Below are 42,228 nucleotides of genomic sequence, written 5' to 3' on the forward strand. Positions count from 1 at the left end.
TCCTGTTCAATACAGAATTCAATCCTTCATGATAGCTTAGTTAAATTTGTCTAACTTTTTGGGGTCAGATCATGATGTTTATTGCCTTTAATTTTAAAAATATTATTTGTTATTTACTTGAAGTAATCCTAATATTTATACATTAAACTGTAACACTTCCACTTCTTTGAGTGAGAGATAACAGCACGATCCTTGACGAGGTACCTTTTGAGGATATAAGTTCAACTAAGATTCAGCTTGAGATCAAACCACACCTGAATCTTAGTTGTTTAACTTGATAAAGTTATTTTGAAACTCTTTTTAATGTTTCCTTATTACAGCTGCCTAAAAAGAGCGGGACATTTTCAATATCAACATCACTAGTATCAAGTCCAAACCATTTTGTCGGAGAAACAGTAAATCTTTTTATAAACAACTTAGCTCTGTATATGAAGGATTCCCAAAAATTCAATTCTGTTTCATATGAAAGCTGTTCTACAATTAAAGAGAAACGAAAATCGCCAACTTTTCTATCGGGCATAATAGTATAGTTTCTAGATTGAATATTTATTTCTCCACTTTTAACTAATTCAGTAGAAATCTGACGTAAATACATATTTAATCTCTGTTCCATTCTAAAACCAAGCCTTAATTGAACTTTTACTATATAAAATGTTCCAAAGGTTTCCACTTCATATTCCGCATCATAAGGATTATCAGTAACAACAATATTAACAAACCAATACACATCTGCTTTCTTAGGTCTTTTATCTAAGATAGAGTACATTATATTTCTTTCAATTTTCTCTGCATACTCTGAATTAGTTAAATATACAAGATTTGTTGCGTATTTAGGTCTATCAGTATCTTTTCGCAAGAGATTTAGCTGTGCTTTATAATCTTCAATTTTTACATACTGTAATAAGCGAATTTTAGTATAGTGACCTTGGATCCATATATACATAACAGATAAGAACGTTAAAGCAATTAAAACTGCTACATATCCACCATGCATAAACTTAACAGCATTTGCAATAAAGAAAGAAACTTCAAATGTACCAAAGAAAACTAACATACTAATGGCAATGGGAGATGAAATCTTTTGTTTTAATAAATAGTTAAATAGTAGAATGGTTGTCATCAGCATAGTGACAGTAATTGATAATCCATAGGCACCTTCCATATTTTCAGAACTTCTAAAGTATAGAATAAGTCCAATACAAACAATCCATAAAAGTTTATTAATTGAAGGGATATACAATTGTCCTTTATATCTAGATGGATACATTATATGTAATCTAGGAAATAAATTTAATTTAATCGCTTCAGAAACAAGAGTAAACGATCCTGAAATTAATGCTTGAGAAGCAATAATTGTAGCCAAAGTTGAAATTATTATACTACAAATCAAAAAGCTATGTGGGACCATTTGAAAAAATGGATTTAAGCCTTCTACATTTGAATACATTGGGTTTCTTCTAGCAGATAAAACCCAAGCTCCTTGACCAAAATAATTTAATAATAAGCAGATTTTAACAAAAGGCCAAGATGCATAAATATTTTTCCTTCCAGCATGCCCAAGGTCCGAATACAATGCTTCCGCACCTGTGGTTGCTAAAAATACGCTGCCCAGAATAAAGAATCCTAATTTATTTTCATTGCTAAGAAGAATCTTTATTGCATAGTATGGAGACAATGCACGTAATAGTGTCCAATCATGAGAAATTTGCATAATTCCTAAAATTGCCAACATCGAAAACCACACAAGCATTACTGGTCCAAACATTTTTCCGATTAAATCAGTTCCAAAATGTTGAATAAAAAAAAGTATACTTAATATTACTATTACAATGGTAATAATAATATCTTGATTACTACCAAAAAGAGCGTTAAAACTTGGAATAAGCTCTAATCCTTCAACCGCCGAAGTTACAGATACAACAGGGGTCAACATCCCATCAGCAAGTAAGGCCGAACCACCAACCATGGCTGGAATAATAAGCCACTTTGCACGATTACGAACCAGAGTAAAAAGAGAGAAAATTCCCCCCTCACCTTTATTATCCGCCTTTAATGTAACAAAAACATATTTTATTGTTGTTAAAATAGTTATCGTCCAAAAAATTAATGATAAAGATCCAAGAATAAAATTTTCAGATATATTTTCCAAACCACCATTACCTTGAACAATTGATTTCATTACATAAAGAGGTGAAGTTCCAATATCTCCATAAACTACGCCTAACGCAACTAAGATTCCTCCTAGACTTAATTTACTGACATCATTATGTTTTATAGTTGATTTCATATTAATCATCCTTTGCAATAAATATAAATATATTATGTCTTGTTCTAAATATAATTTCAATGCTTTTTCTAACTTTCAGATTTCCACCATTAAATCTCGTCATACTAAGCAAGTTTTCTACTAAGTCTTATAAGCCACTCAGTGTCATCATAAATACCTTGAAGGAGCTCTCCTTTAGTTTCTTCTGATATAATTTAAAGGAATATAATATCCTTTTGCTCCATAAAAAGTGTTAGTACCTGCACCAGATTCTTTATCATTTACAAATATCCAATACGCAGCAGCTTCTTCATCCTCATTTAATAAACTTCTATCTTTTCCCCCTTTAATTACTGTATAAATAAATGAAGTTGATAGCTTATTTTCTTGTGCCAAGTAGCAGATAACTGTTTTTTCTAGTAACCTAGATAAGTATTTTATACCTATCCCTATAACCTCTGATGTGCCTGTTGCACTTAATAATTTTCTGCTTACTCTATATAAAATTTGAGTTGTATTTTCCCTTGCTAAAGAATTTTCTGCTTCTCTTCTTATCTTATTTGTAAGTGTACCTATTGTAAAAGCTACTATCAGCATTATCGGAAATGTAACCAAATAGCTTTTATCATAAAATTGTAATGAATATCTAGGTTTTGTAAACAGATAATTAAATAAAATCACGCTAATTGTAGAACATATAAATCCTAAAATATACCATCTGGTTTTAATATTTACAATAATAACTCCTAAAATAAAAATCATAATAACATTAGCTTAGCCATAGCCTAACTTATCAATAAATAATGTAGCCAACGCAGAAATTAACATTATTAGGCTTGATATTAAAATTTCTTTTAACGATATAATAAATTTGGTCTTATTCTTTTTTATATGATTTTCATTTCTTCTAATTGCTATTGAATTTGGTATAACATATACATCTATATACGAATTGAATTCCATAATTTTATCAACTATATCTCTTGCATAAAAACGAAAAAATGCATTTGGCTTTTTGAGATTTTTACCTATAAGGTTCAATATATCCAATTACTATGTCGTGCCCTAATTTTTTCATATTATGAGCTTCCATAAGCATAGCATAACTTTTTCCGAAGCCAGCTGCATACCCAAAAAATATCTTGAGTTTTCCTCTTGAAGACTCTTTTTCTTCTTCCTTTATTTGATTTAAAAGATAATCTGGATTTTATTTTTTATCAATATCTACTTAAATCACTCCTAACTTTCACTTAATTTTACCCTATACCTACAAAATTATATAGATATATATAAAATAAAGCTAGTATTATTCTATTTTTGAATATACGCACTCTTTTCCTTCTTGTATATAATCATAAAATACTATATTACTTCCTTTAACTTTCCCTTTTAAACTTTCAACATTTAAATAATTTCGTTTATTTTTATCAAAAATTATTTCTATTTCATTATCGCTTATTGTATATCGACCATAGGTGTAAAATACATCTTTATAAAAATTATTTATAACCTTGCATTTTCCAGTTGAATTAAGTTCTAAAATAGTATTATTTGAAGTTATGTATTTGCCACTATAAGGATTACTACTCCTCCCCATCATAACAATACTAATAATTGCAAAAAATAAAAATATAGAAACTATTTTTTTCATTGTATCCTCCTTACTCCTAGAAATAATGATATAACGGAAAAAAATCAAAATTAGTAAGTGTATAAGCATAAAATCTAAAATTGTTTTCATCTTGTCAGAATTCAATCTTAAATATAAATAATACTATTTAAGGTATAAAGATTGGATTAAAATTCTTATATTCGTATAAAGATTATATAAAGATTGTAGTGTTTTATGAATAAAAAAATATAACAGTCAACTTATACTCGTAACTGCTATATTTTATTTAAGTGCATATTCAAAAAATATATAAAATAAACTGTATTCTTCAAAATATAGTGTTTCTTTTGAATATCTATGATGCTACTTACATCTTCTTAATAATTTTTATTAAAATTCAGTTTAACAATATACTTCCCGGCAAATTTAATATTTCTTCAATTCAGAAAGTCTTGGAAAAAGTATATTGTTTTCTAAATGTATATGCTGAAATATATCTGATTCCATTTCTTCAAGTTTAGCATAAGTTAATTTATAAGTATTGCATCCATCCGATGGAGCTTTATAATCATTAGTCACTTTTCTTAATTCTTTAAGTATATCACCTGCTCCAGTGTGCTCGTCTTGCAATTGATTGATTATATTTATTGCCTTATCTAAATCCACTTCAATGTTGCTTCTTAAATACTCCTTAATTGCTGGATATTGAATTGTTTCTTCTTCTATTAAATGAGCTTCCAATTCCATTTTTACAGTATGAAATAACTTGTGTACTTTTGAAAGTTCAGAATGATTTCCTCCATGTACTCTCAATATTTTAGTTGTTAATTCACTTATTTTAGGAAGATTCTCATAAAGATATCCATGATGGACATCTACAATATGATCAACTAATTCATCAAAAGGTGCTTCTACCCAATTTTTATTATTTGTGTAAAGCTTATTTTGTAATTTTTCATATGAAACATTTATTTTTTCTAGTATTTCTGCTTCATTAACTCCTTGCTCATTAATTGCTGTAATTAACGGTCTATCTCCCCCACAACAAAAGTCAATTTTATATTCTTTAAATATATCTGCAGCTTTTGGAAACTTGGTTACTATCTCTCCAATTTTTTGATTACTATTAAATGTATTCATTCTTATTCCTCCTCAAGTTCTATCTTATGAATTAATTATATTATTAATAAGAAAATACATCTTTGATTTAAATCACATTTTAATATTTTTCGATAATTATTTATCTATACCTTTTTGAGAACACTTACCACAATTCATTTATTCGGTTTTTGATACTCTATCAAATGGACATAAGATAAAAAATTACCCTCCTCCGATAAAAAACCGAGAGAGGGTATAGTATTTCTCATTTAGGCTATCTTTGCTACCGTCTTAACTTGGTGAAGGTGAAGCCTGACCTTTAAAATTCACAATAAGTTAACATCTATTAACATTTACCACTACCATCTATAGAGCAACTATTTACAACCTTCTTAGGCTTTTCTATATCCAAATGATCAAATATGTCTAACGTTTTTGTTCCATCTTCTAAAATAAAAAATGGGATACCTATTTTACCCTCTTTAACAATATTAGTAAACATTTTATCATTATCACGATAAGATAAAAATTCCTTTAATATTTTAGTACTCTCAGTAATATTTTTATAATCTAATTCTATATCTTTATGTTTTTCTAAAATAACTTTTGCTTCAACACAATCTGGACAAATTGCTGCCCCATACATTGTTAGTTTCATGTTATTTTCCTCCCTTTTTTTAAGTATTTAATATGCTTATTTTTATAATTATGCTTTTTGTATTAATCTAACGAACAAATATCAAGCCTATTTATGCTTCTATTACTACCAAAAAATATGAATAGAGCGACAAGTAATGTACTCTTCAGCAATATTTTTGTTCATAATCAATTCCTAACCTCTTTATTATAGCAAATATACCATTACTAAATTCAATTATTGTCAATTTTAATTTACTATATTACTTATCTTATTATTTCCACCTAAATACCATAATTATTTTGTAAATTGGCTTATTATACGTCACCCGCTTTACTTAATACAATAATTCTTACAGAAACATTTGATTGAGTGAATTATAAAACTTTTTAAACCCTTTTTACATCTCTTAACCTAGAATTTTCTTTTATAATACTTTCTATAATTTCACAAAATAACTACTAGAAAAGCTAACTAAATTGATTTAATAATTTGCCTTTGATATACTATTATAAAAAACTAGGAGGATATATATGTTTGAAGAAGATAACTATGAAGAGAATGTAAAGTTATTTGAAAAAGTGATTTCTACACAAGCAGAAGAATTATTATCTAATGAAGAGTTAGCTGTTATCTATATTGGTCGTGCAACATGCCCATTCTGCCGTAAATTTGCTAAAAAATTAAGTGCCTTGACTAATAAAATTAGCACAACAATTTACTATGTAGATAGTTCTAATTTTTCAGATAATTTAATTGACTCATTTAGAGAAAAATATAATATTGTAACTGTACCAGGATTTATTGTTAGTAAAAATAGAGAAATAGAAGTTCGTTGCGATTCTTCAATTACAGAAAACGAAATATTGGACCTGTTAAAATAAATAATCAACGAATTTAATTATTATAAACTAAAGATACGCTAATTATAATAATACAAAAAGGGTGATAGTGCTTTTCTATGCTAATCATAAAAATTTTAGCACCTTTAATATTTTTAAAGTTAGCAGTAAAATATCCTAGTAAGGCATAAATAAGCTTTACTAGGATATTTTAATATGTCTAATGTCTCAAATTCGTATTATTAACCTAAGGAGAATATGAATAGTGTAAAGTTTAATTATTAAGATTTATATAAATTACAAAGTGCTAAAACAGAAAAAATAATTAAGAACCGATTTATTAAACACATAAGAATTGCTTGCTTTATGTACAATTTTCTTTGATTATATTAATCCTTTATGCATGAATAATATAGATACATTTAATAAATAGTCGGTACCATTCCTCCATCCATGCGAATTGGAGAACCTTTAAATGCTCCTGCATAAGGACTGCATACAAATGTAGTTAATCTACCTATTTCACTTGGTCTAATAAAACACTGTATTTCAGATTGAGGTAAATTTGCAGCCATAAATTTTTTCTCCTTTTCTTCAAAAGTCATATTTGTTTCAGAATATACACCATCAACTATTTCATATACATTTTCAGAAAGTGTTGGTCCTGGCATAATTGTATTAACTGTAACTTCTTTTCCTATGGTTAATTTAGATAAACTCTTTGATAGTGATAATAACATTGATTTTGTCATGCAATATTGTGGCATTTGTCCAGAAGGCATAATTGCTTCTTCACTTGCAATAAAAATAATACGACCATAATTATTTTTTAACATTTTAGGTAAATACAATTTACATAATCCGTTTGCAGCAAGAACATTAGTTTTAAAATATTTTTCCCATATTTCATCTTCAACATCATTGTATTCCATAATTTCATAGATACCCATATTATTAACTAAAATATCAATGCTAGAATATTTCTCAAATAAAGCTTCTCTTTGTTTAACATTTACAATATCTGCTGTAGCATTTTGAGGAGAAGTAGTTGGAAATTTTGATTTAATTTCATTTACAATCTGTTCAACTTCTTCATAATTTCGTCCATTAATTAGTACATTAACACCTTCCTTAGCAAGTTCCATAGCAATTGCTTTACCTATACCTTTTGTTGATCCCGTAACTAAAGCCGTTTTATTGCTTAATCCCATATCCATGATACATTTCTCCTTTTAAATTATTTATTAAGATTTTAAAAAGTTAATGCAAATAAATACTCTTATTCTTTTGTAATTTTTATTAGATTAACTTTTTTATAATATAGTGTTAGACATTTTACTTTTCAGACAAAGTGAATTTATCTAATTTTTACCTACATGCTCAGCACGCCAATTTGAAGGAGTATTACCTTCCCAAAGTCGAAAAGCGCGGTAGAATGAATTTTTGTCTTCATATCCAATCATAAAGGCTACTTCTTTAATGTCGAGAGATAAGTCTGCCAAATACTCTATTGCCTGCTCATGCCTCACTTGTGTTAATACATTCTTAAAGCTCGTACCTTCGTCAATAAGACGGCGCTGCAATGTACGATTGCTCATCCCCAACTCACTAGCGACGGTCTGAATATCTGGACATCCTCCTGTTAGGCTACGTTTTACAATCCACTTGACCATCTCAGTAATTGAATAGCTTCGTTGTCGCTCATCCAGTGATTGTTCAAGTACTGGAGTCAGAACCTCTAGCAACTCTGCATTGTATGAAACAAATGGGCGGTCCAAATCTTCTCGATGTAACGTCAAGCGATTACAATTTGCACCGGTCTGAACTCGGCAGCCAAAGTAAGCTTCAAGCACTTGTACATTACCCATAGAATCAGAGAATTCTACCAATTTAGCCCTTAAAGGTTGAGCTGTCCCTCTACGACCTAGCTCCAGAAGAAATGCCAAAGTAATACCAACTAAAATCGGTGGACCAGGCTGTTCAACATACAACCATTCCAATTCTATTGTACACTCATCACCTTTCTCGGTAATGCGTAAACCTTCAGGAGGGCACATTTGTTTATATCGAGCCATTCGCTTTAACGCATCACGATAATCGCGAGCGTGATAAGTCGCTAAGACTGTGGGCGGATAATGGGTTGTTTCAAATACGGTCGCAAGCTTAATAATTCCTTTAGCAGTATCATCAATGATATCTGAATAAGCTTTCCAGATTGCAAAATATTGAGTGGTTGTTACAAAAGGGTCAGTAATAATTGTAAGCGGTAGTCGTGCTTTTCTAACTACATGCTTAGCATCAATCCCTAATTGATATAAACTTTCCCAAAATCCTGCCGTGATTTTAATACGGGCATGAGATGTCATGTATATAAACCTCCTTTAAATGCTTACATATTCACTAATTTAGTTATAATTACATTTTGCCTTGCTAGTTCAACATTTATTACATTATACCTATTAAATATGACTATGTAACTAGCAGAATACGACAAGTTACTTGCTAATTGCGCCAAACAATATTGCTCGCAGATACAATTAACATTATTATTACCTTACTTATAAATTGAAATATCCCTATCATATAGTGAGTACAGATATCACTTAACTCTTTCTAAGAAGTGATGCGATATATATAATTAACGATACTTTAATATTATTATTTCAAAGTAGATTATTCTTAATATCATTGTTAACATTAGTAGTGATCCTTATAGAAAAAACCTAAAAAAAATAGTAGCCTAGATCAAATTAATATGCTACTAATTTTTTTATTAAAAAATCTTAGTGATATTAGTTCCCTAAGCAACTAGAATTATATACTATAGTAAAAAACATATTGCAGTATGTTTTCACTACTTTTATTTTGCTGCTATTTAATTATATTATTTAAAATAAAACGTACCTAAGAAATACCTCTTACCATAATATTGAAGATAGAAACCAAGAAAAAAAGGCTCCTTTCAGCAAATCTACAGTGTTATTAGTTTTTCGAAAAACTATTAAAACTAATTTCTATCTTTATTGATAAATCCTTCAGTTAATATGAGTTTTGAATTCAATTTGTTTTTCAACATCTTTTTTAATATGATCTCAGTTTTATTTAAATTTTCTTTTTGCTCTTCTACTTCCTTTATCTTTTCCTGCAAGAGTTCGATCTTTGTATCAATTGAAATTATATTATCATTACTTTTTTGTATCTCTTTGATCTCTCTTAAAGAAAAACCCACAGAATGGACTGTTTTTATCATCAATAAATAATCAATTATATCTACAGAATAACTCCTATAGTTATTTGCGTTCCTGCTAACATATTTTTCAGGAATCAATCCTTCCTTTTCATAAAATCTAATAGTCGATATAGACAACCCAGTTTTTTTTGACACTTCATTTATTTTCATAAAATACCTCACTAATTTCCCTTGACTATAAACCTTACTTCATAGTTTATACTATATTTAAACACTTTACTAGTTAATATAATAAAGAAATGGGGAATATTATCATGCAAAATATTAATAAAAAAACACGAGCCGTTGTATTAGGTGGTGGCGGAGTAACCGGAATTGCTTGGGAGATCGGAATAATTGCGGCATTGTTACAAGAGAGAATTAATTTAGCAGACGCAGATGTTATAATCGGAACATCTGCTGGTTCGTTTGTTGGATCCGCATTAGCAAGTGGCTACAATATGAGAAAACTTTATGAGTCTCAACTCATCCAAAATGCATCTGAAGTAAATGTATCTGTTACCTCTGAACTTATGATGTTATGGACCCAAGCTTTTCAATATGGTAAAGATAATAAAAAAGAAATTGGAAAGATGTTTGGAGATATTGCAAAAAAATATCCTACAAAAGTATCAATAGAAGAACGTGAATTAATTGTTGAATCAAGGCTCACCACAACTATCTGGCCTTCAAAGTTAAAGGTCACTGCAATAGATGCAAAAACCGGCAATCTCCATGTACTCGATAAAAATTCAGGAACAACGCTAATAAATGCAGTAAACGCAAGTGGTGCAGTTCCAGGACTCTGGCCATTAGTAAACTTTAATGAAATAGACTGGATTGATGGGGGAATGGTTTCGAGTACAAATGCACATTTGGCAGCTTCTTATGATAAAGTTGTAATTTTATCGCCTATGCCCCAAAAATATGGTCTAGTTCCAAGCGTTGAAGAAGATGTTGCTGAAATGCAAAAAAGCTCATCTGTTTCCCTTATTGTACCTAATAAAGATAGTATTTTAGCAATAGGAAAAAATCCTTATGACCCAACTCATACTACAGCATCTGCAAAGGCTGGATTTAATCAAGGAATAAAAGAAGCAGAAGCTATTTATGAAGTATGGTCATAATTAAAATTAAGATTGTATAATATATATTTCATTATACATGTTGCAAAAATAATTCTTCATCATAATTCTAAAAATATTGCACAAATTTTAGCCCTAATTGTGAAATGTGAATTGTGAATTGCAACATATATAAATAAAACTGCCTCAAAATACAGTTTTGAAGCAGTTTTATTATATGTTAATAACTTTTTTTATACTTTAAAGTTATAATTTTCACTTTAATACTTTTAATTTATTAACTAAGTTGTTGTTCTAATTGTTCTAGATCACTTATGACCATATTTATAACTTCTATTTTAGACTTAGCATAATCATTCTTAGGAAGCCATTTCAACCCACATTCTAAGCATTCCTTTGTACTCTTATATTCTTGTAATAATTGTGTTATATTTTCTATCATACCCTTAACATCCCTCTCTTTATTCAATCTCTAAATTATAATTTTCTTATTTTGTAAAATAAATTACTTTATTTATATTATTACCACCTCCGTATAAAATATAATAAATTTTTAACTTTATATTTATATACGTTTATTATAGCATATATTACATTTAAAGCTTATATTTTTTCTAAAAATTTTACCATTATCAAAATAATCTACCAAAAAACATCCTATAATTGTAATATATATATAACCGATTTAAGAATTCTATTTATTAGATTGACATATTTACAAAGTTGCTAAAACTTTAGGTGCATATCTTCACTAGAAATCATAAATATATTTGTGGATACAACCTGCTGCTTAGAACCTTCAACGATATTTTCATAGCTTTTTAGAATCAAAATATTTATGATTTCGGTAAGTTATCACTTAAATTTAATTTTAAATTTTACCATTTAATTTAAAATTAATGTTTTCAAAATAATACATATCATTTTCAACTTTTAGTAATTCCCAAAATAATTTATGCTTCCTTGCTTCAGTATTAAATTCATCTTTAATACTTTTATTATTTTTCTTAATGTTATTTATGATTGTATTAATATTGTTTCTTCTCCAATTATTATAATCAAACTCCATCTCTGAAAGCACTTTAGTAGTCGATGAAAATTCTATACTTGGCCCATTTAAATCTCTTTCAAGATTTCTTATAGTATATGAGTTTTGCCCTGGATCTAAAATTATGAAATATCCATAATCAAAAGTGCTTCTAATAAGTCTGCCATATATTTGCTTAGCTTTAATACATACCTGCGGATAATTCACATCCTGATACCCCTTCTTCTGGTATGTAGTAATTGCTCTTAAAATAGGATATTCTGGACTATAGTTAGGAATTTTATCTAACATAACACAGCTTAATGCGTCTCCAGGTACATCTATCCCCTCAAAAAAGCCCTTGCTTCCAAGTATTATAACTTGCCTATTTTTATCATTTAGAGCTCTTACTGATTTTTTACTCATGTGTACTTCTATTTTTGTTCCTCTAGTAAGCAGTTCAAGCTCTTCACTCACAGCAGTTCTCCTTGCATTATTATTGAATAAAACAAGAATATGACCATTTATTTTTAATGCAGTATTATAAATAAATTTGGAAACATTTTTTATATATGATGGTTCATCATACCTCCCAACATCTTTTAAAGCAAAGATTTTAGTCCTTTTCTTTAAATCAAAAGTTGGTGGAATTATAAACTCCTTTGCTTTTTCCTGTCCTAAATGCTTTTTTATTTTATTAAAAGAATTTTCTATTCTCAATGTTGCCGATAAGAACGTCGTACTTTTAACGTCTTTTAACATATGTTCATTAACCATTTCTCCTACATTTAAAGGAACATTTTTAAGTATGAATGATTTATATTCTGAGTCTACTTCTAATATTTTTGCATAGAACACTGAGCTTTCTAAAAACTTATCTAAAACATCAAATGCACTTTTAAGCTTTGCTATATAATCGGATAAATTCTTGTGGTCAATATCCCCATCTATTTCGTCATCTAAAGTTATATTATAAATATAGTCATTTAACATCTTATATAGTGGATATATACTTTCTTTCAAAACTGATATCTCAGACCCTATGGCATTTGTTATTCCTTTTAAATCTTCTCTTGGGATGAAAAATTCAGTAGTAAAATTATATTCTCCGCTGATAAGTCTCAGGCTTCTAAAATCATTTAATAATATATTTATATTTACTATAATATCATTTGCTAAATACACAATTTTATCTTTTTCTATGGTTTCCCTATAACCAAAGCTGGCATTTAAAGTTAAAAGCATAGCTATAATACTCGGGTGACCTTTTTCTATAAGATCTAGCAATTGTATAAATTCAGCTGACGAAAATTCCTCAGCAAAAAAATCATAACACTTCTCCATTAAGTTATGACCCTCATCAATAATTATGTGGTTAATTTTTTTCTTTTCAGTATATGGCCAGCATGCTAAAAGAGAATGATTAATAACTGTGATGTTTTCCTCAGGCAGCTCATTATACCTTTTTCTCAAAAAGCAAGCCCTTGTGCATTTATCAAGCTTACATTGTTCACTATCACAATTAACTTCCCTGATGTACTTATCCAATTCTAAATGTTTTTGAACTAGATAATTTATATTTTCTATATCTCCATAATTACCGCTTTCACAAAGTCTTCTTAGAAAAAGCAATGCTAGATTCCCTTTTTCATCCATCTGAAATTCTTCACATCTATTTATTCTTTCTATGCAAAGATAATTTCCTTTCCCTTTCATAGCACCATAATCTAATTTATCATCTAATCTTAATTTTTTAAGTATAGTCGGAATATCTCTCTCAATAAGCTGATTTTGTAATTCCTTTGTGTTTGTAGATATAATAAAGCTAGCATCATCTTTTCTATTTTTCTGCTTATTTAGGTACGTTTCAATAGCAGCTATTATTACATACGCAAAAGTCTTCCCGCTTCCAGTTGGTGCCTCTATAAATATCCTCTCACCTTTTTCAAAGTTTTCTCTTATCTTTTTTGCAAATTCCTTTTGATCTTTTCTATACTGGTATCCAAAATCCCCACCATTGTTCCATATCTCTTCATTTTCAAGTAAATCTTCATATTTCAAATAATCTATAGGAATTTTCTTTAGCTTAAGTTCCTCTTCTTTGTTCTCTAGGTAATTTACATATGTATAACCTTCATCAATGAAAAAAGGAGGCTTCAATAAATGCTTAGTCCATGGCCATTTTTGTAAATACTGATATTCTTTAATAATTAGATTATGTAGAGATTTATCCTTTTTTCTGCTATTTTCTTCTCTATTCCATTGCCTTAAGAGTAGTGAATTAACTACTTTTAAGGTGTCTATTGAATCTGATAGTCCTCTATGTAATTCATCTTTATTTAAATTAGTAATTTCTTTAATTAAAGAATTTAAATTATATTCTTTTCTCCATGGTTCTAAAATTATTGCAAGTTCCATGGAATCCATTATTGTATTTTTTATTTCAGGAATATAAAAAGATAAAAATTTTCTTTCAAAATTTCCATTATGACATATTAAAGGTAAATCTTCTAAAAATTCCAGTACTTCTTGTTTTATTGAATTCAAACTTCTAGCACTTAGTAAATCTGCCTCCTTTAAATCACTGCAGAGACTGTAAATACTTATTGGCACGCGTCCTCTTGGTCTTATTAATGTATTATAAGTAGTTATAACTCCATTCTTAACTTTAACAGCTCCAATTTCTATAATTTCTGAGCATGTTTCATCAAGTCCAGTTGTTTCTATATCTAAATATATTACATTATCTAAAACACTGATTAAATCTTCTAGCATCTTTTCCCCTACTTACTCTTTTAAATACTGTTTTGCGATATTTAAAATTTTCTTAAAATCATCTTTATACTTTACAACATGCTCAAATAATTCTGCATGTGCTGGTTCTTTATATCTATGTGAAATTCTATTTCTAAGAAGTCTTGATTTTTCTAAGAAGTTAAACAACTCAGCATCAAGTACTTTTTCCTCTTTTAACACTTCCAAACTATCATTTAAAGTCATACCTATTTTATATTTTTTTAATGACTTAAGAGTTACTGATGTAAAGTCTTCTAGTATTGTATTAAAACTTACAAATAATTGTCTCAAACTAGATTTTGCAAGCTTAATCATTATTTTATTATCACTATTGTTTTCTAATATCTCAATGCACTCATCGATATCACTTATACACTCTTGAAAATCTTCAACTATCTTTATAAGTCTTTCTTGATTCATGACAACACATCCCTTCTTCTAAACCAAAAGAAATTCTCATTTTCTCTATATATTATATCAACTTCGTCTTTATACTTTTCTAAAATAACATTATTATCATTAGAATATATAATTTTACCTTCATTTAATACATTTATCTTTAAAAATATAGTTAATTCTCTACTTCTTAAATCTATAACATCAATTTCTTTACCCAAAGTTCTTTCTAAAAATAATTCAAGTTCTAATATTTTATCTAAAGGTATATTTTCTATACCTATTACTGCTATATCTATATCTGACTCTTGAGTGAAATCATCGTTGTTAAAACTTCCAAAAGTGAGCATACTTGAAATGCTATATCTTTCTAGAAGATTATTTACTTCTTCACTTTTTAGTTTGCTCATAATTTGTTTTTTTTCATCTGCCAACTTCATCTTGTTCACCCGCCAATTTACAATAATTTATGTAATAAATTATAACACAATTTTATTTAAACATATTTATTATTTTGGACTTTATAAATAATACTATGCAACTTATATTTTTTCAATATAGATCTCCCACTCTAAAACTAAATTTGTGTGATAACTTACCGAAATCATAAATATTTTGATTCCGAAAAGCTATGAAAATATCGCTGAAGGTTCTAAGCAGCAGGTTGTAACCACTCTAGCATGCTCCCACTTTCAGTGTGACAAGCTAAAGTGTAACAACCTACAACTAAGAACCTTTAACAGCTCATTTTCAAATGTTTTCTCCACAAATATATTTATGATTTCTAGTGAAGATATGAGCTTAAAGTTTTAGTAACTTTGTAAATATGTTCATCTAATAAGTCTAAATATTAAAATTATAAAGCCCATAATTGTATTTATAGGCACATTAAACTTATTCGCGCACCTTAAAATACTCTCATGGGCTTTTATCTTACTGGAACTCCAGAAGGAATTTGAACTCACAATACTATAATGAATGAAACAGTATACACCATTCTATTATATTATGATTGCCTAAATTCTTAATAAAAAAAGCATTCTCTAATCAGACATTCCACTGTTTGACATAATCATTAATATCAATATCAAGTTTGTACATTATCATAAATTAAGCATATTTCATTCACACATTATTTCTAATTTTACTAAAGTAATTTCTTTTCCTTTATAAGATTTCGGGATTATCCATGTTTCACTGAAATCACCCACTACATTTATACTATTATTCTTAATATAATCAGCAAGCTTTTTATAATATTTATATTTATTATAACTGTTATCATCAAATATTATTGAAACATAATAACCTTCTGGTAATATATTATAATTATTAGCATCATATTTATCATCGATATAATATCTAATATCCATATTAACAATCTTATTTTCTACTATGTATTTTTCATATAAAGTTCCAACCCCAAAAATTGAATATACTTCCCTTTGCTTGCTTTCAACATCTAAAATTGCTCTTCTTAAATTTACTTCTTGTTCTTCGATATTATTAGAAACATAATTATAAGAAATATATCTACGCTCTTTATTAAATTCTATAAATACCTCATTACTTTTCGAATTCATTGCATCAGTTATAGTAGTTCTTAACTTTTCCATAGAATTTTTTATTTCTAGCAATTCTGAAATTTTTAAATCAAATATATCTATCTGGTTATCAATAATTGACAAAGTGTCTTCTATTGAAGAATCATGATTAATAACATTTTTTATTTCTTCCAGTGACATTCCCATTAATTTAGAATTCTTTATAATATCAATAATTACAAATTGATCAATTGAATAATATCTATACTTATTTCGCTGATTAATAAGTGTTGGTTTAAATAATCCTATATCATCATAATATCTTAATGTTTTTACTGGTATATTAAATAATTTTGATATTTCTCCAATAGTAAAATATTTATTCACTTCATCCTCCACGTTGAAAATAATTTATCCTAATCATTCTATTACACGTTAAAAATAATTAATCCTAAATACATTATATTATTTTTAGTATAATTAGTCTTTTCATTAGTACTCTGTTTTATTTAGCATTGTAGCATATGAACCTACTGGGAAGTTTTTCACTTTTCCCATTTCATATGATTCATATCCATATATTTTTCCATATGAACGCATTTTATTTAAATCTAAATCCTCAATTACAGTTCCTACTGTTGGTACCACTCTCTCCAACCAAGTAAACCAATATAAATTTTCTTCTATTTTTAAATAAAAGCATCTATCAGTATCACAAAGTCCTTTTTCTATTCCACTTACACAATGCCATGTATAATAATTTTCATTTAAATATATATGCTCATAAGTATCATTGGAACTATACTTAAATAATATTCTTTCACCTATTAACTCGCTTGTAAACTTATGTTTTAATGTATTACTATTAAATTTTGTATCTATTGAAGCATGTGTAAACTCTGCTTTAACTGATGTTAATGGTAATCCCTTGTCTCCTCTTTCAAACTGCGAGATAGCTACTTCCTCTTTATTAGGTAATTCAGCTATTAATGTTGTGGCTATATTTTTATTAAAATCAATAACTGTAGTAAATGATTTAGCTTCTCCAAATGACCATATAAAATCTATTATATATATTTTTTCTCTTGGAGATACTGCTGTATAAATAGCCGATATTTTTTCCTCTACTTCTCCATTTATATATTTTACTTTTATAGTTTCATTATCTAAAAATTCATAAATCGTTTCATATCCATTTTCATAATTTAGTGTTACCTTTCTTCCTACTAATTCATCCGCCTGAGGCAACTTAAATTCGCTAAATCCTTGTGATAACTCTTCAACTGTTGGGAAATCTCTTTCTTGTACTTTATTCATAAAACCGTTCTCCTTACACTTCATAATTTTCTTGTGATTACAATTATAAAGGATACAGTAGCTAGAGTGTCAATTATATTTCTATCTATAATATATTTATCAATTATTTCACTATTATGATACAATACCATATTTATATACATCCTTGTAAATTCTTCTAATGTTAAGATTTCATCTAATCTATAGTCTCTATGATACACATCTTCTAAATTCCTTTTGAACTACTCAAGGAGTGTATATCTTATTTTTTTTATGCTCTTTACAAAACGTAACTTTCTAAATTAGTCTTTATCGTAACTTATCCGTAAATTTAAATTGAATATAAATTTCAAGAGAATAAAATAAGCTTGAAATAATATCTACATTTTCAAGCTCACTTTTTTGTTTATATAATTTTCTCAATTATTTTTAGAAATGTTTTATACTAGAACATATTGTAATTGAGTTTCTACATTAATTATTCTCATTTAATGCAATTAGCTCAATAGAGTTTCACTTGCAAATTTATTATTACAATATATATCTCTAAATCAATCCCTCAATTTTTTTATTTCTTTTTAAATATGCATTTGATATTTTTAAAAACTCCTGTAGATTACAATTTCCTGTTCTTTCACCTATTCCACCCAACGTGCAATCCACATATTTAGCACCACTTTTAACTGCCTCTAGGGAAATTGGAATCGCCATTCCAAAATCATTATGAGCATGAATTTCTATTTCTATTCCGGTATTGTTTACTAAAGTTTTAATTGAATCCTTTATAAGTGAAGGCATTGATATTCCTACGGTATCTGCATATCTTGCCCGCTTTACACCCATACCAATAATTATTTCACACAAATTTATAAGATAGCTAATGTCTGCCCTAGAAGCATCTTCAAAACCTATAGTAACTTCATAACCTTTATCCCTCGCTAAAAATACACATTCCTTAAGATTTTCTTCAACCCACTTTTTATCCTTTCCTAAATTCGAATATATTTGTATATCCGATGTAGGAACGCTAATATGAATAATATCTGGTTTACACTCCATTGAATGAAATATATCATTTTTATTCATTCTATTCCAAGCGGAAATCAGTGAATTTTTTCTTATTTCTAATATCCGCTTAATGCATTCTTTTTCTAAATCTCCCATTGCAGGTATGCCTGCCTCTATCTGATAAATCTTCATTTTATCCATATATTTCGCAATTTCAATTTTTTCATCAATTGAAAAAGCTTTTCCTGCACATTGTTCACCATCTCTTAAAGTTGTATCTACAATATATATTTCATTGTCTAATTTTTCATTATAAATCAATATATCACCACCTTATAAAATCTAAACACACAGTTTCTTATATAATCTTTTTATTTCATCATTACTTAATCCCCCACGCTTTTGTGTGCTCAATTTTCTTACATCTTCCAACATAATTGTTAAATTATCATGCTCATATTTTATGTTTAGTTCTTCTAATTTTATTTCTAATGCATTTACACTTGAATGCTTACCTATAATAATATTTCTTTTCCTTCCAATTTCACTAGGGTCATATGGTTCAAAAGTTCTTGAATCTTTAGCTATTCCATTTACATGAATTCCTGATTCTACATTGAAAATATCTTTTCCTATAAATGGTGCATTACCTCTGATTTTACTTTCAGTAATATCTTCAAATATGCTTAATACCTTGGGAAATAGCTTATAATTACTATGATCTTTTATTTTCTCTAAAAAAGAAGACCCTCCTAATATTTCTTGAAGAGGAGCAAAGCCACCAATTCCTGCAAAAGTCGTTACAACTTTTTTTCCTCCAGCTTTAACCCATTCTAAACTCATAGCCGTAGCTGATTTATAATTATTTTTTATACTTAGCTCTATATTATTTCCAAAGAACTTTATTATCTCTAAAAAAATCTGCTGATAATCATAAAAGATAATGTCATCAAGTCCTACTATTCTTGCATTCATTTTGTTATATATATTTAGCTTATTGTCTAATATCTCATATAATACATTAACACTTTCTATTTCAATTTTATTATTGTTAGATATTATGAATTTTACATCTTGAGGCAATGGTGATAGTTCTTCATAGAGCTCTTGCGTAATTTCTATATAATCGCTTCCTATTATATATAGTAATTTTATCAATTCTCTTACCTGTGCGCTTTTCTCTTTTAACTTATCACCAAATATTTCTCTCAAAACAATTATTGTCCTATCTATAATTTCGATTTTTCTTTCATCCATAATTCCACCCCTTTTTAATTTCAAATTTTTTCCACATGTAAATATAATCTATCTAAAAGGAGCCTACTTAATATATTTATATATATTAAACAGGCTCCCTTGCCAACAAAAAATAGCCTAAAACAAAACTTCTTAGTTTGGTTTTAGACCACATTGTCTTTGTTAATATGCTATTTTATACATATATTATCACATAACCAATGCTTTGTATATATATTTATTTGAAATATTTCATGCTAGTCTTTTTTAATTCTCTTGTGCTATACAAAATTTTGTAATTTTCAATTCCTATATCATCAGCTATCTGCTTAATAATTTTGTTACAGCTTTCCTTATCTTTCTCGTGTATCATTGTGTATAGATTATAATCCCACGAACCAAAAGGTTTCCTTTCATAACAGTGTGTAACTACAGAAATGGATGCCATATATTCTCCAATTTCATCTAATCTTTCATCATCAATCTTCCAAACTACCATTGCATTAGCTTTAAATCCAGCTTTTCTATGATAAAGTATTGCTCCTATTCTTTTTAATATTCCAGTTTCACTATAATTTCTGATTTTATCTATAAGCACATCTTCATCCATACTAAGCTCTTTAGCTATATCCTTATACGGATTAGTTATTATAGGAATATCCTCTTGCAATCTAATTATTATTTTCTTATCAAAATCACTAATCATTTGTATCATCTCCTTGAAGATTTAAAGCCACTTTAATCTTAAATAACTTAACTGAAGGTAAACTCATTATTTCTTCCAAACCAGTATTTCTCTTTATTTCTTCAAGAATATTAATCAAATTCTCTTCTGAACGCGTTATCATGGTAAACCACATATTATACTCATCTTCTCTTATATAATTGTGAGTTACTTCATCATACATATTTATATATTCTGCAACCTTTTCAATTTCATTTTCAGGCACTTTAGCTGCACAAAGAGTACTTGTATATCCAATTTTTCTCGAATTAAAAATTCCACCTATTCTTCTTATTATTCCTTCATTTTTTAACTTATTTATTCTTTTTAATACTTCATTTTCTGTAAGTAATAATTTTTCCCCTAGTATTTTAAAAGGATTCTTATCTATTGGAATTTCATTTTGCATTAAATTAAGCAATTCTTTATCTGTTTTATCCATAGCAGTTCCTCCTCACTTAAAGTTTTGGAATGTCAAATAAAATCCTTGCCTTTAATTATTAAAAATGCAAATTTTATCTGATGCCATATAATCTCCGTCATTATAATATGCAGCTCTTGCTCTGCAGCCTCCACAACTTTTTTTATCTTTACAACTGTTACAAGTTCCTTTATATTCTTGAGTTCTTAGGTTATTGAGTAATTCACTATTTTTCCATATTTCATCAAATGGGATTTCTCTTATATTACCCGCTATTTCTGTTAAATAAGCACAAGCCTGAACATCTCCTTTTGGATTAATAATACAATAGCTTGTTCCTGCAATACATCCACGTTTAAATCTACTATTTACACCTAAATCTTCTGCAATTCTAACAAATTGTGGAGCACAAGTTGGCTTTATTTCTATGTTTACTTCACTTTGCTTTTTCATTATTGACGTTAATAACTCTTCATACTCTTTTGAATTTAATAATTCATCTTCAATATCTTTTCCTCTTCCTGTAGGTACAAGGAAGAATATATGATGAGCTGCTGCTCCCATAGCTACTGAAAAATCAGTCAAACTAATTATCTCATCTTTATTCCAACCCATGACAGTTGTATGAATTTGAAATCTGATTCCTAAATCTCTACAATTTTTCATTGCATAAATGGTATCTCTAAAAGCTTCATCATTTCCTCTAAATTTATTATGTTTTTTTGAATCAAGACTATCAAGACTTATGCCTATTGCAGAAATACCAGCAGCTTTTAATTTTTCTGCCATTTCCCTTGATATAAGGGTGCCATTTGTTCCAAGGACAGGTCTTAAGCCAGCTTTGGATGCATAATTTATTAATTCAAAAATATCCTCTCTCATTAATGGTTCTCCACCAGAGAATATCATTATTTTAAAATTAGCTTTTGCAATTTGATCTATAAGTAACTTTGCTTCTTCTGTATTTAATTCACCTTGACTTTCTTTGCCTGAATCTCTATAACAATGACTGCACTTTAAATTGCATTTATTTGTAGTATTCCATGATATTATCATTTGCATTCACTCACCTTTACATAAAATCTCATATACCCTTTTGTATTTCTTATTTCATAATATTAATTTCATCATCTGTAAGATAGCAAGCAGGATCCTCTGCCCAAAAATCATTATGTACAGCTTCAGCTCTAGTTCTGAAATTGCCATTACAAACATTTAACCATTTACAAGAAGAACATCTACCCTTTAATAATTTTTTTCTATTTCTAAGACCATTTAATATTTCATTTTCAGAATTTCTCCATATAGATCCGAATTTTTCTTCTTTCACATTTCCAAAAGTATGCTGCCAAGTAAATTGATCTGGATGAACATTTCCAAAAAAGTCTACATTAGCAAAAGCCATTCCTGATCTATTTCCACCATTAGTCTTTAAAAGTTTTAATATGTTATCTGATTTATCTTTAAATTTCTCTAATGACTTTAAATATGTATAAACGGCATCTGCATGATTATCAACTGTAAGTATCTCAACACTTGGACCAAATTCTATTGCCTTACTTATGATTAAGTCTAGAGCTTGTCTTGTTTCTTCCTTAGAAATATCTTCATCTACCATTTTACTTCCTCTTCCCGAATATACTAAATGATAGAAACACACTCTAGGTATCTTTTCTTCTTTTATTAGCTTAAATATATCTTCCAATTCTTTATAATTATTTTTATTTATAGTAAACCTAAGACCTACTTTTTGATCAACTTCAATGCAATTTCTTATTCCTCTTAAAGCACTGTCAAAAGCACCATTAACACCTCTAAACTCATCATGATTTGATCCTATACCATCAAGGCTTACACCTACATACCCAAGATTTATTTTCTTTAAAGATTTGCAAACATCTTTATCTAAAAGAGTCCCATTAGTAGATATTGTACTTCTTATTTTTCTTTGACTTGCATACTCTAATAATTCCAAAATGTTTTCCTTCATCAGAGGCTCTCCTCCAGAAAACAATAATGCTGGTACGTTAAAATCTTTTAAATCGTCTATGAACTTTTTTGATTCATCTAACGCAAGCTCGTCATCATATCTTTTATTATCTGAACTTGCATAACAGTGTTTACATTTTAAATTACAAGTTTTTGTACAGTTCCAAGCAACTACAGGTCCTCTTCCTGGACTCACCCCATACTTTTCTATGGCTGCACCTTCTATATACCTTAAGCTATCTCCATAATTATTAGAATTACACAAAAGTTTAGTTATACTTATCATTTTCAAATCTCCTTACATCATTGATTCGTTATGATCTAAGCAATTTTTTAAATTCATAAACAAAAACAAATCTAAATCTTTTTAAATGAACAGAGCTATATTAAAATCAAAACCATAGAGATAATTACTCTCTATGGCTTTAATTAATTATTCTTCATTATACCATGAATTGTTAATGCAGTAAAACAATACTATTCTAAAATATATGACACCTTATACCATCGATACTATCCGAAATCTGCAGCATAAAATACCGCCAATACTTTTGTAATTGGCGGTATCAAATATTTTTATTTTTTCACTGTTTGCCTGACAGAGAGCAGTTCATAGTGCGACAGCCCACTTTTATGGACTAGTATAAAATTATTTTTAAATAACTAATTCTTGTACTACTTTTCCACCCTCGATATGTTCTTCTACAATTCTTTCTACATCTTCAACCTTTACATTTCCATACCAAGTTCCTTCAGGATAAACAACTACTATAGGACCTTTATTGCAAACTCCTAAACACCCTGTATTAGTTACCATAACTTCATTTATTAAATCCCTATCTTCAACTTCTTCCATAAACTTTTGTACAACCTTTACCGAATCTTTAGAATAACACATTCCTTTTTGCATTCCATTAACTCTACAACTTGCACAAACAAAAATATGATGTTTAATATCTATCATTTCACTCATCTCCTATTTTTATTAAATATTTATACTTTGATGTATATTCCATACCAGAAAGAAGAGGTACTCTTTTGTATGGTGTTGCATTGATAATATGGCTGTAGGATTTCTTAAGCAGAAGTTGTTCCATTTGAGCTTGTGAAGTGAGAGTCCAAAATTTTATTTTGGGTTCTCGAACTTCCTCAGCGAATGAAATGAGTCGAGCTTCCTTAGGAAAGCTGGAGAATGCTCAAATGGGTGCAACTTCTGCTTCTAGAAATTCACAGATATATTATCTATCAACCGAAACAACAGAGTACCTGTTCTTTCGTTGGATATCACATTAAGCTCTTAGCATTTCTTCAACTTCAGTTCCTTTTAATATAGCTTCTGCTGCTTTTTCAACAGCTGTTTCAATGGTTTCACATGTCATAAAAACTTCTATATTCATACTTTTAAATTTTCTTTTTGGTTCATCACCAATTCTAAGACAAAGTACTCCATTGCAGTCTGAAACAACTTTTGAAAGCTTAGCAAACTTATCTTCCTCTTCCTCACAAACTTCTTTACCATTACAATATTTCTCAACATTTCTTTTTTCCAAATATCTTGGCTCTCCATTTTTATATTCATAGATATAAAATTCAGATGCATGTCCAAAATGCATATCCACGCCTATTCCACTTTTTGATGCAATAGCAAACTTTAGTGGTTTTTCTTCTGTAACTTCCTTTACGTTTGATGGCTTATTAAATTTTTGAGATTGATCATCTCCAAGTAAACCAATAGCATCTGCTCTGCATTGCTTACAATGATACATCTGTTCAATATGCTCTCCACATTTTTTTCTTAAATCCATTATTTCCTTATTACTTGTAAGAGGCATATTTTCAAAGACACTTCCTTTTACAGGAATCATTTGCATTATATTTGTTATTCCTGCTCCAAGTTCCTTTGCTTTTTTTGTTACTTCCTCTATATGATGATCATTAATTCCCTTAAGCATTACTATATTGACCTTAACCATAATTCCTCTATCAGCTAAATACTTAATACCTGATAATTGGTTATTTAAGAGAATTTGAGCTGCCTCTTCACCAGTATAAGTAACCCCTAAGTAATCTACGAATTTATATACTTTAGCAGTTATTTTAGGATCAATAGCATTCATTGTTACAGTTACATGACTTACGCCTAAATTAATCAGCTCTTGAGCATAAAATGGAAGCATTAATCCGTTTGTTGATAAACAAAATGTAACTTCTGGATCATGTTCTCTTATAAGCTTCAAAGTTTCCCTAACATTATCAAAGTTAGCAAGAGCATCGCCAGGTCCAGCTATTCCAATAACTTTTAAGTTGTCCATTTTTGATTTTACGAGTTTGTATTTAGCAAAAGCTTCCTCTGGAGATAATACTTCAGTTGTTACCCCAGGTCTGCTCTCATTAACACAATCAAATTTTCTTAAACAATAATTGCAGCTAATATTACACTTTGGCGCTATAGGAATGTGCATTCTTGCATACTTGTGAGCTGATGAACAGCTAAAACATGGATGAGTTTTTGTTTTTTCTTCTACTTCTTCTCTGCTGATAATTCTTGCTTCCATCTTTTTCTCCCCCTCAATTGCTATATCTTTATTACTTATTTCAACTTCTTCCTTATAATATTCATTGTATAAATTCTCTCTAAAGGTCATTTCAGTCTTAGCAAGCATAACATTAGTAATTTGATCCCCTAAATTTAAAGATCCTTCATAGCCTATAGATAATATTCTTTGTCCACCGATCCTATCATGAATAGGAAATGACATTCGAATTAATGGAATCTTATGTTTTTCCTCTATTCTTCTTCCATCCGAGCTTCCAATCATTACATTTACCTTTAAATCTAAGGCGAATTTTTCTATTTCCTTAAAGTCTGCCTCATCTATGATTTTGCATTCACCTGCAAATAACTGATTTGAAAGTTCGTCAACTTCTTCCCTTAAGCTTGGTTCAAGTTTTTTACATACATCTCCACTTGCAATAAGTACTGGTACAGCTCCGTTTTCCACAGCTAATCTTGCAGTAGAGTATACAAAATCAGGTTCTCCAAATATAGCAATTCTAGCTTCTGCATTATATTTATGAGAATCAATCATAGCATCTAAATATCTTCCTCTTTGTTTTTTATATTTTTCTGGAATTGGATTTCCTGATATTTTAGCTAGCACTTTTAAAAAATTATCAGTATCTCTAAGACCTCTTGGAACATTAATTCTAAAATTCTTAACTCCAAAATTCTCCTCTAAATAACTTCCTACAGAATATTCTTCTTTAATAAATGTGGTTAATTCAATGGTAGCCTTTGCACCACCCATAAATTTAATTTCGTCTATACTCGTACCATTGCTTGGAAGCCTATTATATTTTTTGCTATGAACTCCATCTAAATTCTCCGATAAGTCAGGCAGCAATATATAATCAATTTTAAAATCCTCCAAGATCTCTTTTATCTCCCTCATATCTGCACTACTCATTGGCCCGGCAATAACATTTACCTTTTCATTTTTATCTGGATACATTTCTACATTTTCTACAACTGCCCTTAATGCTGTAAAATATCCGCCATATTGAGTTCCGCCATATCCAGGAGATTGTATTGGTATTAATTTAACTTTACTATCTGGATGTTTTTCATAAAATATCTTTGAAAGCCTTACTACATCCTCTCCTATGGTTTCTGCAAGGCAAGTTGTTGCAATACCTATAACTTCTGGGTTATATAATTTAATTAAATTTTCTAATCCTTTAATTAAATTATTTTCACCACCATAAACAGTTCCTTCTTCAGTTAGTGAAGATGAAGCAATATCTACAGGCTCATTATAGTGTGTTGCCATATGTCTTCTAATATATGTACTACAACCTTGTGATCCATGTAATATAGTCATACAATTCTTAATTCCATATAAAGCATTGCTAACTCCCATAGGCATACACATTTTGCATGGATTTACGGTTAGATTTACATAACTTTTAGATTCCTTCATTCTCTTCACTCTCCTTTACATACTTCCATACAGGACTATTAATTGAAAGATTAATTTCCTTTGCGAAATTAACAGCTCCCACAAAACCTCCAAGTGGATGCTTTCTTTCATGATTATGGTCACAAAAGGCAACTCCCAATTTATAAGCAAGTGGTCTTTCCTTAACTCCTCCAACTAAAATATCTACATCCTGCTCAATCATAAATTTTTCTAATTCCGAAGGATTTGCATCGTCCAAAACTACTGTTCCATCTTTAACTAAACTATTTATAACTTCATAATCATCTTTCTTTCCAGTTTGTGTTCCAACCATCACTGTATCTATTCCAAGTTCATTAAACTGTTTGATTAAGGAGATTGCTTTAAATCCTCCGCCTACATATATTGCGGCTTTTTTACCTCTAAGATTTTCCTTATATTTTTCTAATATAGGCAATATCTTTTCTTCTTCTTCCTTAACAAAAGCCTTAGCCTTTGCTAACATTTCTTCATCTCCAAATAAGCTTGCTATTCTGAGTAATGAATTTTTTGTATCTTCAAGTCCCACAAAACTTATTTTAACGAAAGGAATGTCCATTTCTGCTTCCATTCTCTTTGCTAAATATGTCATGGAGCCAGCACATTGAACAACATTAAAACTTGCGCTGCTAGCTTTGATTAATTTGTCATAGCTGGAATCTCCAGTAATAGTTGATATCACATCTACTCCAATTTTCTTTAGATACTCTTTAACAATCCATATTTCACCAGCTAAATTGAAATCTCCTAACATATTAATTCCTTTTCTCTTAGGGAGAATATTTCTAGAAAATAAATTCATTAGTGCATTACATGCTAATTTATATCCTTTAGATTTATTTCCAGAAAAACCTGGCGACATAACTGGAATGACAGGTACATTATATTTTTCCTCAGCCATTTTACATACTGCCTTAACATCGTCACCTATTACTCCAACAATGCAAGTTGCATAAACGAAAATCAACTTAGGATTATGATTTTCCATTATCCCTTCTATGGCAGCAATTAATTTTTTTTCACCACCAAAAATAACATCTTGTTCACTTAAATCTGTTGAAAAACTATTTCTATATAAATTATCACCACTTGAAAGACTTCCTCTTATATCCCAAGTGTAACTAGCACATCCAATAGGTCCATGAACTATGTGGTATGCATCTGTTATTGGATTTAATACAACTCTTGCTCCACAATATACACACGCTCTTTGGCTAACTGATCCTGATACACTATCGCCATCACACTTCATAGATTTTTTGTTATGCCCCTCTTTAAAACACACAAAATCTTCTCTTTCTTCAAGAAGTGAATTACTTATTTTCTTTTCCATAATGCCACACCACCTTTTGAATTTATAATTATAGATTGAGAATTGAGAATAAAGGATGAAAGTTAACTTTACTTTAAATAATGCACATAATACATTTTTTACAAATTCCTTATAACTAAATTTATTACTCATTCTACATTCTCAATTTTCAATATTAATAAGCATTAAAAGCCTTATTAATAGATAGAGCAATTGACATGCTTTATCCATGTTCAATTGCTCAATCATTGAAATTATTAACTTTTTTTGAATTTAACATATCTTTTAAAATCTTAATTGCATCATAGCTGCTTTTTTTATATGTGTATATATGTTGCAAAACTAATTCGTCATCATAATTCTAAAAATATTGCAAGAATTTTAGCCTCAATTGTGAATTGCAACATATACATATGATTTGGTTTATACTATTTCACACACTCTTTCCAAATAAATAAATAAAAAAACAAATTTAAATTTTAGATATACACCGCACCAGAAATGGTGGGTACTTTCTTAAACAAATAAATCAACATTTACACTTAACTTGCAGTGAAAACTTTATCCAAAATACACATCTTTCCACTAAATACTTATTAAACACTCACTTCACACACTATTTTTAGATAAATAATTTTAAAAATAAATTTAAGTTTTGGAGTATACATTACACCAGAAATGATAGGTACTCTTTTGTAACCACAAGGGTCATAATATGCAGTGTTGCATTTAGAATATAGCTGTAGATATTTCTTCATTAGAAGTTGTTCCAAATATGCTTGTTCAAAGCATGCTTTGAAGCTAGCATTTTGGGTACAACTTGTACTGGTAGAAATCCACAACTCTATTCTATAGCAACCGAAACAACAGAGTACCCGCCCTTTCGGTTAACTACCACACAACTATAAATTCCACATATTTATCTACATTACTAATTCAAAATCTTCATCTTTTACGTCTCTATCTTGTCTATCCATTAATGCACCAAGCATTAATTCTAATAATCTCATAGCACCTCTATATCCAACATTAGGCATATATGAATGAACATATCTATCTAATACTGGGAATCCAATTCTAACTAGTGGGATATCTTCAGCTCTTGCTATGTATTTACCATGAGTTCCACCCATTAGTAAATCAACAGATTCATTCTTAATTAATTGATGTAATTCAAAAAGATCAGCATCTTGTTTAGCTATGCAGCCTTCAACACCAAATTCATCAAATAATGCTTGCATTTGTTTTTCAAATACATTGGATGGAGTTCCTGTAATTACATACTTAGGAATCATTCCAAGCTCTAATAAGAATTTAGATAAAGCAATTAGCACATCTGGATCTCCATATAAGGCTACTTTCTTTCCATCATAATATGGATGAGAGTCAATCATTATATCAACTAATTGTCCTCTTTCTTCTTCAAGTTCATAAGGAACTTGTTGCTTGCTGAATTTACTTAATTCCATAATTAATTCATCTGTAGAACCAATACCTATTGGCATCTTTAATGTAGAGTATGGAATCTTGAATGATTTTTCAAGAGTAGATGCTCCTGCTTCTGAAGCAAAACTTCCTAGTGCTAATGTTTTTTCGCAGTCACCTAATTCAATAATATCTTGAATCTTTGTACCACCCTTTGGATACATTTCATATTTTCCAGTCATTGGGGCATCTAAAACTCCAGTTGTATCTGGTAACATTGTAAAATCTACACCCATAAGTTTTAATAATCTCTTTACTTCACGCATATCGCCAGGGTTAACGAATCCAGGAATTACGCACATTTTTCCGTTCTTTACTCCAGTTGTTTTAGATAAACCTTTAATAAAGCCAGTAACCATATTAGAGAATCCTGTAATATGTGATCCAACATAACTTGGGGTATTTGCATGTAACACATATTTTCCTTCTGGAATATCTATAGCATCAATAAAACCTTTTAAATCATCACCAATTGTTTCTGATAAACATGTAGTATGAACTGCAATTATTTCTGGATTATACATATCAAAAATATTTTTAACAGCAGTTTTAATATTGCTACCACCACCAAATACGCAAGCACCTTCACTAAATGATGAACTAGTTGCTATAGCTGGTTCTTTGAAATGTCTAGATAAAACTGTTCTATGATATGAGCAACAACCTTGTGAACCATGACTGTGGGGCATACATCCATGAACTCCAAGAGCTGCATACATAGCACCAACAGGTTGACATGTTTTACTAGGATTAATAGTAATCGCTTTTCTTTCCTTAATTTCTTTAGGAGTTAAATCTAACATTATACCTCACCTCCAAATGTTCCTTCTAATATTGATTCAGTTTTCCATGGAGCTACAGTGTATTTCCATGCTGGAGTATATAAACTCATTGTTACATCTCTACCAAAGTTTGCAGCACCCTTAAATCCTGCATAAGGTCCACTATAATCATAAGAGTGCAATTGTCTTGATAATACTCCACCTTTTTGTATTATATATTTATCCTTAATGCCCGAGAAAAACATGTCAAGTTTTAACTTTTTAATAAATTCTTCTGTTTCAAATTCATTTAAGTCATCAACTACAATCGAACCTTTTTTCATGTCACGCATCATACCTGGATAATATTCTAAATTAATGATTTCTTTCTTTAATTCTTCTAATTCTTCATCTGTTTTAACTGGTTTATATTTACCTTCAATTTTTTCTACTTCTAATACTTCGATATTTTTTAAATCCGCATCTTCAATTATAGTTGCTATTACTTCTCTACCTTCATAGTCGTCTCTATGTGCAAATTCAAATCCTGCAACTAATGTTTCTACACCTAAATCATTTAATAGCATTTGATAATGGTGAGATCTTGAACCTCCAACATATAAACCTGCCTTTTTACCAGTTAACTTGCTTTTATAATAATCCATATCATCTTTAATATCTTCAAGCTCTTCAGCTATAACAGCCTCTGTTCTTTCTGTGAATTCTGGATCATTAAAGAATTTCGCAATATCTCTTAAAGTTCTAACAGTACAATCAACCCCGATAAAATCAACTTTTATCCATGCAGTACCATATTGAATTTTCATCATTTCTGCGATATAATTAATGGAACGGTGACATTGGACTAGATTTAAATCTGCAGTATGGGCTTTTCTTATATCGTCAATGCTAGCATCACCTGTCATGACTGATATAACTTCATAGCCTATTTTCTTTAGAATTCTTTCTATTTCCCAAGCGTCACCACCTATGTTATATTCACCAAGGATATTAACTGAATGAGTTTTTGGTGTGTAATCCATAGTTCCTATTACAGATTTTATCAGCTTGTTATTTGCAATATGATGTCCGGCTGATTGAGATACACCTTTATATCCTTCACAAGGGAATGAAATAACATCAATTCCATACAATTCTTTAGATTCATTTGCAACTGCTGGTAAGTCATCACCTATAAGTCCAACTGGACATGTCGCACAGATAAATATTGCTTTTGGATTAAATATATCTACAATTTCTTTTATAGCAGCCTTTAATTTCTTTTCTCCACCAAATACGATATCACTTTCACCTAAATTTGTAGAAAAACAATATTGTATAAAGTTTCCGTCGCCTTTCTGTGGTATTGCTTTATTTCTTCTAGTACCCCATGAATAATATCCACATCCTATCGGTCCATGAGTTAAAAGTACTATATCTTTTAATGGTCCAAGAACAACACCTTTACATCCAGCATAACAACATCCTCTATGTGTCATAACTCCTGGTATAGTTCTTCTATTTGCATCTATTTCTTGAGTTTCCTGCTCAAGTTCAAGCATATGTTTCTTTCTGTTTTTATATACTTTGGCACTATACTTGTCCAAAACACTATCAACTTTACTCATTAACTTCACCTCCACACTTTAAATTGCCTCTTCACCTATTTGTCCATCTCTGACTCTGTATACTTCTTCAACTGGTAATACAAATATCTTTCCATCTCCTGGAGTCCCAGTTGAATTTACACTTATCACGGTATCTACTACTGTTTTTACTTCGTCATCTTTTACTACTAAAGTTATAAATCTTTTAGGTATTAATCTTCCTCTTTCTGATAAATTCTCACCATACGATGTTGGCGGTACTTCACCAGTTTCCATGTAAGCTTCAACTAAAGCTATATCAATTGATTTCTTGCCTCTTCCAAGTACTTTTCTGCAAGTAATGGATGGAAAACCAGCTTCTGCGAGTGCTTCTTTAGTTTTATTAACTTTATTCAAACGAATAATACACATAACTTCTTTCATAAAGCTATTCCTCCTATTTCAATTTTATAATCCTGATTTCCCACTACTTACAGTGTATACTTCCTCAATCGGTGCAACGAATATTTTTCCATCTCCAAATGCACCTTTTTCTCCAGTTCTAGAATTTCTTATTATTACTTTTATGACATCGTCTTTATCTTCATCTTTAACTGCAATCAGAAGCATCTCTTTTGGAAGCTCATCATAATATACCTCTCCAACTTTGATTCCTTTTTGTTTTCCTCTACCGTAAACTGCCATCTTCGTTACTTCTGGGAATCCAGCATCCAATAATTCTGAAAGCACAGTACTAACCCTTTCTGGTCTTATTATTGCTCGAATCATATACATATCTCTCTATCTCCTTTTATTTAATATTTTGTTTTATATATTTTTCAACTTAAATTTCACATTATAAATAATTGAATTCAAAAAATCCTGAATGGAAAAGTGGTGCTCCAAAAGTGATGCACCAAATCTTGTATTTGGATAACAGAACTTTCCACTTGCGGGCATCTTGTATTTGGATAGCAGAACTTTCGCCTTGTGGGAATCTTCTATTTGGTTAGCAAAACTTTCTTTATGAGCTTCAACATTAATCAATAATTGTGAATTGTAAATTAATAATTGTGCTTTTATCTTAGATATCCATTAAACCATATTCCATTAATATTTCTTCTAATCTTTCTTGTTTCATTGGTTTTGGAATAACAAACATTTTATTTTCGTTTATATTCTTAGCCAATGTTCTGTATTCATCTGCTTGATCAGCTTTTGGATCAAATTCTATAACTGTTTGTTTGTGTATCTCAGCTCTTTGAACCATGTTATCTCTTGGTACGAAATGGATAAGTTGACTTCCAAGTTCTTTTGCAAAAGCTTCTAAAAGGTCTAATTCTTTATCAACTTTTCTACTATTACAGATGATTCCACCTAATCTAACTCCACCAGTTTTAGCATATTTTTGAATACCTTTTGAAATATTATTTGCTGCATATAATGCCATCATTTCTCCAGATGCTACGATGTATATTTCTTGTGCCTTACCTTCTCTGATTGGCATTGCAAAACCTCCACATACAACATCTCCAAGTACATCATAAAATACATAATCTAAATCAGGTGTATAAGCTCCTAATTGCTCAAGCATTCCTATTGAAGTGATAATACCTCTTCCTGCACATCCAACTCCTGGTTCTGGTCCGCCTGATTCAACGCATCTTATATTTCCATATCCTGTTTTTAAGATTGCATCTAATTCAATGTCGTCTCCTTCTTCTCTTAAAGTATCTAGAACTGTTTTTTGTGCTAAACCTCCAAGAACTAATCTTGTGGAATCTGCTTTAGGATCACATCCTACGATCATTATATTCTTTCCCATTTCAGCTAAAGCTGAAGTTAAATTTTGTGTGGTTGTAGATTTTCCTATTCCACCCTTTCCATAAATAGCTACTTGTCTCATATTAGTTTCCTCCTCATAATTAAATATATTATATAAGCCCAAATGGGTCATTATAACTTATTTGTATTAATATGACAATAAATTAATTTAAAAAAATAAGCCTAATTTATTTAACTATTAATAGTTATAATAAAATAGACTTCTTTGTCCTTTCACTGTAATAAAAAAATCTAAGTCGTTAACTTCCTCATTGAGTTAAACACTTAGACTCCATTGCCTTAATGACAGGTTAATATTTTTTTAATTTAAGTTATATTATTTCAAAAAAACTTGTATATAATTACTTTTTTATTAATTTCTTTTTTCCATTTGATTGTTTTATTTATTGAAACTATAATATCACAAAAAACTGATATTGCAAACTATTTTTTTATTTTCTATAACTTTTCTAATGATAACGATATATTTTTATCAATTTATCAAAATCATTCGTGTTTTGTTAAATTTAATGAGAATTATTTATTTCTATCTCCATTAAGGGTAAAGTGTCTTTCTCCAAATGCTTTTATCTCAAATTTATTTTCTTTAATCTCATATTCATATTGTTTATCTATTATGACCTTATCATCAATAAATTCCACCTTTAAAGTTATCGTATCCAGAACTTCACTGTTAGAATACAATCTAATTTTTTTTGGAGAATGAAAAATCGTGTCACCTTCCGATGTTTTAATTGTAATTGTATTAGTAGATGTGATAAGAGATTTTATGCTTCCATCCTCATAAAATTCTAAAGAATTACTATCCCCATGAATTCCCATTGCATTAACGTCATAAGCTTCGATTTTTCCAATAGGTGTTTTTATATTTGTTGCAATTAATGGCTCACAGGATTTTATTTTTCCACTTTTATATAAAGAGACTCCTATTCTGCCTGCAAAATTATATTCTCCAAGATTTATTTTAATTCTTTCCTTTGGCCACAATGTGATACTTTTAAGTTCTTGTGTTTCATAAAAATGAACAGACATAATCTTAGCTTCAAATGATGAAAAATCAAAACTAAATTTATAAGCTTTTGCCAATTTATATTCATCATCTTCAGTCCAATACCCTGACAATCTTCCATCCAAAGGAAACAATCTATTTATTTCACCATCTTCATAGAATGTTATTTTTTCAACTTCAAATACACCTATACTAGTATTTATTACTGTCAAATCATTTAATGAAATACTCTTAATATTGCCATTCTTAAATACCTTTACTGGTGGAAATTCTTTTCTTCTTTCATCTACAAATCCATGCAACGGTACTAAATTATAGTCTAAAACTTTTAATTCACTGTATTCTTCCACCTTATACGCTTCTGGTTCCCCAGTGGAATAATACTCAGCAATAATAGCATCATTTAAAATACCATACTTAGTTATTATTTTCTCCATAAATTCGCCTCCTAGTCTATTATTTCTTTCATGTGCCTCAAACATTTTTCTGTACAGTTACCATATAATCATTTCTTTTTATCTCATTAATGGATAATAAGATTTCACCCTTGTCCATTTTTGCAACCAGCCAAGGTGGTACATGACAGCAGTGTACTTCTATTTTTTTTACATCCTCTTTTTCTAAATAAGGAATTATTGCCTTTTTAGAAGTTATTTCAGGGTTTATCAGCTCTAATTCCTGTAGATCTATCATGAAATATCCATCGCCAAGTTTCTTAGCAATTTCAACTTCTTTATTTTCATTCTCCTCTTGGACTATTTCATTTTTAATAATTTCATCAAAATAATCAAATGGGTTTCCTTCCAATTCCCAAACACTAAAATCCCCCATATAAAATACACTATACGGAATTCCAAAAGCCTTTGTTACTATTATAATTTTACAATCATCCATTTCATTAATTACATTTTTGTATTCCTGTCTGATTTCATTTATTGATTTTTCACCACCTGCCCTATTAATTAAAATAGTTTTTTTTGTTTTCCACAAATGTTTTTCTTTTGCAAATATTTTTACATATCGTGCTTCTTCAAAAGAACTTATAAGATCTCTTTCGTTTAAAAATACTCCTATTTCATCCATATACCATCGCTCCTTTATTTAGATATATTCAAAAAATAATCAATCATCATTTATTATTTTCTTTCATATACCTTATTTTTTAATACCAAAAAGGCACAGTAAAATTACTGCGCCTTTGCATAAAATTATAATATTAATCTTATACTATATCATTATTTATGTTTTATCAAGTATTTTACCTATATCTTTTAAATCATATCCGCCTAAACTTTCAATTTCCCTCTTAAACTCTTCACTTTGAATGGTTCTAATTATAAGTTGATATATAGGATATTTTAAATCAGATTCCTTGATAACTAAGTCATATCTTTCTTCCTGAATTTTAATAAAATCAATCCCATCAACCTGATTAGCTGCTTTTTCATTTCCTATCCCAACATTACCTTCCCCTCTTGCAATACTTCTTGCTACTGCAGAGTGGGATTGTTTTTCAATATTATATCCTTTAATTTGTTCTCTATTTATATTATTAACTCTTAATTTCTCATCAAGCAAAATTCTTATTCCAGAACCCTTTTCCCTATTTATCATGGATATATCTTCTTTAATCAAGTCTTTCCAATTAGTTATTTTATTGGGATTTCCTTTTGGAACATAAAAACCAACATTTCTGTAAGCCAGGTTTATAATTAAACAAGATATACCTGGAACTAGTTTTCTTACAAAAGCAGTATTATATTCATTAGTATCTCCATCCCATAAATGTACTGACGATATAGAAATTTTATCATTATATAAGTCATATAGACCTGAATAGCTTCCTGTATTAGACCTAAGTACCCTTATATCATTTGCCTTTTCCATAATTTTTTCTGCTAAAACATCTAAAATCACATCTTGCCCTGATATTATAATATCATTTGAATTTTCCACTTTTTTAATATTATTCAGGTTTTCTTCTATTACTGGCTCATCTATTAATATCTTAATCTGATTATTGCTACCTTTTGTTACCTTTTGACTATTGATGTAATTCTCAACATCCTTTTTATCAATTCTAAGCTTTTTCCCTACTTTGTATCCAGGTAATTCACCTCTTTTGACCATTTCATACACTGTATTTTTAGTTATCTTTAATAGTTCAGCGACATCTACTGCCGTTAGGGATTCTTCATTATTCATAGAACTTCCCTCCTCCGTATAATAATTTATTCTAACATTTAGAGGTGAGAATTTCTAGCATTTAGAAACATTTATTTAACTTTGGAAGTAATTTGTTTATATCATTATTACTTATAAAATCCCATCCTAACCAATTTAACTTATAATTGTTTTCTTTTAAATACTCTAAATAATCCATTGGATGAGGCAGTGCTGCATCTTTGCATACATTTTGTACTTGTTCACTAGTAAAATAATTCACCACATTTTCCAACATGTTTGAAATATCATTTTGGACTAATAATGTCACTGGACTAACTATTGCACCTTCTTCAGGCCAAACAATCTTAACATTCTTATTATTTTTAAGGAGCCTTGCATAAAAATAAGGAATAACACTAATTGTAGGTGAATTCTCAATTCCTTTCCCTGCATTCTTTACCATTTCAGCTGGATGTCCGCCAAATCCAACAAGTTCTTTTAATTTCATAATTCCATCCATACCATAATCTTTATATATCGCTAGCAATGTTGTTTCACAATACTTTCCTCGCTTTCCTCTTATGGCAACTTCTTTTTTAAATGAACTATTCAAAAGTTCTCCCCACGAGTTTGGTATATTTCTATTATTCAATTTAGTTAAATCTACTGCCATAACTAAATGATTTAATGCCATTATATAATAATTACCTTTTGGATCACTAAAATCATTTTCAATTAATTTTCCATCTTCTATGCTTTTGACTTCCTTAAAGTATTTTTCTTCTATTGCCTTAGCTCTAAAATCTTTTCTATAAAAGCTATTAACTCCGGCACTTATAATAATCTTTGGCAATTCCTCTTTTTTAGGAATATATGAAGACTCATCCATCCACATGACCTCATAATTAGCATTACCTTCAACAAGATATTTAAAATCACATTCACTTTCTAAATTATTTATCATTTCATCAAAACCAATTTCTATTGGCACTTTTATAGGGCACGGTAACAATCCAAGAACATCGTATTCTGATTTATCAATTATATTTTTCATCTTTCCCATATTTTTAAACCTCCATCTTATATTTTTTTCACTTATTTTTAATAAGAAGATGTTCCATTTTTGCTTGTCACGAACTTGACTCGGGAGCATGCAGAAATGGTGCAACTTCTGATGTTAGAAATTCACAGCTGTATTCTATAGCAACCGAAACAACAGAGTTCACCTAATTTCGGTTGGCTATTGCATAAGTCTAAAGTCGCATTTGGATATCTATAGAAAATATTCTTTCATATCCCGGTCTATTACTTTACCACTTCTTAAGGCATTTCTGATTTCTAACATTTTATTATCAATTTGTTTCATAATTTTAAGATTATCTCTTTCCTTTGGATCTGTTGTGATTACTTTATTTATTGCACCATTTTTTATCACAATTCTCTTATCCCCAAGTAATGCTAATATAGGGTCATGAGTAGATACAAAAACTATTTTTCCTCCTTTAACTAAAAGTTCTAATGCCCTGCTCCTATCTACCCCTGCATTTTCAATTTCATCAATTAGTACTATTGGGGAAGCGCTTAATAATGCTGTATCTGCAATCATTAATGCTCTTGATTGCCCCCCGCTCAATGAAGTTATCGGTGTATCCCCAGTGAATTCCTCTCCTGCTAGTTCATTTGCATATTTTACTATTTTGTCTGTAATACTTTTTATCTCTATAACATTCCTGCTTTTAGCATGCATTCTTATAAATTCTTCTACAGATACATCCATTACAAAATTCATATTCTGCGAAAGCTCTGCAACCAGCCTGCTGCAATTTAAATTTTCTCCATTTATTTTTATAATTCTTCCAGTTGGAGTATCACCACTCGCAATACACTCTATATCTTCGAGTAATCTACTTTTACCAGATCCTGTAGGTCCAACTATGCAAATTACTTCTCCTACTTTAATTGTAAGTTCAATATCTTCTTTATTCCCACCTTTATCATGTCCTCCTACAATTGTTAATGAGTTAACTATTGTGCAGTCTATTTCAGATATTTCACTATTATTGTCTAAAGAATAACTCGTTTTAAGTTCTCTGTTACTTTTAATTTCTTGAAAATTTATTTTTTTTGTGTTTCCAGTTTGGTAATCTTCACCTATTATTGTTTCTCCAAGGCAATAAGAGCATAATGCTGAAGGCATTGTAAATCTAAGTTTTTCTCCTTCAAGACTCTCAATAGATTTTGCTTTTTTTATGCTTAAACTTAATTCATAAGCCCCCTGACCAGTAAGACCATTAACATACACTATGTGTGCCTTTGGATTAGCCTCTTTTACCATAAAACTAAAGACTTCTCTTTCAGCTTGAGAAACTATGTCACCTTTTGTAATTACTACGATATCCGCATATTTTAACATTGGTCCAATCTTTTTAGGAGTGTTTACTCCAGAAAGACTATCTATTACACACACTGCTAAAATACCTTTAATATGAGGTGAACACCTATTGCATAATCCTGCACTCTCGCTTATCAACAAATCAAAACCATTCTCTGTTCCATATTTAACACAATCATCTATATTACTGATATAAAAGTGATCCGGGCAAAGATTTCCTGATAATCCTACCATAACCTCAATTCCTGCCTTTTTATAAAGTAAATCATCATAAGTTGTAAGACAATCAAATTTTACAACTCCACATTTTCTTTGTTCCGATTTTAAGCACTCAATTACCTTTAATATTACTGAAGTCTTGCCCGATGATGGTGGTCCGGAAAATGTAACAAATTTCAAATTAATCACTCCATTCTTGTTCAACATTTTAAGATACTATTATTGGGATATCATAATTTAATTTTTTATAAACAAAAAATCTCAAAAAGTTTTCTACATTTCTGCATTCTCCTCTTTGAGATCATTATTAATCATTCAGAACATTTCATATAGATATCATAAATATACGCACTACCCATATTCCGGTATCATGTAAAGAATTATTTTTGATATATATTTTTTATCTAAATATATATAGTAGGCTGCTAGTAAAAAAGAGGATATCTTAGTTTAAGATATCCTCTTTTGATTATGATTTCATATGTAGTATAAGATGAGAGCGAACTAAGCCATAACCATTACTGATGTTGCCTTAATTACTGCTGTAGCTTCTGATCCTACTGTTAATCCTAGTTCCTTTACTGCGTCCATTGAGATAGTTGCTGATATTATAATATTTTCAGCAATTTCGATTTTTACTGATGCATTTACTGCCCCTTCTTTAATTTCAACAACTTTTCCTGCCAATTGGTTTCTTGCACTTAATTTCATTTTTATTTCCTCCCCCAAGTTAAATTCAATCAATGTTGTTATGTTACTATTGATTATGTACATTATAAGATATTCTGACTAAATTCTCAACAACATTTTCCTATTATGTTAATTTTTTCATTTGTTAATACAATTTGAAAATAGTTTTACATCAGCATCACATTTATAAAATCCTTTATTATTTCAATAAATACAATGAGTCAAAAATATCTTGAAATAATTATAAAGGATTATGGGTAGAGGCAATAATATTACGTAATTACTCTTTCTACCTGACAAATGCAATATAGAGATGCGATATTACAAGCTATATTACTTTTACATAATTATATATTTTCTCAACATAAGCAAAAAAAGATCTCAAAGAAGCTCATACATTTCTGTAATCTCTTCTTTGAGATCTTTATCTAATAAAACATACCGTAACATCACATTACCATTAGCCTAATTATAATCATCTCCTAATAATTTTGTCAATATTTCTATTCAAGTACTTATTTTTACAATTACATATTGTTTTTCTTATAAATAAATGCTAGTATAATAATCAACAAGCAAAACGTAATGAAACATATCCAAACGCAACAAAACATAATTATAATAAAAATATTTTTATGAATGTGAGGTTTTATTTATGAAAAAGAAAATAGGATTATTTAGTTTAGTAACTGTTTTATTAACAACATCACTTATTGGTTGTGGAGCTCAAAAGGCTTCAACAACTCCACAAAAGGAATCTGCTACTGAAGCTTCAATAGAATTAAACATTTCCGCTGCTGCTAGTTTAAAAGAAGCACTGACAGATATACAAGACGAATATAAAAAGACTGCTCCAAATGTTACTTTAACTGTTAACTATGGTGCTTCTGGATCTCTACAGCAACAAATAGAACAAGGTGCCCCTTGTGATATCTTCATTTCAGCTGGTCAAAGCCAAATGAAAGCATTAGACAGCAAATCTTTATTACTTGAAAATACTAAAAAAGACTTAGTTAAAAATGATTTAGTTTTAGTTGGACCTAAAGACACTACTATAACCGATCTTTCTGATCTAACAAGTGATAAGGTTAAAAAGATAGCTGTTGGGGAACCTAAAAGTGTGCCAGCTGGACAATATGCTGATGAAGTTTTCACTAAGCTTGGTATTAAAGATTCTATTTCATCAAAACTTGTTTTTGCAAAAGATGTAAAAGAAGTACTTGCCTGGTCGACTTCTGGAAATGCTGAAGTTGGATTTGTATATAAAAGTGATGCGTTAAGCAGTAAAGATGCTAAAATTATAGAAACAATAGCAGAGGACAAGCATTCACCGATTACATATCCAATCGGAATAATTAAGGCTAGTAAAAATGCTGATGCCGCAAAAGCATTTGAAGATTTCTTATTTACTGATACTTGTAAAAAGATCTTTGAAAAATATGGTTATGGAATAGCTTAACACAGTAGAAAAAAATAACAATTCAAAAGAGTCTGTCAAGACTTTCGTGTAAACTTCAAAAAGTAATATGTTTATTTTATAAGGTTGGAGGTAGAAT

39 protein-coding genes are annotated in these 42,228 nt (G+C 29.4%); 3 read left to right on the plus strand and 36 right to left on the minus strand.

Going from position 1 to position 42,228, the window contains the following annotated elements; translation table 11 throughout:
* Positions 1-283: 283 nt before the first annotated feature.
* From L1S46_RS22820 to L1S46_RS22850, 7 genes are all read right to left on the minus strand, one after another.
* Complete coding sequence (locus tag L1S46_RS22820; protein ID WP_238901067.1) at positions 284-2,287, minus strand: KUP/HAK/KT family potassium transporter; 2,004 nt, start codon at positions 2,285-2,287, stop codon at positions 284-286.
* A gap of 174 nt (positions 2,288-2,461) precedes the next feature.
* Complete coding sequence (locus tag L1S46_RS22825) at positions 2,462-3,028, minus strand: DUF4118 domain-containing protein (RefSeq protein WP_238901068.1); 567 nt, start codon at positions 3,026-3,028, stop codon at positions 2,462-2,464.
* Between the two features lie 12 nt (positions 3,029-3,040).
* Positions 3,041-3,316 (minus strand): hypothetical protein, encoded by a 276-nt coding sequence (locus tag L1S46_RS22830; protein ID WP_238901069.1) that lies wholly within the window; start codon positions 3,314-3,316, stop codon positions 3,041-3,043.
* A 29-nt stretch (positions 3,317-3,345) separates the two neighbouring features.
* Entirely contained in the window at positions 3,346-3,477 is a 132-nt protein-coding gene (locus L1S46_RS26580; protein ID WP_338145506.1) for a hypothetical protein, read from the minus strand.
* A 95-nt stretch (positions 3,478-3,572) separates the two neighbouring features.
* Positions 3,573-3,917: a hypothetical protein gene (locus tag L1S46_RS22840; RefSeq protein ID WP_238901070.1), complete on the minus strand. Its 345-nt coding sequence runs from the start codon at positions 3,915-3,917 to the stop codon at positions 3,573-3,575.
* Positions 3,918-4,304: 387 nt separating this feature from the next.
* Positions 4,305-5,018 carry an iron-sulfur cluster repair di-iron protein gene (gene ric, locus L1S46_RS22845; protein WP_238901071.1) on the minus strand — a complete coding sequence of 238 codons (714 nt, stop codon included), beginning with the start codon at positions 5,016-5,018 and terminating at the stop codon, positions 4,305-4,307.
* 307 nt (positions 5,019-5,325) lie between these two features.
* Entirely contained in the window at positions 5,326-5,637 is a 312-nt protein-coding gene (locus L1S46_RS22850; protein WP_238901072.1) for a glutaredoxin, read from the minus strand.
* Positions 5,638-6,149: 512 nt separating this feature from the next.
* On the opposite strand from L1S46_RS22850, the gene L1S46_RS22855 reads away from it, so the two are divergent.
* Positions 6,150-6,500 carry a thiol reductase thioredoxin gene (locus tag L1S46_RS22855; protein WP_238901073.1) on the plus strand — a complete coding sequence of 117 codons (351 nt, stop codon included), beginning with the start codon at positions 6,150-6,152 and terminating at the stop codon, positions 6,498-6,500.
* A 380-nt stretch (positions 6,501-6,880) separates the two neighbouring features.
* Here the strand turns inward: L1S46_RS22855 and L1S46_RS22860 are convergent, their stop codons facing one another.
* From L1S46_RS22860 to L1S46_RS22870, 3 genes are all read right to left on the minus strand, one after another.
* On the minus strand, positions 6,881-7,675 hold the full coding sequence (locus tag L1S46_RS22860; RefSeq protein WP_238901074.1) for an SDR family NAD(P)-dependent oxidoreductase: 795 nt from the start codon (positions 7,673-7,675) through the stop codon (positions 6,881-6,883).
* Between the two features lie 144 nt (positions 7,676-7,819).
* Complete coding sequence (locus L1S46_RS22865; RefSeq protein ID WP_238901075.1) at positions 7,820-8,824, minus strand: AraC family transcriptional regulator; 1,005 nt, start codon at positions 8,822-8,824, stop codon at positions 7,820-7,822.
* A gap of 641 nt (positions 8,825-9,465) precedes the next feature.
* Complete coding sequence (locus L1S46_RS22870) at positions 9,466-9,858, minus strand: MerR family transcriptional regulator (protein ID WP_238901076.1); 393 nt, start codon at positions 9,856-9,858, stop codon at positions 9,466-9,468.
* Positions 9,859-9,962: 104 nt separating this feature from the next.
* Between L1S46_RS22870 and L1S46_RS22875 the strand changes: the two genes are divergently transcribed.
* On the plus strand, positions 9,963-10,814 hold the full coding sequence (locus L1S46_RS22875) for a patatin-like phospholipase family protein (protein WP_238901077.1): 852 nt from the start codon (positions 9,963-9,965) through the stop codon (positions 10,812-10,814).
* 235 nt (positions 10,815-11,049) lie between these two features.
* On the opposite strand, the gene L1S46_RS22880 is transcribed toward L1S46_RS22875, so the two are convergent.
* From L1S46_RS22880 to L1S46_RS23005, 26 genes are all read right to left on the minus strand, one after another.
* Positions 11,050-11,214 carry a hypothetical protein gene (locus L1S46_RS22880; RefSeq protein WP_167595032.1) on the minus strand — a complete coding sequence of 55 codons (165 nt, stop codon included), beginning with the start codon at positions 11,212-11,214 and terminating at the stop codon, positions 11,050-11,052.
* 429 nt (positions 11,215-11,643) lie between these two features.
* Positions 11,644-14,574: a helicase C-terminal domain-containing protein gene (locus L1S46_RS22885; protein WP_238901078.1), complete on the minus strand. Its 2,931-nt coding sequence runs from the start codon at positions 14,572-14,574 to the stop codon at positions 11,644-11,646.
* 12 nt (positions 14,575-14,586) lie between these two features.
* Positions 14,587-15,015, minus strand: a complete 429-nt coding sequence (locus L1S46_RS22890) for a HepT-like ribonuclease domain-containing protein (RefSeq protein ID WP_012058245.1) — start codon at positions 15,013-15,015, stop codon at positions 14,587-14,589.
* The gene (locus tag L1S46_RS22895; RefSeq protein ID WP_023976161.1) at positions 15,012-15,431 is read right to left on the minus strand and encodes a nucleotidyltransferase domain-containing protein; all 420 of its coding nucleotides are present in this window, start codon (positions 15,429-15,431) and stop codon (positions 15,012-15,014) included. Before L1S46_RS22895 ends, L1S46_RS22890 begins: the two co-directional genes overlap by 4 nt.
* 681 nt (positions 15,432-16,112) lie before the next feature.
* A complete protein-coding gene (locus L1S46_RS22900) occupies positions 16,113-16,922 on the minus strand; it encodes a MerR family transcriptional regulator (RefSeq protein ID WP_238901079.1) in 810 nt (269 codons plus the stop codon).
* Positions 16,923-17,027: 105 nt separating this feature from the next.
* Complete coding sequence (locus tag L1S46_RS22905; protein ID WP_238901080.1) at positions 17,028-17,852, minus strand: molybdenum cofactor biosynthesis F family protein; 825 nt, start codon at positions 17,850-17,852, stop codon at positions 17,028-17,030.
* Positions 17,853-18,377: 525 nt separating this feature from the next.
* Positions 18,378-19,160, minus strand: coding sequence for a homocitrate synthase (locus tag L1S46_RS22910; RefSeq protein ID WP_238901081.1), 783 nt, complete (start codon positions 19,158-19,160; stop codon positions 18,378-18,380).
* A 21-nt stretch (positions 19,161-19,181) separates the two neighbouring features.
* A complete protein-coding gene (locus L1S46_RS22915) occupies positions 19,182-20,096 on the minus strand; it encodes a hypothetical protein (RefSeq protein ID WP_012058242.1) in 915 nt (304 codons plus the stop codon).
* Between the two features lie 217 nt (positions 20,097-20,313).
* Positions 20,314-20,781: an Lrp/AsnC family transcriptional regulator gene (locus tag L1S46_RS22920; RefSeq protein ID WP_238901082.1), complete on the minus strand. Its 468-nt coding sequence runs from the start codon at positions 20,779-20,781 to the stop codon at positions 20,314-20,316.
* Positions 20,774-21,241 carry an AsnC family transcriptional regulator gene (locus L1S46_RS22925; protein ID WP_039773838.1) on the minus strand — a complete coding sequence of 156 codons (468 nt, stop codon included), beginning with the start codon at positions 21,239-21,241 and terminating at the stop codon, positions 20,774-20,776. Before L1S46_RS22925 ends, L1S46_RS22920 begins: the two co-directional genes overlap by 8 nt.
* A 51-nt stretch (positions 21,242-21,292) precedes the next feature.
* Positions 21,293-22,276, minus strand: a complete 984-nt coding sequence (gene nirJ2 / locus L1S46_RS22930) for a putative heme d1 biosynthesis radical SAM protein NirJ2 (RefSeq protein WP_238901083.1) — start codon at positions 22,274-22,276, stop codon at positions 21,293-21,295.
* Positions 22,277-22,325: 49 nt separating this feature from the next.
* On the minus strand, positions 22,326-23,495 hold the full coding sequence (gene nirJ1, locus L1S46_RS22935) for a putative heme d1 biosynthesis radical SAM protein NirJ1 (protein ID WP_238901084.1): 1,170 nt from the start codon (positions 23,493-23,495) through the stop codon (positions 22,326-22,328).
* A gap of 369 nt (positions 23,496-23,864) precedes the next feature.
* Positions 23,865-24,173 (minus strand): 2Fe-2S ferredoxin, encoded by a 309-nt coding sequence (locus L1S46_RS22940; protein ID WP_012058237.1) that lies wholly within the window; start codon positions 24,171-24,173, stop codon positions 23,865-23,867.
* A gap of 325 nt (positions 24,174-24,498) precedes the next feature.
* Positions 24,499-27,189, minus strand: a complete 2,691-nt coding sequence (gene nifB / locus L1S46_RS22945) for a nitrogenase cofactor biosynthesis protein NifB (RefSeq protein WP_238901085.1) — start codon at positions 27,187-27,189, stop codon at positions 24,499-24,501.
* On the minus strand, positions 27,176-28,540 hold the full coding sequence (nifE, locus tag L1S46_RS22950; protein WP_077856920.1) for a nitrogenase iron-molybdenum cofactor biosynthesis protein NifE: 1,365 nt from the start codon (positions 28,538-28,540) through the stop codon (positions 27,176-27,178). The genes nifB and nifE overlap by 14 nt, the downstream gene beginning before the upstream one ends.
* A gap of 902 nt (positions 28,541-29,442) precedes the next feature.
* The gene (gene nifK / locus L1S46_RS22955; protein WP_012058234.1) at positions 29,443-30,807 is read right to left on the minus strand and encodes a nitrogenase molybdenum-iron protein subunit beta; all 1,365 of its coding nucleotides are present in this window, start codon (positions 30,805-30,807) and stop codon (positions 29,443-29,445) included.
* Complete coding sequence (locus L1S46_RS22960) at positions 30,807-32,393, minus strand: nitrogenase component I subunit alpha (protein WP_238901086.1); 1,587 nt, start codon at positions 32,391-32,393, stop codon at positions 30,807-30,809. The genes nifK and L1S46_RS22960 overlap by 1 nt, the downstream gene beginning before the upstream one ends.
* Before the next feature lie 18 nt (positions 32,394-32,411).
* A complete protein-coding gene (locus L1S46_RS22965) occupies positions 32,412-32,795 on the minus strand; it encodes a P-II family nitrogen regulator (protein WP_012058232.1) in 384 nt (127 codons plus the stop codon).
* Positions 32,796-32,819: 24 nt separating this feature from the next.
* Positions 32,820-33,146, minus strand: a complete 327-nt coding sequence (locus L1S46_RS22970) for a P-II family nitrogen regulator (RefSeq protein WP_012058231.1) — start codon at positions 33,144-33,146, stop codon at positions 32,820-32,822.
* 289 nt (positions 33,147-33,435) lie between these two features.
* A complete protein-coding gene (gene nifH / locus L1S46_RS22975; protein WP_012058230.1) occupies positions 33,436-34,257 on the minus strand; it encodes a nitrogenase iron protein in 822 nt (273 codons plus the stop codon).
* 455 nt (positions 34,258-34,712) lie between these two features.
* Positions 34,713-35,642, minus strand: a complete 930-nt coding sequence (locus tag L1S46_RS22980; RefSeq protein WP_238901087.1) for a hypothetical protein — start codon at positions 35,640-35,642, stop codon at positions 34,713-34,715.
* A 37-nt stretch (positions 35,643-35,679) separates the two neighbouring features.
* Positions 35,680-36,288: a Fe-only nitrogenase accessory AnfO family protein gene (locus L1S46_RS22985; protein WP_238901088.1), complete on the minus strand. Its 609-nt coding sequence runs from the start codon at positions 36,286-36,288 to the stop codon at positions 35,680-35,682.
* Positions 36,289-36,444: 156 nt separating this feature from the next.
* Entirely contained in the window at positions 36,445-37,410 is a 966-nt protein-coding gene (locus L1S46_RS22990) for a helix-turn-helix transcriptional regulator (protein ID WP_012058227.1), read from the minus strand.
* Between the two features lie 61 nt (positions 37,411-37,471).
* Positions 37,472-38,434 (minus strand): ABC transporter substrate-binding protein, encoded by a 963-nt coding sequence (locus L1S46_RS22995; RefSeq protein WP_238901089.1) that lies wholly within the window; start codon positions 38,432-38,434, stop codon positions 37,472-37,474.
* Positions 38,435-38,644: 210 nt separating this feature from the next.
* Positions 38,645-40,162 carry an ATP-binding cassette domain-containing protein gene (locus tag L1S46_RS23000; protein ID WP_238901090.1) on the minus strand — a complete coding sequence of 506 codons (1,518 nt, stop codon included), beginning with the start codon at positions 40,160-40,162 and terminating at the stop codon, positions 38,645-38,647.
* Between the two features lie 324 nt (positions 40,163-40,486).
* On the minus strand, positions 40,487-40,693 hold the full coding sequence (locus L1S46_RS23005; protein ID WP_041896036.1) for a TOBE domain-containing protein: 207 nt from the start codon (positions 40,691-40,693) through the stop codon (positions 40,487-40,489).
* Positions 40,694-41,327: 634 nt separating this feature from the next.
* Between L1S46_RS23005 and modA the strand changes: the two genes are divergently transcribed.
* Positions 41,328-42,131 carry a molybdate ABC transporter substrate-binding protein gene (modA, locus tag L1S46_RS23010; RefSeq protein WP_238901091.1) on the plus strand — a complete coding sequence of 268 codons (804 nt, stop codon included), beginning with the start codon at positions 41,328-41,330 and terminating at the stop codon, positions 42,129-42,131.
* The last annotated feature ends 97 nt before the right edge of the window (positions 42,132-42,228 follow it).

The sequence above is a fragment of the Clostridium sp. YIM B02500 genome (genome assembly GCF_022324665.1).
GTDB lineage: Bacteria > Bacillota > Clostridia > Clostridiales > Clostridiaceae > Clostridium > Clostridium beijerinckii.

What these genes read in the sequence shown, in the direction of transcription:
- nifB (WP_238901085.1), bottom strand. Translation starts at nt 27,189, where the DNA reads ATGAAGGAATCTAAAAGTTATGTAAATCTAACCGTAAATCCATGCAAA.
- L1S46_RS22885 (WP_238901078.1), bottom strand. Translation starts at nt 14,574, where the DNA reads ATGCTAGAAGATTTAATCAGTGTTTTAGATAATGTAATATATTTAGAT.
- L1S46_RS22860 (WP_238901074.1), bottom strand. Translation starts at nt 7,675, where the DNA reads ATGGATATGGGATTAAGCAATAAAACGGCTTTAGTTACGGGATCAACA.
- L1S46_RS22980 (WP_238901087.1), bottom strand. Translation starts at nt 35,642, where the DNA reads ATGGAGAAAATAATAACTAAGTATGGTATTTTAAATGATGCTATTATT.
- L1S46_RS22870 (WP_238901076.1), bottom strand. Translation starts at nt 9,858, where the DNA reads ATGAAAATAAATGAAGTGTCAAAAAAAACTGGGTTGTCTATATCGACT.
- L1S46_RS22995 (WP_238901089.1), bottom strand. Translation starts at nt 38,434, where the DNA reads ATGGGAAAGATGAAAAATATAATTGATAAATCAGAATACGATGTTCTT.
- nifK (WP_012058234.1), bottom strand. Translation starts at nt 30,807, where the DNA reads ATGTTAGATTTAACTCCTAAAGAAATTAAGGAAAGAAAAGCGATTACT.
- L1S46_RS22985 (WP_238901088.1), bottom strand. Translation starts at nt 36,288, where the DNA reads ATGGATGAAATAGGAGTATTTTTAAACGAAAGAGATCTTATAAGTTCT.
- L1S46_RS22970 (WP_012058231.1), bottom strand. Translation starts at nt 33,146, where the DNA reads ATGTATATGATTCGAGCAATAATAAGACCAGAAAGGGTTAGTACTGTG.
- L1S46_RS22925 (WP_039773838.1), bottom strand. Translation starts at nt 21,241, where the DNA reads ATGGATAAAACAGATAAAGAATTGCTTAATTTAATGCAAAATGAAATT.
- L1S46_RS22840 (WP_238901070.1), bottom strand. Translation starts at nt 3,917, where the DNA reads ATGAAAAAAATAGTTTCTATATTTTTATTTTTTGCAATTATTAGTATT.
- nifH (WP_012058230.1), bottom strand. Translation starts at nt 34,257, where the DNA reads ATGAGACAAGTAGCTATTTATGGAAAGGGTGGAATAGGAAAATCTACA.
- L1S46_RS22920 (WP_238901082.1), bottom strand. Translation starts at nt 20,781, where the DNA reads ATGATTAGTGATTTTGATAAGAAAATAATAATTAGATTGCAAGAGGAT.
- L1S46_RS22905 (WP_238901080.1), bottom strand. Translation starts at nt 17,852, where the DNA reads ATGAATAAAGTACAAGAAAGAGATTTCCCAACAGTTGAAGAGTTATCA.
- L1S46_RS22875 (WP_238901077.1), top strand. Translation starts at nt 9,963, where the DNA reads ATGCAAAATATTAATAAAAAAACACGAGCCGTTGTATTAGGTGGTGGC.
- L1S46_RS22890 (WP_012058245.1), bottom strand. Translation starts at nt 15,015, where the DNA reads ATGAATCAAGAAAGACTTATAAAGATAGTTGAAGATTTTCAAGAGTGT.
- modA (WP_238901091.1), top strand. Translation starts at nt 41,328, where the DNA reads ATGAAAAAGAAAATAGGATTATTTAGTTTAGTAACTGTTTTATTAACA.
- L1S46_RS22825 (WP_238901068.1), bottom strand. Translation starts at nt 3,028, where the DNA reads ATGATTTTTATTTTAGGAGTTATTATTGTAAATATTAAAACCAGATGG.
- L1S46_RS22915 (WP_012058242.1), bottom strand. Translation starts at nt 20,096, where the DNA reads ATGGATGAAAGAAAAATCGAAATTATAGATAGGACAATAATTGTTTTG.
- ric (WP_238901071.1), bottom strand. Translation starts at nt 5,018, where the DNA reads ATGAATACATTTAATAGTAATCAAAAAATTGGAGAGATAGTAACCAAG.
- nirJ1 (WP_238901084.1), bottom strand. Translation starts at nt 23,495, where the DNA reads ATGATAAGTATAACTAAACTTTTGTGTAATTCTAATAATTATGGAGAT.
- L1S46_RS22960 (WP_238901086.1), bottom strand. Translation starts at nt 32,393, where the DNA reads ATGAGTAAAGTTGATAGTGTTTTGGACAAGTATAGTGCCAAAGTATAT.
- L1S46_RS22850 (WP_238901072.1), bottom strand. Translation starts at nt 5,637, where the DNA reads ATGAAACTAACAATGTATGGGGCAGCAATTTGTCCAGATTGTGTTGAA.
- L1S46_RS22940 (WP_012058237.1), bottom strand. Translation starts at nt 24,173, where the DNA reads ATGATAGATATTAAACATCATATTTTTGTTTGTGCAAGTTGTAGAGTT.
- nifE (WP_077856920.1), bottom strand. Translation starts at nt 28,540, where the DNA reads ATGGAAAAGAAAATAAGTAATTCACTTCTTGAAGAAAGAGAAGATTTT.
- L1S46_RS22820 (WP_238901067.1), bottom strand. Translation starts at nt 2,287, where the DNA reads ATGAAATCAACTATAAAACATAATGATGTCAGTAAATTAAGTCTAGGA.
- nirJ2 (WP_238901083.1), bottom strand. Translation starts at nt 22,276, where the DNA reads ATGATAATATCATGGAATACTACAAATAAATGCAATTTAAAGTGCAGT.
- L1S46_RS22855 (WP_238901073.1), top strand. Translation starts at nt 6,150, where the DNA reads ATGTTTGAAGAAGATAACTATGAAGAGAATGTAAAGTTATTTGAAAAA.
- L1S46_RS22880 (WP_167595032.1), bottom strand. Translation starts at nt 11,214, where the DNA reads ATGATAGAAAATATAACACAATTATTACAAGAATATAAGAGTACAAAG.
- L1S46_RS22865 (WP_238901075.1), bottom strand. Translation starts at nt 8,824, where the DNA reads ATGACATCTCATGCCCGTATTAAAATCACGGCAGGATTTTGGGAAAGT.
- L1S46_RS22895 (WP_023976161.1), bottom strand. Translation starts at nt 15,431, where the DNA reads ATGAAGTTGGCAGATGAAAAAAAACAAATTATGAGCAAACTAAAAAGT.
- L1S46_RS22965 (WP_012058232.1), bottom strand. Translation starts at nt 32,795, where the DNA reads ATGAAAGAAGTTATGTGTATTATTCGTTTGAATAAAGTTAATAAAACT.
- L1S46_RS22990 (WP_012058227.1), bottom strand. Translation starts at nt 37,410, where the DNA reads ATGAATAATGAAGAATCCCTAACGGCAGTAGATGTCGCTGAACTATTA.
- L1S46_RS23005 (WP_041896036.1), bottom strand. Translation starts at nt 40,693, where the DNA reads ATGAAATTAAGTGCAAGAAACCAATTGGCAGGAAAAGTTGTTGAAATT.